Source organism: Lacibacter cauensis (assembly GCF_007830055.1).
Lineage (GTDB): Bacteria > Bacteroidota > Bacteroidia > Chitinophagales > Chitinophagaceae > Lacibacter > Lacibacter cauensis.
In genome coordinates, this window is the sequence record NZ_VLLE01000004.1 from 346028 (window position 1) to 403698 (window position 57671).

The window sequence follows — 57671 nt, forward strand, 5'->3', positions numbered from 1 at the left end:
TTAATCATCAGGGTAAAACTGCTGGAAAATGAATCGGCACTTGTTCGTGCATAAAACAAAAAAGGATGCTGTTGACCAGCATCCTTTTTTTGGTAGTCCCGACAGGAATCGAACCTGTATCTAAAGTTTAGGAAACTCCTATTCTATCCATTGAACTACGGGACCGGAAGTAGTACAGCAGGGCTGCTTGCTTCGGGCGGCAAAAATAACAGAATTACACATTCTGAAACGGTAAATCTGCCACAGAACCCTACCTTTGCTGCCCAATTTGTCGACGTATGAAATTTTTAAATGTTTATATCCGCTACAGGCTTATTATCGGAATCGTTTTGCTGATTGTTGCCGGCGTGGTACATTATTACACCAGTTTCTGGCCTTCTTTTATTATTTACCTGGTGGCACTTGTTAGTATTGTAGGCCATTTCTTTTTCGGACCACTACGACTGATCCAGGAATACATGGAAGCCGGAGATATGGACGGAGCGGAAAAAATTCTCAACTCTGTTACTTTCCCCAATCTTCTTTTTAAACCTATCCGTTCTGTATTCTACACACTCAAGGGAAATATTGCTATGATGAAGCAGGACTTTGATGGTGCGGAAAAAATGATGAAGAAAGGGATGGATCTCGGTTCGGGCTCTTCGTTGATGCAGGGTACTGAAGGTGCCAGCCTGTTGCAAATGGGAATGCTGGCTATGCAGAAAAACAATTTCAAGCAGGCCGAAAGTTATATTCGCCAGGCTTTACGTAAGGGATTGCCTGATAAAGAAAACCAAGCTGCGGCCAATTTGCAGATGTGCAGTATCATGATGAATAAGCGTGAATTCAGAGCGGCGAAAGATTATTTCCGCAAGGCAAAAGCGTTGAAACCTACGACGCAACAAATTGCTGATCAGATTAAACAAATGGAAAAATATATTTCCCGTCTCCCGGGATAAACGTAAAAGTTAAGAGGCAGAAACGAAAGGTATTTATAAAATCAGATAGCTGGAATTCCTGCCTCTTTAAACTCTTTACAGGTAAGCTGAACAAATCAGCGGGTGTGGTAAGGAAAAACAACGGCTTAAAAACCTACGATGCTGTAAAAGTAGCCCCACCACTTGTTCCAAAAAATACCACTTTTAGGGTATAAATCTTCCCCCAACTAAAAAACCGCCTCATTCCGGAGAAAAAGACGGCTTACTGACGTTAACGTCTGGATTTTAAAAACGGGCTTATATTAACTGTTTCAAGGTAGGCAAACTGTATGTTTTAGCTACCCCGTTGTTGAATAAATTATCAAACTATTATCCACAAAAGCGAATATTCGGGTAAATTTAGACTGCTAAATAACTCAGTCTCAAACCGAAAGGGAAACTAACTTTATTCCATGTCTATTGCAAATGAAAAGCTCCGGCAAAAATTCCAGGAAGAATATGAGCGTTTAAACGAACAGCAAAAGCTGGCTGTAGACCGTATTGAAGGGCCTGTTATGGTAATTGCCGGCCCGGGTACCGGTAAAACACAGATCCTTGCCAGCCGAATTGGAAAAATTTTGCTCGAAACCGACGCCTTGCCGCAGAATATTCTGTGCCTTACCTATACCGACGCCGGTGTGGTGGCCATGCGCAAACGGTTGTTACGGTTTATTGGTACCGATGCGTACAAAGTAAACATCTACACTTATCATGCTTTTTGCAATGATGTAATTCAGGAAAATCTTTCGCAGTTTGAAAAAACAGCACTTGATCCACTTTCCGATTTAGAAAAGATTGAGTTGTTCAAAGAGTTAATCGACTCCTTTCCAAAAAATCATCCGCTCAAACGCTATCGTGGCGATGTGTATTACGAAATCACCAATCTCGATAAACTGTTCAGCACCATGAAAAAAGAAGGCTGGACAACGGAGTTTATTACTGGTAAAATTGATGAGTATATTAAAGATTTACCTACACGAGATGATTACGTATACAAACGCAAGTACAAACAATTCAATGCAGGTGATGTAAGAAAAGAAAAACTGGAAGAAGAAACCGAACGCATGGAGAAACTCCGTGCTGCTGTAAATGAGTTTGATCGTTTTCAACAACTGATGCGTAACCGCAACCGTTACGATTTTGATGACATGATCACCTGGGTCATCAAAGCATTTGAAGAAAATAAAAACATGCTCGCCAATTACCAGGAACAGTTTCAATATATTTTGGTGGATGAGTTCCAGGATTCAAGCGGCACACAAAACCGTATTGTGGAATTACTCATCAGCTATTGGGAGCAGCCGAATGTATTTGTGGTGGGCGATGATGATCAGAGCATTTTCCGTTTCCAGGGTGCCAACGTGAGCAATATGCTCGACTTTGCCAATAACTACAGCAACGACCTGTTAACGGTTGTACTTACCAGCAACTACCGCAGCACACAAAGCATTCTCAACAGTTCGAAAGCAATTATTAACCGCAACAACGAACGTTTAACCAAACAATTGCCGGGGCTTAGTAAAGAGCTGCAATCCTCCAACAGTAAACTGGCAAACATTGCACATCTCCCATCCATCAAACAATATCAAACACAACGGGAAGAAATGATCGACCTTACCCTGCAGGTGCAACAATTACTTGCTGCAGGTATACAACCCGGTCGTATTGCTATTATTTACAGGGAGAATAAATATGGTGAAGAACTCACGCATTACTTCAACCATTTAGCGGTACCGTTTTACAGCAAGCGGCACTTGAATATTCTGGAGCTGCCATTAGCGCAAAAAATTATTCTGATACTGAAATACCTTGCTGCCGAACACGATATACCTTATGGTGGCGATGAAATGTTATTCGAGCTGTTACACTTCAATTGGTTCCATATTCCACCGGTTGAAATTGCAAAGTTGACAGTAGAAGTAGCGGGTTTGCAGTTTGGTGAAAACAGAACATCATTGCGTCGTTTGTTGTACGAGAAAGCACATGCACCTGCAAAAGATCTGTTTTCGCAAGGCATACACCATGGCTTAAAAGATGCCAGCCGCATTTTTGAAAAACTCATTGGCGATGTACCGAATGTTACCTTACAACATCTCTTCGAAAACTGCATCCGGGAAACAGGTATTCTCAAATACATCATGCAAAGCCCCGATAAACATTGGTTGCTGCGGGTGCTGACCGGTTTATTCGATTTTGTAAAAGAAGAAACACGTCGCAACCCGATGCTGAACCTCGAAGGACTCATTTCCATTATTGAACTGATGGAAAAAGAAGATCTGAAATTGCCATTAGTACAGGTTAGTGGCAGCGAAAACGGCATCAACCTGCTTACTGCACATGGCTCCAAAGGTTTGGAGTTTGAATATGTATTTGTTGCCGGCTGCAACTCAGCTTTCTGGGAAAAGAAAAAGAACAACAACAAAGGTTACAAGCTACCCGATAATCTCTTCTTCTCCACCAGCGACGATAAGGAAAGCTCGGTAGAAGAACTGCGCCGTTTGTTTTATGTAGCAATGACGAGAGCAGAAACACATCTCACACTTTCGTACAGCCGTTTTAAAAACGATGGAAAAGAAATGGAACCATCGATGTTCCTGGAAGAAATAAAAGAAGAACAACCGCTGCAGGATATGCCGGTGGTATTAACGCCGGAAGCCTTGAGCGAATTTACGGCACTGATGCTGGGCGAAGCACAAGCACCGGAGATTGATAAAATTGAAGAACAGTTTATTGCACCGATACTGGAAAAGTTTGTAATGAATGTTACAGCGCTCAACAATTACCTTAAGTGCCCGTTGGATTTTTATTTCAAAAATCTCATCCGCATTCCATCGCCTAAAAACGAAGCAACAGAATTTGGCTCATCGGTGCATCATGCATTGGAACAATTGTTCCGTAAAATGCAGGACAACCCGTCCAATACCTTTCACAGCAAGGAACAATTTATTGCGGACTTTGAATGGTACATGCGTCGCCACCGGGAGAGTTTTACCAAAGAACAGTTTAACCGCCGCATGGAATACGGGCAGGAAGTGTTGAGCAATTACTACGATAAATACATCAGCAACTTTAGTAAGATTGTGGCCATTGAACGCAACATCCGCAACGTAACCATTAAAGGCGTTCCGTTAAAAGGAAAGCTCGATAAACTGGAATTCGATGGCAAATCGGTAAACGTGGTTGACTATAAAACCGGCGATATTGAAAAGGCAAAAGACAAATTAAAAGGCCCGAATGATAAACAACCCGAAGGCGGCGATTACTGGCGGCAGGCCGTGTTCTATAAAATTTTAGTTGACAACTACGAAGCAAAAGACTGGAAAGTGGTGAGTACCGAATTTGATTTTGTTGAACCGGATAAGAAGAAAGAATACCGCAAAGAAAAGATCGTTATTACGCCGGCTGATATTGAAACCGTTACACAACAGATTGTTGCTGTTTGGGAGAAAATCCAGAACAGGGAGTTTTACATCGGCTGTGGCAAGGAAGATTGCCACTGGTGCAACTTTGTAAAAACAAATGAAATGGCAGTGGCTTTGCATGAGATTGAAGAGGAGGAAGAGTCTGAACCATGATTTATCTGATTATTAGGATTTGTAGGAAAGTAATTCATTTGAAAGAAGGTATGTTTGCATTTTGTAATTGAAGCGGTGTTACTACATGAAAAGATTTCTTCCGTTCATCATTATAATCTTTTGGATCCCTGTAATCATGGTTCAGACGACAGGTTGTGCCAACATTGTGCCTCCGAGCGGCGGCCCCAGAGACAGTTTGCCTCCTGTTGCGGTGGCCTCATCACCCAAAGACTCGGGCACGTTTGTAAAAGAACAAAAGATCACCATCGTATTTGATGAATTTGTGGAGATGAAGAATGCCAACGAAAAAATCATCATCTCACCTTACCCTGTAAAAGAACCGGTGTACGAATACAAACTCCGTACGGTAACCGTTCGTTTAAAAGATTCGCTGTTGCCCAATACCACTTACAACATCAACTTCGGCGATGCCATTGTGGATTTGAACGAAGGCAATGTGCTGAAGAATTTTGAGTTCAGCTTTTCTACAGGGGCCAGCATCGATTCCAATTCGTTAAGCGGTAAAGTTATTTTAGCCGAAACTGGTGAAACCGACAGCACCATGTTTGCTTTGCTGTACAAAAAACAGGAAGACTCAACCGTAGCAAAAGAAAAGCCCATGTACGTGGCAAGAGTAGATGCAAACGGCAACTTCCGTTTCAACAACTTACCTGCCGGACAGTTTTACGTGTATGCGTTAAAGGAAGAAGATGGCAACAAACGTTACAACTCTCCACTTGAGCAATTTGCCTTTCTCGATTCAGCAGTAACAATTGGAACCACAACAGCAACGGTGCAGCTGTATGCCTTTGCCGCCGAAAAGCAAAAACCAAAAACACAGTCGGTACAGGTAGACAAAACAAAAGGTTTGATTGGTGCCACAAACGTTGCAGCAGGCGCTTTCGATTTTCTCGATACGTTTACCATCAGCTTCCCCAAACCTGTTCGCACATTGGATGTTTCAAAAATAAAACTGGTACAGGATTCTGTACAACCCATCAACGATTTCACTGTTAAAAATGATTCTGTCAATAAAAGATTACAAATCATCAACAGCTGGAAGCCGGGTTCGAAATACCAACTCTTCCTCGATAAAGGTTACGCAACAGACAGCAGTGGTTTAAGTGTTTTGAAAGTTGACACCGTTTCGTTTCGTGTAAAAAATGAAAAAGAATACGGATCACTCCGCATACGTTTTACGGGTATTGATACTGCAAGCAGTCCCGTTTTGCTATTCTATAGTAACAAAGAAGTGGTTGGCCGTTATCCCTTTAATGGCAAAGAGTTTTACAGTAAACTTTTTAAACCGGGCAACTATAAAATCGGCATCCTGTACGACGTCAACAAGAATGGCATCTGGGATGCAGGTGATTATTTTACCAAACCTAAACGCCAGCCCGAACTGGTGCAACCCATCAGCAAAGAAGTACTGGTAAAAGACAACTGGGATAACGAGCTGGTAATCGATGCAGCTGCACCTGCTGCTTCAACAAAGAAGCAATAGTGCTGCTGTTATTTTAATTCTGCATCCTTCGTACTTTCGCAGCATGTCGTTTTCTTCTACGTTACTGGAACAGGCCGTGAATGAATTTGCCAAATTACCGGGCATTGGTAAAAAAACTGCTTTGCGCCTGGTATTACATCTCATTAAACAGCCGGCAGAAGAAACACAGTTTTTTGCAGATACACTTGCACGTATGCGCAAGGAGATTAAGTTCTGTACCAAGTGCTGCAATGTGTCCGATACCGAAGTATGCAATATCTGCAGCAACATTGCCCGCAAAAAACAAATTGTGTGCGTAGTTGAAAATATCCGGGATGTAATAGCCATTGAAAGTACGCAGCAGTTCAACGGATTGTATCATGTGCTGGGTGGTGTTATATCGCCGCTCGATGGTATTGGTCCCGACCAGTTAACCATTGAAGCCCTCCTCCACCGCATTAAAGAAGACGAAGTGGAAGAACTCATTTTTGCCTTGAACCCGAATATCCAGGGCGATACCACCTTGTTCTACATCAGCAAAAAATTAAAAGATCAACCCATTAAAATTACCACGATTGCCCGTGGTATTGCTTTTGGTGGCGAACTGGAGTATGCTGATGAATTAACGCTTGCCCGCAGTTTGCAAAACAGGCAACCGGTAGCAAGTTATGTTAGCATGAAATAAGCACGAAAGTACTCCCTCTAAAAGCATTCGCTTCGGTTTTCAATACGGCGTTTTACTTACCGGTTCAAACATCGCTTTTCCTCGTTCAGTACGTTTCTGCAATTGAGAAACAGCACTTCGTTTTACCTTGAACACCTGTAGTACCTGTTGTAGTACTGGCGAAATATGAAACAACTAAAAGCCATCCTTATTGCACTGTTATTTATTGCGCTTCTTGGTGGTGCCTATGCGTGGTTCTTTGTATGGAATAAACCGCAACAGAATATTAAACAGGCTTCGGCCATCAGCATTAACGCCACCGATTTGTTTAATGCCTATTCCTTAAACGAAGCAGAAGCCAATAAAACGTATATTGATAAAGTAGTGGCAGTAACCGGAGAAGTGAGTAATGTAGGCACAAACAGCGAAGGTAAAACTGTGGTACTGTTGAAAAGTGATGACTTGATGTTCGGCGTAAATTGTACATTAGAAGAAGCTGCCCCTATCAAGAACGGCGAAACAATTACACTGAAAGGATTGTGTACCGGTTTTTTAACCGATGTAGTACTGATTCGTTGTTATAAAATAGACGATGCTAAAGTGCAACTATAACCGTTCGGCATAAACGATTTTATTAAAAAAGAAGCCCATTATACAAATACTTAACAGAAGAGTACTGCCATGAAGACGAAGCTTATCTCCCTTATATCGCTGAGTGTTTTGCTGCTTACTTCCTGTTATTACGATAATGCCGAAGACTTATACGGGCAACTTGCACCGTGCGATACTGCCAATGTAAGATACAGTGTACAGGTGGTGAACATTCTGTCGCAAAACTGTTATCGTTGTCATGGTGGTAATGCAATAGATGGTGCCGGTGTAAAACTGCAGGATGTTAAAGTTGTACAAAGCAACGCTCTAAGCGGAACATTGCTGAGTGTGCTTAAACATGCGCCAGGTTATGTACAGATGCCAAAAAATGCAACAAAACTGAGCAATTGTGATATAGCCATTATTGAAGCGTGGATAAAGCGGGGAGCACCTGAAAATTAATTTGACCTAAATACAAGACAGTATGAAGAAGACCGTTTTTTTTATTGCACTCCTTTTGCTTACTGCATACAGCCTTCATGCGCAGGATCTGCAATTAACCCGTAACGGCCAGATCAGTTTTTTTTCATCTACTCCGGTTGAAGATATTAAAGCCAGCAACAACGAAGTATCGAGTGTGCTGAATACAAAAACAGGATCGCTGCAGTTTGTTGTGCTTATAAAAGGTTTTCAGTTTCGTAAAGCTGCCATGCAGGATCACTTCAACCGGAAAGAATATCTCGACTCTGATAAATTTCCTAAATCAGAATTTAAAGGAACAGTTAGCGATATTTCGAAAGTAAATTTTAAAAAAGATGGTACGTATCCGGTAACAGTTGAAGGCAACCTTACACTGCATGGTGTAAGCAATAAAATAAAAGTACCCGGAACCATTACGGTTAAAGCAGGGAAAATAAGTGCTGCATCAAAGTTTACCATTAAGCTGGCCGATTATAACATAACGGTACCGGCCATTGTATCTTCTAAAATTGCCGAGAGTGTTGAAATAACAGTGAACTGTAACTACGAGCCCTATCAACCCAAATCCTGATTTCATAAAATCAACCACATGCTGCACAAAACCTGCTTTACTGCTTTACTTATGCTTGCTGCCACATTGTTGCATGCACAGGAAATTGATTTAAACAAAATGCTGGAAGAAGAGCAGAAAAAAGAAGATCAGAAAAAAACCAATTACACCGAAGCAACATTTAAAACAACCCGCATCATCAATGGACACTCCATTGAGAACATTGCACCCGGTATCATGGATTTCAAAATATCGCACAGGTTTGGAACGGTTAACGGTGGTGTGTATGATTTGTTTGGTTTAGATAATGCCAGTATGCGCATGGGGTTCGACTTTGGTATTACCCCCCGCTTTATGGTGGGTGTTGGCCGCAGTACATTTCAAAAACAATTCGATGGTTTTTTAAAATACAAAATCCTGCGTCAGAGCAGCGGTTATAAAACAATGCCCATCAGTATGGCATTTATTACCAGCGCTATGGTAACAACTTTGAAAATAACTGACCCATCGCCTTATTATTTTTCGAACCGATTGCAGTTTGCACACCAGCTGCTTATTGCACGCAAATTCAGCGAAGGAACGTCGATACAAATTACACCTACACTCATCCATTACAATTATGTTCCGCTGGCAACCGACCCGAACGATCTGCTTGCAATCGGCATCGGCGGCCGTCAGAAAATATGGCCCCGTGTTTCGGTGAACGCAGAATATTATTACCTGGTGCCGGGTTACAGTTTTGCTGGTACAACCAATTCGTTTTCGATGGGTGTAGACTTAGAAACCGGCGGCCACGTATTTCAACTGCATTTTACCAACTCAAGAGGTATGACAGAGCGTACCTTTATAACCGAAACCACAGGCAAATGGAGCAAAGGCGATATTTTCTTTGGCTTCAATATTTCCCGTGTTTTCTCGTTAAAAAAGAAACCGAAAAAATAACCGGCGCTAAAAAACCGGTTACTTTACTTACCACAACCGATGCACATGAAAGTTTTACTGCTCATCTTTATGAGCTGTTGTTTATCCGCAGCTGTAGTACAGCACGGCATTTATACCTCTAACAACGGTACCGTTAATTTCCGTTCGGAAGCGCCGTTTGAATTGATTAATGCAACAAGCAAAGAAATGAAAGGCGCTGTAGATATATCAAAAAATAATTTTGCTTTTCGCATCCGTATCCGTTCGTTTGAAGGCTTCAACAGTCCGCTGCAGCGGGAGCATTTCAATGAAAACTACATGGAGAGTGAAAAATATCCGGAAGCAACCTTCAGCGGCAAGATCATCGAAACCATCAATTACGAGCAGAAAGGAAAATACACGATTCGTGCAAAAGGCATACTAACCATTCATGGTGTAGAGCAGGAACGCATTATTAAAAGCGAAATGGAATTAACGGGCAAAAGCATTCTCATCAGCAGCAGCTTTACCGTTTTATTGTCCGATCACCAGATTCCAATTCCACGGGTGGTAAAAGAAAAGCTGGCCAATGAAATTAAAGTAGATATAAAAACAGAACTGTTACCCAAATAAAGCAACACATGAGGTTGTTCCTCTTTATCAGTTTATTATTTGCCATTTGTAAACTTCCTGCACAAAATGCAGGCGGACAAAATTATTTATTCTGGCAACAGCAACTGAACGAAACAGTACTTGCTGCCAAGCCCAGTTGCTTTACTTTTTCAAAAACACACTTGCTGTTTATTGGTGCAGGCAGTTCGGTTTATTGTTACAACGGACTGTCGGCTTCTGTTCTACCATTACCTGCCATGAAACCATCGCCCGTTACAGCAGTATGTGCCGATAAAAACAATACAGTGTGGATGGGCTTTCAAAACGGAAGAATTGTAACTACAGCGCAGCAAACAGCTGCATTATTCAACCCCGAAGAAGGGCTACCCAAAAGCAGCATCAGTAAAATCTTGTTCGATGCAGAGAACCGTCTTTGGTTTGCTACACAAGGCGAAGGCATTTACGTACAACACAAAGGCAAGTTGTACAACATTAATACCGATGATGGCCTGGCAGACAATTATATTTACGATTTGCAGTTGTTGCCCAACAATGCCATTGCTGCTGCAACAGATAAAGGCCTCAGCATTTGCAGTTTTAACGGCAGTAAAAAAACAATTGAAAATTATAACAGCAGCAATCATGGTCTTACCGATAATATCATTCGCTCCATTACTGCAGACCCTGCTGATAAATACACGATCTGGCTGGGTTACCAACAGGGAGGCATTGGTACCTTTTCGCTGTTGAATAAAAAAGCCCGTGCATTTCCTGTACCGCAAATTGGCGAAGCACAGGTAAATGATGTGCTGGTATTGGACGAGCAAGTATGGATTACCACCGACATGAATTTCTTACAAGTAGACAAAAACGGCACATTCATCTATCAACAACCATTAACCTCGCCCACACAATTAGCAGTTGATGAAGAAGCCAATGGCTGGTTACTGAGTTACAACGGCGTGTTTAAAAGCAATGGCGAAAAATTAAACCAGCTCGTTCATTTCTCAGCCGACGAAGCCAACAATACGCATGATGTTTGGCAGGATGAAGCTGGCAATGTTTGGTACAACAATAAAAACATCATTGTAAAATATAGCCGGAAAGAAAACCGCAAACAACTGATTCCGTTGCCGGGTCTTGACAGCAAAACAGATATTACATCCTTGTATTACGATGGTGCCGGTTATTTATGGATCGGCACATTGGGGAAAGGCATTTACCGCATCAATATCAGCAACAATAAAGTGCAGCGTTTGAATGAGCTTGCAGGCAATGAAAGTATGAGTATACTTTCCATCAGTGGCCGTGGCGCAACAGTATGGATCTCTTCCTTGCAAGGCATCTTTCGTACCCAAACAAACAGCAGCACATTTACTTTCGAAAACCTGACCAGCCTTTCAGGTATCGGCATTAACTACATTTATCATATTTACGAAGACAGTAAAGGCCGTGTTTGGTTTGCGACCGACGGTAAAGGATTGGTGATGATGGAACAGAACCGCTTCACACATTTTGGCGAACAGCAGGGACTGGCTGCTAAAGTAATTTATGCTGTTGCAGAAGACCGCACCGGCACCATCTGGTGTTCTACTTTACAGAAAGGTCTTTTCAGTTATAATGGAAAAAACTTTACACGCTTCGGTAAAGAAAAAGAATTGCCCGATACCGATATCTCTTCGCTGGATATTGACAACCGTGGTAATTTATTCTGCATCAGCCGTACCGGTTATTTTTTAATTGATGCAGCAACACGCACCGTTATACTGCCAGGTACCGATCGCTTTACCGGAGTATTTTCAACTGATCTTAACTGTACCCATCATTCTGCAAAAGGCACCTTGTTCTTTACTTCTACCGGTGTGTTTCAATACAGGCGCCCTTCTTATCAAATCTATAATCAACCGCAAACAAGTATTCAATCGGTATCGTTGTTCTTAAATAAACTCAACGAAACAACCGATCGAAAATTTGCATACGATGAAAATAACTTGTCGTTTTCGTTTACCGGTTTATACTATACCGATCCGGCACGAGTGCAATACCAATACAAGCTGGAAGGATATAACAACGAATGGCAACGCAGCAAAAACACAGAAATTAATTTCCCGAAACTGCAGCATGGTACTTACCGCTTTCGTGTACGTTCATCTGTTACCGGTAATTTCGATCATGCAACAGAAGCCAGTTACAGTTTTGTTATCAGCAAACCCTTCTGGCTGCAATGGTGGTTTATTACGCTAAGCATTTTACTTGCTGCCGCTATTTTATGGTATGTGATTAAAGAGCGTGAAAAATCTGCAAAGCGCTGGCAGCAATTACAAACAGAAAAACTGCAATCGCAATACGAAACATTAAAGAACCAGGTAAATCCACATTTCCTGTTTAACAGCTTTAATACATTGCTGGGCATTATTGAAGAAAACCCGAAACGTGCAGCAGAATATGTAGAACACCTCAGCGATTTTTACCGCAGCATTGTAAACATGCGGGAGAAAGACCTGATTTCACTGGGCGATGAAATTGCTGTAATTGACGATTACTTTTTTATACAGCAAAAACGGTTTGGCTGTGCATTGATTGTAGACAACCGCTTAACAGCCGAAGAAAAAAACCGTTACAGTATACCACCACTTACACTACAGCTGCTGGTAGAAAATGCCATCAAGCACAATGTGGTATCAAAAGAATATCCGCTTACGGTTGAACTGTTTATTGAAGACGGGCAGCTGGTTGTACGCAACAACCGTAAAGAAAAAACGACGAAAGAAAAAAGCGAAGGCATGGGTTTGCAAAACATCCGTAACCGCTTTTCGCTTATTGCAGATAAAGACATTACCATTGAAAGCACCGAACTATTTTTTACTGTTAAACTGCCTTTAATTAAACACGCATGATACAGGTATTAATTCTTGAAGATGAAGAACCAGCAGCAAAACGTTTAAAAAAATTACTGCTGGAAGCAACAGAAGAAACCGAAGTGCTGGCTGTACTGGAAAGTATAAAAGCTGCAAAGGAATGGTTTGCCAACAACAAACAACCGCAGCTGCTGCTGGCCGATATTCATTTGGCCGATGGTATGTGTTTTGAACTGTTTAAGCAAGTTGAAATAACCTGCCCGGTTATTTTTACAACAGCGTACGACGAATATGCATTACAGGCATTTAAGTTAAACAGTATCGATTACCTGTTAAAGCCCATTAAAAAAGACGAGCTGCAGCAGGCACTTAAAAAATACAAGAAGATCAACAGCTCTTCATTAAACATCAATCAACTGTTGCAGGCGGTACAAACACCGGTTGATAAATACCGCCAGCGTTTTATTATCCGCTATGGCGAGCATATTAAAACCATCGAAACAAAAGACATTGCTTATTTCTACACCGAAACAAGAAGCAACTTTATTGTTACAGCCGATGGCAAACGTTATGTGGTTGATTTCAATCTCGATCAAATCCAGGAAATGATTGATCCTGCCAAATACTACCGCATCAACCGCCAGTTCATCATCGGCATTCATGCCATCAGCCAAATGACCACCTGGACAAAAGGACGGGTACATATCCAACTTAACCCACCCGCCAAACAGGAAACCATTGTAAGTACAGAACGTTCGGCCGACTTTAAGAAATGGCTGGGTGGTGAACTCCCCATTCAAGCATAAAAATTACCAATTCAACCAAGTGCGTTTGTAACAATAAACAGAAAGCAACAATTTTACAGCACAAACAACAAGCATGTTTTTACGTATTTCACTTTATGCCGTCTTGCTTTTCACTGCAGTATCCTGCAAACGGGAAAGCGTTAGTAATAATAACACAGAGGCCTTGAGCGGTACCTGGCGCATAAATTATTATTGGGATCAGAAAGATGAAACGTCCAACTTCGCAGCGTATAATTTCATGTTCAACAGTGGCGGCGTGCTGATGGCACATGGCAGCTCAGGGTCAACCATTACCGGCACCTGGAGCGAAACCACAACAAAATTCACCATCAACTTCGGTAGCGACCCGATACTTTCCGATCTGAACGGCGAATGGATGAAAACCGAGCGCACCGGAACAGTGCTGAAACTGAAGGACGACAACCCCTCCCAGGACGATCAACTGCACTTTATTAAAAATTGAGAATTTGCCCTGACTTATAGTTGAAACAGACCGCATCATTGCTGATGCGGTTTTTTCATTTACATTTGCAGTGCTTTACGGCGGATTTGTTTATTGTTCGGCCAAAAAATCCTGAGCGAAGTCGAAGGATTTTACAATTGTTTCGAGCGAAGTCGAGAAACAGTAACAGAACTAATAAACGTCATAAAAACCTCTCCCGGTTTTCTCCAGCGTTTATCGTTCATCTACCTGAACACAACAAATTACCGTAACAACACTTTTTTCATTCTGTGGTTTGCAGCTTTGTCTGCAGCAAACAGTAAACAGCCGTGTTATGGATATCAGAAAAGAACTCGAAAAAAGAATTTTAGTGATTGATGGTGCAATGGGCACCATGATTCAGCGACACAAACTCACCGAAGCCGATTACCGGGGCGAACGCTTTAAAGACTGGCATTGCGACGTAAAAGGCAATAACGATCTGCTGAGTATTACGCAACCGCAAATCATTACCGGTATCCACAAACAATACTTAGATGCAGGTGCCGACATTATTGAAACCAACACCTTCAGCAGTACCAGTATTGCACAAGCCGATTACGATATGCAGGCGCTGGCTTATGAGTTGAATGTTGCTTCGGCGCAATGTGCAAGAAAAGCCATTGAGGAATACTACAACCAAAATCCAAATTCCAAATCCCAAACTCCCAAATTTATTGCAGGCGCTATTGGTCCGTTAAATAAAACATTATCCCTTTCGCCCGATGTAAATAATCCCGGCTACCGTGCGGTTACCTTCGATGAAGTAGTGGCTGCGTATTACGAACAGATCAAAGGATTGGTGGATGGCGGTGTAGATGTATTACTCATCGAAACTATTTTCGATACCCTCAATGCCAAAGGTGCCATTTTCGCTATCAAGAAATATTTCCAGGATGTCAACAAACCGGAACTGCCGATCATGATCAGCGGAACCATTACTGATGCCAGTGGCCGCACACTCAGCGGACAAACACTCGAAGCGTTTTATATTTCGGTGATGCATGCAAAACCGTTGAGTGTTGGGTTGAATTGTGCATTGGGTGCACATGAAATGCGTCCGCATATTGAAGAGTTATCGCAGATCGCTTCTTGCTACGTATCGGCTTATCCCAATGCAGGTTTACCAAATGCGATGGGTGAATACGACGAGAACCCTTCCGATACCGGTCATTACTTAGAAGAGTGGGCACAGGAAGGTTGGGTAAATATTGTGGGCGGCTGTTGCGGTACTACACCCGATCATATCAAACATATTGCTGAGCATGTGAAGAAAATAAAGCCAAGAGAATTACCAGTTGTTGAAGCAAGTTTTTGATTAGCCACTAAGGCACAAAGGCGCAAAGAAACACAAAGAAGAAATGACCAGTATTAAACCATACAGCCGCTTTTCAGGATTAGAACCATTAGTGGTTCGTCCCGAAACAAATTTTATTAACGTAGGCGAACGTACCAACGTTACCGGCTCCAAGAAATTTGCACGCCTCATTAAAGAAAATAAATACGAAGAGGCGCTCAGTATTGCACGACAGCAGGTTGAAAACGGTGCACAGATCATTGATGTAAACATGGATGATGCGTTGCTCGATGGTGTACAGGCGATGACCACCTTCATCAACCTGTTGCAGAGCGAACCGGATATTGCAAAAATTCCGGTCATGATCGACTCCTCGAAATTTGAAATCATTGAAGCCGGTTTAAAATGTGTGCAGGGCAAGAGCATTGTCAACTCCATCTCCATGAAAGAAGGAGAAGCAAAGTTTATTGAGCAGGCACGTATCTGCCGTATGTATGGCGCATCGGTTATTGTAATGGCCTTTGATGAAATCGGACAGGCCGACACCAAACAACGCAAGGTAGAAATCTGTCATCGTGCTTATAAAATTTTAACCGAACAGGTAGGCTTCGATCCGCAGGATATCATCTTCGATCCTAACATTTTTGCCATAGCAACCGGTTTGGAAGAACATAATAACTACGGTGTTGATTTTATTGAAGCTACCAAAGAAATAAAACAACTGATGCCGCTTACAAAAGTAAGTGGCGGTGTTAGTAACCTCTCCTTCTCGTTTCGTGGTAATGAGCATGTGCGTGAAGCCATGCACAGTGTATTCCTGTACTATGCTATTAAAGCAGGTATGGATATGGGTATTGTAAATGCAGGGCAGTTAGTAGTGTACGATGAAATTGAACCGCAGTTGAGAGATTTGTGTGAAGATGTAATTCTCAACCGCAACAACGACAACAACGAAGCCACTGAAAAACTCATTGCGTTTGCAGAAACGGTAAAGTCGAAAGGAAAAGAAACCGTAAAAGATGAAGCATGGCGCAACACATCGGTAGAAGAGCGCTTGAAACATTCGCTGGTAAATGGCATTACCGATTATATTGAAGCAGATACCGAAGAAGCCCGTTTAAAATACAGCGCTCCGTTAGAAGTAATTGAAGGTCCGTTAATGGCGGGTATGGATGTGGTGGGCGATTTATTCGGTGCCGGTAAAATGTTTTTACCACAGGTAGTAAAGAGCGCAAGGGTCATGAAGAAGAGTGTGGCCGTACTTACGCCCTACATTGAACAGGAAAAAGAAGACCGTAAACAGGCACACCTGGCAGCAGGAACGGTGAATGAAGAAAGTGCAGGTGCTGCAAAAATTTTACTGGCAACAGTAAAAGGCGATGTACACGATATTGGGAAAAATATTGTGGGTGTTGTGTTAGGTTGTAATGGATATGAGGTAATTGATATGGGCGTAATGGTGCCTACTGATAAAATTCTGGATACAGCACAAAAAGAAAATGTAGATATCATTGGATTGAGTGGATTGATTACACCATCGCTTGATGAAATGGTGCATGTGGCTCACGAAATGAAACGCCGTGGTATGAAGCAACCGTTGCTCATTGGTGGTGCTACAACATCACGCATGCACACGGCTGTAAAAATTGCACCGCAATACGAAGAAGGTGTAATACATGTACTCGATGCAAGCCGTAGTGTAACAGTAGCAGGTAACTTATTAAACCAGGAGCAGAAACCGGAATTCCTCGGCAACCTGAAAGCTGAATACGATAAGCTGCGGGATGATTTTAATAATAAAAAAGTAGTAAAGCAGTTTTTAAGTTTAGAAGAAGCACAGGCGAATAAAACAAAAATCGACTGGAGCAATTACCAACCTGTAACGCCAACCTTTACGGGCACAAAAGTATTTGCCGATTACGATTTGGCCGAGCTCCGCAAGTATATCGACTGGAAGCCGTTCTTTATTGCATGGGAACTGCATGGTAACTTCCCCGATATATTGACTGATAAAGTAGTTGGTGCAGAAGCAACCAAACTGTACAACGATGCCAATGCATTGCTGGATAAAATTATTGCGGAGAAATGGTTGAGTGCAAAAGGCACCGTTGGTTTCTGGCCGGCAAACAGTGATGGGAAAGACACTGTGGAAGTACGAAGTACGAACGACGAAGTACGATTGGAGTTCTTACGTCAACAAATTAAAAAGGCGGAAGGACAACCAAACATATCATTAGCCGATTTCATTAAGCCTGCTAATGACTCGCAACTACCGGCTACCGACTACATCGGAGCTTTCTCTGTAACCATTCAAGGCATCGAAGAACACATCAAACGTTTTGAAGCAGCACATGACGATTACAATAAGATCACACTGCAGGCGCTGGCCGATCGTTTGGCAGAAGCATTTGCCGAATGTTTACACGAACGTACACGCAAAGAGTTCTGGGGCTATGCAAAAGATGAAACGTTGAGTAACGAAGACCTTATCAAGGAACAATACATGGGTATTCGTCCGGCACCGGGCTATCCTGCTTGTCCCGATCATACAGAGAAATATAAATTGTTTAGCTTACTTGGCGGAGAAGAAGCAACCGGTATTCATTTAACCGAATCATTGGCCATGTATCCTGCATCGTCTGTTTGTGGCTGGTACTTTGCACATCCGGAAAGTAAATATTTTGGTGTAGGTAAAATCAGTAACGATCAGTTAGAAGATTATACCAAACGCAAAGGCATGAGTTTAGATGAAGCAACCAGATGGTTACGACCGATTTTAGAATGATCTACCTGAATACGAAAAACGCCCCGCAAATGCGGGGCGTTTTATTTTTAAAAAATTTTACTGCGTTAAATCCAACCCCAACTCCTCTTCCGTATCTCTTATACTTCACTCAAACAACGAAGTGCAAACAGTTACACTGTTGAAGTAAACTATTCATATCAATTTTAAAAACACAACAAAATGAAAAGCGTAAAGTTTTTTACCGCTGCAGCTATTGCTATGCTTATTTCTGCAGGAGCATCTGCGCAAACATCATCAACAAAAATGAAAGAAAAAACAGTAGAAGTTGGTGGAGCGCCCATGTATCCATCAAAGAACATTGTTGAAAATGCGGTTAACTCAAAAGATCACACCACACTGGTTGCAGCAGTAAAAGCAGCCGGCCTTGTTGAAACTTTAATGAGCGCCGGACCGTTTACTGTATTTGCACCTACCAATGCAGCGTTTGACAAATTACCTGCCGGTACTGTTGAAACATTGCTGAAACCTGAAAACAAAGCCACACTTACCGCCGTACTAACCTATCATGTTGTTGCCGGTAAATTAGATGCAAAGTCAATTGCCAAACTCATTAAAGATGGTAACGGCAAAGCAGAATTAACAACGGTACAAGGTGGCAAATTGTGGTTATGGATGCAGGATAATAAACTCTGGATTAAAGATGAAAAAGGAGGCATGGCTTCCGTTACTATAAAAGATGTATATCAGAGCAATGGTGTAATTCATGTAATTGACGCTGTTGTTCTGCCGAAAGGCTAATGATGTAGTCCTGGTTTTGGTTAAACAAGGCTGGTTTCAACCAGCCTTTCTTTTTATCCCGCATACATCCAGACATTTTCAGCAACGCATAAAAAAATACGTTGTTAAAAAATCCAACAACATCTGTTTCACGTATCTCTTATATCCGCACAACAATAACCCATGTTGCCCACGATGAAACAGGTTATTTAAAAAATCACAAATCAAAAAAAACAAAAAATGAAAAAGAGAAAAGTTTTACTGACTGTTCTTGCTGCAGTAGTAGCTGTAAGTGGCGGTATTATTTATGCAGCCGACCATCTTGATGCACCTGCCGTATCGAACCAACCAACCGACATTACAGATGTGTATGTTTTCCGTGGAGAAAACACAAACAATCTTGTATTTGTTGCTAACACGCAAGGTTTACTTTCACCATCTGCAACAGGTGCTGCTAAATTCGACGAGAAAACACTGGTTGAATTTAACATCGACAACAATGGCGATAATGTAGAAGATCTCGTTATCCAGGCGATTGTAAAAAATGGTAAGATGAAAATCTACGGACCTTACAAGCCTGCAGCTACCGGTACAAGAAGTGTAATTGCTGAAACTGCATTTACAGTACAAACTGATGTTACGCCTTACGGACAAGCCGCTATCATGGCCGAACAAAAAGGAGTGAAAGTATTTGCCGGCCCACGTGACGATCCGTTCTTTTTTGACCTGACTCAGTACCAAAAAATTCTTGGTGGTGAAGCATCTGGTTTTAACAAACCTGGTAACGACACTTTTAAAGGCACAAACGTATTAAGTATTGTTGTTGAAGTTCCAAAATCGCAATTAGGTAATGCCAGCACATTAAACGTATGGGCTGAATCGAAAAAAGCAATCAACTAATCCGCAACAAAAATCTTCATTCTAAAAAATATTACAATGAAACTCAGCATAAGATTATTTACTTTATTAGCAGCGGGCACTGTATTATTTACAGCCTGCAAAAAAGAAAACACCCCTCCAACTCAAGTTGTGTACGAAATGGGCGATCAAATGGCTCGTCCTGCAATTAACACTGTTTTTGTCAGCACTGCAGATAAAGACATGTTCAACACAACGGTTCCATCTGCAATGGGTGCAGCATTTGCCGCTAAGTTTAAAGCAAGATTACTCGCTTTAAACGCCGGCTACACAACAAACGCATTGGGTCAGAATGCAGATCAGTTTACAGGATTACTGGCAACAGATGTACTGAATGTATCAACCACTGCACCAACAACCTTCTTCGACGGTACCAATATTTTAACAGGCCGGGCATTAGCTGATGATGTGATTGATGTTGAACTATTGCTGTTATTCGGCGGACCAACGGGCGGATCAAACCCGGGCCTTACCAGCGATAATGTAAGTGCAAATGACAAAGCATTTCTTACTTCATTTCCCTATTTAGCTACACCTCACTAGAAGAGAGACAAAGCGAAGGTTTTTACACCTTCGCTTTTTAACCATTTCCGTTTACTACAATCATCTGTTATGTTTAAGCAATTTGTTGTTATTCTTTCTGCTGCTGTTTTTTTTGCTGGTTGTACAAATGAAAAAGCGCCTGTTGCAGAAGAGCAAAGAATTACTGCTGCGTTACAAAAATCGGCAGAGCACAAAAGCGATCTTACGATTATTGACGAGGATATTCTATTCTGGAGCAACCGCCTTGCTGTGAAAACTGATGATCATAATGCAAAAACGAAACTTGCATCACTTTACAGCAAACGCTTCCAATACAGCGGCAATATTCATGATGTACACAAAAGCGACAGCTTGTACACTGTAGCCAACCAACTGCAAAAACATTTTTCATCCGGCATATACCGGTCGCTTGCAGCTAACTGTGTTACACAACACCGCTTTCAACAGGCAGATAAATACCTGGATACAGCATTACAAATGGGCGACGATAAATACCTCACTGCACTCCAGCGCTTCGATGTAAAATTAGAACTGGGTCAGTACAAACAGGCCGAACAGTTACTCACCAGCCTTCCACAGAAAAATAATTTCGATTATTATACAAGAGCAGCAAAATTCGAAGATCACAGAGGCAATGCAGATGCAAGTATTGCCTATATGGAACAGGCTTATGCTGATGTAATAGAAAGTAAAAACGAACATCTTTTACTGTGGGTTAAAACAAATCTTGCAGATATGTACGGTCACAACAACCGTGTTGCCGAAGCATACAAACTGTATAACGAAGTATTGGCAACAGATCCTGCTTACTATCATGCATGGAAAGGCATTGCATGGATCGCCTTTTCACAAGACAAAAATACCCGGCTTGCAAAAAACATTTTGTACTGGTTGCAGGCACATCACCCCATACCGGATTACGATTTGATGCTGAGTGAAATTGCAGCGTATGAAAATGATCACCAGGAAAAAAATATCCGCCTTGCCTTGTTCATTGATCAGGTAACACAACCAATTTATGGCGATATGTACAATAAATATCTGTTTGCTATTATGAGCGATGAACGGAACGATGCTACGACGGCCTTACAGATTGCACACAAAGAAATTCTCAACCGCCCTACGCCCCAATCGTACGATTTACTGGCATGGTCGTTATACAAAAACGGACAGGTAAACGAAGCAACACGTATTGCCAACGACCGTATTGTCAACAAAACATTTGAACCCGATGCCCTTTATCATATAGGCGTTATTTACAAGCAGGCCGGAAATAAAAAAATGGCAAAGCGCTATTTAAACGAAGCATTGGAAAGCAGTTTCGAATTAGGACCTCTTGTAACCAACGAAATAAAAGAAGAATTAAAAACACTTTGATTTCAATGCTGACTGTTTATGAAAACAATTCTATTCTCCTTATCTTTTCTTGCATGCAGTTTGTTGGCGAATGCTCAAACAATTTTTAATGCACGTATTATTGATACCGTTAATAACGAAGCCATTGAAGGAGCTGTTATCCGCAGCAACACAAAAATTGTTACCTCAGCAAAAGATGGCAGCTTCTCTATTTCGCTTTCGGCAACAGAACAAACTGTAGCTGTATCTGCCATTGGTTATGCAACAACAGCAGTAACCCCATCAAACAACAATCTCGTTATTTACCTGCAGCGTGCAGCGTTTAATTTAAAAGAACTGGTTATTGCTGCAGGCAATGCCAACAAAGTATATTCCACCATCAGTAAAATTGATTTAAACCAACGCCCCGTTAATTCGGCACAGGAATTTTTGCGTTATGTACCCGGTTTGTTTATTGCACAACACCAGGGCGGTGGTAAAGCAGAGCAGATTTTTTTGCGTGGCTTTGATGTGGACCATGGAACTGATGTGAAGATTACGGTAGATGGTATGCCGGTAAACATGCCCTCGCATGCACACGGGCAAGGTTATGCCGATATGCACTTTGTGATTCCTGAATTGGTGAAAACAATTGATTATGGCAAGGGAAGCTATTACACCGAGCAAGGCAATTTCAATACAGCGGGTTATGTAGAATTGCAAACAGCCAATAAGCTTACACAAAATACAGTGCAGCTTGAAGCAGGTCTATTTAACAGCTATCGTGCTTTGGCAATGGTAAATCTGTTACCAGCATCTAACAAGAAACAAAATGTATTTATTGCATCAGAATTTATTTACTCCGATGGTCCGTTTGAAAGTGCGCAGCATTTTAACCGTTTCAACATCTGGGGAAAGTATAATACCGAGCTCAACGAACGTAACAAACTGTTTGTGCAAGCCAATGTATTCAACAGCAAATGGGATGCATCGGGACAAATTCCTGAGCGTGCAGTAAACAATGGAAGTATTACCCGCTTCGGTGCCATTGATAATACAGAAGGTGGTTATACCGGCCGTATCAACTTCAGTACAAAACTGCAGCAGCGTTTAAGCAATAACGATCAACTGGAACATCAGATCTATTACACACGCTATCATTTCAATCTTATTTCAAACTTCACCTTCTTCCTCAACGATCCGGTCAATGGCGATCAGATTCGTCAGCAGGAAGCAAGAGATATTTTCGGTTGGCAATCCAACTGGCAATCGAAACGTACAAAGGGCAACATAAACTTCACCAGCAGTGTTGGCAGCGGCATCCGTTTCGATGCAACACATCATTCAGAACTGTCACACACAAAAAATAAAACTGAAGTACTCGATGCAATTGCTTTGGGCGATGTGCGTGAAGCCAATGGCTGGCTGTATGCCGATGAAAAAATAGAATTTGGCAACTGGATGTTAACGGTGGGTGCAAGAGCCGATTATTTTCACTTTGCTTATAACGATCAGCTCAATCCTTCGTTAGCAGCACAACAGCAATTCATCATCAGCCCGAAAGCTAATTTGTTTTATACGTTTAATAAAAATCTGCAACTATATCTTAAGAACGGAAAAGGATTTCACAGCAACGATACTCGGGTGGTGTTACCACAAACCGGTCGTGAAGTATTACCTGCTTCCTACGGTTCCGATCTTGGTTTTATCTGGAAGCCCTTTAAAAGTTTACTGGTAAACGCAGCCGTGTGGCATTTGTTTTTACAACAGGAGTTTGTGTATGTGGGTGATGAGGGCATTGTAGAACCCGGTGGTAAAACACGCCGCTATGGTGCTGATGTGTCTGTACGCTGGCAACCGTTGAAACAACTGTCGGCCGATGCCAATATCAACTTTGCACATGCAAGAAGCATCGAAGATGCAAAAGGCGAAAACTATATTCCACTGGCGCCAACTGTTACAAGTACAGGCGGCATCAACTATCAGCAAAATAAATGGAGTGCCGCTGTACGTTACCGTTATATTGCCAACCGTGCAGCCAATGAAGATTACAGTATAACAGCCAAGGGTTATTTTATTACCGATGCTTCGCTTAGTTATGCTGTACGCAAATGGGAAATCGGAGCCGTAATTGAAAATCTCTTTAACAGCAAATGGAACGAAGCACAATTTGCAACCGAGTCGAGATTACGGAATGAAACAACACCTGTTACTGAATTACATTATACACCCGGTAACCCGTTTTTTGTGAAACTTAAATTAGCCGTACACTTCTAATAGAGCCAACAGTAAACGAAGCCACAACAAAACCTGTTGTGGCTTTTTTGTTTTCACAAAACAGCGGCAGGTATTGCATCTTGTCAAAATTGTTTCTACCTTATTCTCTGTCACCCCCAAAACCAACCATCATGCTTAAGAAAACATTGAAGTGGACAGGTATCATCCTGCTCTTTCTTATCGTTGGCATTACTGCCATTGTACTGCTTCGACAGAATACGAAATACGATGCACCTTATCCCGCCATTAAAGCTTCAACCGACAGTACAGTACTTGCAAGAGGTAAATATCTTGTGTATGGCCCTGCACATTGTGCCGATTGCCATGCAAAACAAGGAACAGAAGAAGTGGTGAACAGCGGCGCTGAAGTAGACTTGCCGGGCGGCCGGGATTTTGCATTGCCGATCGGCCATATCTATGCCCGCAACATTACACCCGATAAAGAAACGGGCATTGGTAACCTGAGCGATGAAACCATTGCACGTTCGTTACGCTATGGTGTTGGCCACGATGGAAGAGCCTTGTTTGATTTTATGCCGTTTCATGATATGAGTGATGAAGACCTTACTGCTGTTATTTCGTTTATACGCACATTGAAGCCTGTAAACAATCAGGTACCCGACAATAAGATGAATGTAATGGGCAAAATTGTAAAAGCATTTATTATAAAACCTGTGGGACCAACCGGTACTCCACCCAAACAGGTGAAACCGGATTCTACTGCTGAATATGGCCGTTATCTTGCCATGAGTGTTGCCAATTGCCGTGGCTGCCATACCGATCGTGATTTAAAAACAGGCGCTTTTGTTGGAGAACCCTTTGCAGGTGGTTTTAAAATGGAATCGATTATTGACCCGGAACATTACATCTGCGAAACACCCAATCTTACACCCGATAAAGAAACAGGCCGCATTTACGGCTGGAGCGAAGAAACATTCCGCAACCGCATCCGTAAAGGAAAACTAATTAAGCACAGTCCGATGGCTTGGGGGCCATTCAGTCGTATGAGCGATATGGAGATCAAAGCCATTTATAAATTTCTGCAAACTGTGAAACCGGTAAACAAAAAAATAGAAAAAACATTTTACGAGAAGAAAGCTTAGTTGTTCGTTTTCGATTGATTCCTGATAGAGGCATTACGTAAGTGATGTCTCTTTTTTTATGTGTGTGTTGAATGCCTTTCTTACTTTCGTTCACGAATAAATCAGTTACAAGAACATGCGTATTATTTCCTATAACGTTAATGGCATTCGGGCTGCCATCAAAAAAGGTTTTCTTGATTGGTTAAAAACAGATCCTGCCGATATTATTTGTGTGCAGGAAACAAAAGCTACCAAAGAAGATGTGGATCATAAACTGTTTAATGATCTTGGTTACCACGATTATTGGTTCAGCGCACAAAAGAAAGGATACAGCGGCGTAGCAGTGTTTACCAAAATAAAACCGGATCATGTTGAAGTTGGCAACGGTCATGGACCAAGTGATGATGAAGGACGTGTTATACAACTCGACTTTGGTGATATCCGTTTGATCAATACCTATTTCCCCAGCGGCACCAGTGGCGACGAACGGCAGGAGTTCAAATATGTTTGGCTTGATGAATATTTCAACTGGCTGAATACATTAAAGAAAACACATCCGAAACTGATTCTTTGCGGCGATTACAATATTGCACACAAGGAAATTGATATTCATGATCCGAAAGGCAATAAAAAGTCGAGTGGCTTTTTACCGGAAGAGCGTGAATGGATGACGAAGTTTTATGCAAGCGGTTGGGTAGATACTTTTCGTGAGTTTCACCCCGAACCACACCGTTACAGCTGGTGGAGCCAGCGTTTCCCCAGTGTGCGTTTAAATAACAAAGGCTGGCGTATCGATTACATTAGTGTTACAGAACCTTTGCGGGAGCAATTAAAAGATGCAGAAATTTATCCGGATGTAAAACACAGCGACCATTGTCCTGTTTATTTGGAACTGAAATTAAAATAACATGATTGTATACAACGTAACCTCCAAAGTAACCTGGGCTATTCACGATGCGTGGGTACAATGGATGAAGGAAGAACATATACCCGAAGTATTGGCAACAGGTTGTTTTACCGATGCACAGTTTTTTCGTTTGCTGGAAACAGAAGAAGAGGAAGGCCCTACTTACACTGTACAATACTTTGCCAACAGTAAGGAATTGCAGGAAGCCTATGTTGCAGTACATGCAGCTTCGTTACGGCAAAAGGCATTTGATAAATGGGGAAATCAGTTTATCGCCTTTCGATCCATTATGGAGCTTGTGCAGTAATTGTGGAAAACAGAACAGCAACCTGCTGCTGTAATTTTTGTTTTACCCTTTCTGAAACCCTTGCCGGTAAAGGATTACAGCCGCTGTTGTGCTGAAATGCTTGCTGTACAGGCATTTCAGCATTCTTATTTTACATTAAACAGAAAAATAGTTTTTGGTCAATGTAGTTACAACCCTTGCCCGGCCTGCATTCCAGCAGATTTTTTAAGTGTTTTCTGTGAGTGAAAAAAATTTTGTTGCAGTGCAAAACCGTCTATATTTGCTCCACTTAAAAAAACTCTCACTATGAACAAAGCAGAATTAGTTGCAAAGCTTGCTGAAGATGCAGAAATTTCAAAAACACAGGCAAATGCTGCATTGGATTCTTTCATCGAAGCCGTTACAAAAACATTAAAAGGTGGTGGCAAAGTAACATTGGTTGGTTTCGGTACATTTTCTGTAACCAAGCGTGCTGCACGTACTGGCCGCAACCCGCAAACTGGTGCAACTATTAAAATTAAAGCGAAGAAAGTAGCTAAATTTAAAGCAGGTAAAGAATTAGCAGCGAAGCTCTAATTATTTGCAGGCATAAAAAAAGCAGGAAACGTTTTGTTTCTTGCTTTTTTTATGATCACCTTTGTATTTACGCAGCACTGCTGCAATTCAATCATTCAAATAAACTAATTACCATGGGCAGAGGAGATAAAAAAACTGCAAAAGGCAAACGTTTCAAAGGTTCTTTCGGCAAAAGCCGTCCAGCGAAAGTTGCTGTAAAAAAAGCGGCGAAAAAAGCAGAAACAAAATAAGTTTCGGCAGTATCAAAAATTCCTGAAGCAGGTTGTTACGCAAGTGACCGCCTGCTTTTTTATGCATTCTCCCGTACTTCCAACTTCGTACCTCGTACTTTATTACGGTGCTAACCGTTCAATCTTCCAGCTGCCATTATCCTGCAAACTGTATTGAATGCGATCGTGCAAACGACTGCTTCTTCCCTGCCAGAATTCGATGATCACCGGCTTAACCCTGTAACCTCCCCAATGTGGCGGACGGGTCAACTGTTCTGTCTTAAATTTTTCAGCGAGTTCCTTTACCCTGTTCTCCAACCAACTGCGGTTTTCAATTACATGGCTTTGCGGCGATGCCCATGCGCCTACCTGTGAGCCTGTGGGGCGTGATAAAAAATACTCATTGCTTTCCTCCTCGCTCACTTTCTCAACCAAACCGATTATACGTACCTGCCGTTCCAGCTCTTTCCAGAAAAACAATAAACATGCTCTCGGGTTTTCTGCCAGCTCCTGTCCCTTTATACTTTCGTAGTTGGTGTAAAACACAAAGCCTTTTTCGTCATAACCTTTCAATAAAACGATACGTGCACTGGGAACAGCTTCGAGCGAGGCCGTTGCCAACGTCATTGCATTTACTTCATCGATTTCCGATTCAATGGCCTGCTGCCACCAATCGCCAAACTGTAAAAAAGGATTGTCAGCTACTTCTGTTTCGAGTAATGTTTTCAACGAATAATCTCTGCGGATATCTGCAATGGACGACATACTGCCAACTGTTTTAGTGGAGCGCCAAATCTAATGAAGGAAAAAATAACAACCGCTGATTTACTGATTTTGTCCGGAAGAAATTCGTGCAAGCATCGCTTCAATTTCTGATAACCGTGAAAGCTGCGATTCAAGTTTTTTATTATGATCTGATACCTGCTGCAGATCTTTGTTCAGCTCTTCGAGAAAATCGTTGCGCTTGCTCAGTTGCTGGCGTTGCAGGTTGGCTTCATTCAACTTGCTTTCCATTTCAATGACGTGTTGCGACAGTCTTGAATTTTCTTCAACCAACTCCCGCTGTTTATTGCGCATATCGTTGAGCTCAACCGACAGGAGATGATTGGCTTCTTCCAGCTCATCGTAACGCAGCGCATTGGTTTGTGGTACGCTTAACTGCTGCTCTACCTTCATCAACTTCGACTGAATTTCGTTGAACTCGTCGTACGCTGTTTCCAAACGGTTTTTCATTTCATGCGTAAGCACCGTTTGCTGACGAATGGTATTGAGCTCGCCTTCTTTTTCTGTTAACGAACGACGCAGCAATGCAAGCTGTTCGGTGAGGTATTGATTTTGTTGTAAGGTATCCTGGTGTTTCTGTTCAACTTTCTCTAACAGTTCTACCTGGTTGAGCAATTGCGAAATACTCTGGTTGTGTTGCAACAGATCGTCCTGTGCTTTTTTGAGTTGGGCAAGGTATGCAGCCGGACTAACATCTGCACCTGCAGATGGTGCTGTAGTTTCAACAACGACCTGCTGCGGACGTTGCTTGAGTTCTTTTATGAGGTCGTTCAACTCTTCAATTTCTTCCATCAATGCACGCTCACTCTGCTGTACAATAGCCAGTTCTTTCTGCAAATTCTCGCCACTGTCTTTCTGTTGCTCGAGGATGTTGTAATACTTCATGCGCCAGTCATAGGCTTCCTGCTCGTACTTCTTTACATCCAGTTCCTGGTCGAACTGGTTGCCGTGACGCATACTCCAGAAATAGTGAATGACAAAACCCAACACCAATGCCCCGATCTGGAACATGGCGATTTCGAAAACAGATATTTCTATGGCTAACAGGGTGACTGGCATGAAACAATAATTTGTTATGGAGAAGAATACTTCAGAATAACAATGGAAAGTTACTGGCAATAACAGGATTGCGAAAGGGGTTGCAGCTGAAACTTATCCCCAATGAAAACAAAGTGTGAACAGCTTAGCCGTTAACGATGGTACCTACATGATCGCCGGTAACAACACGTTTGAGGTTGCCGGGGCGGTTCATATCAAATACAATAATGGGGAGATTATTTTCCATGCAAAGTGTAAAGGCTGTCATGTCCATCACCCGCAAGTTTTTGCTGAGGCATTCCTGGAAAGTAATAGTATCGTATTTAGTTGCTGTAGGATCTTTTTCCGGATCGGCTGTATAAATGCCATCAACACGTGTGCCTTTTAAAATAACATCGGCATTAATTTCAATAGCACGGAGTGAACCTGCTGTATCAGTCGTAAAATAAGGATTACCGGTACCTGCACCAAAGATCACCACACGGCCTTTTTCTAAATGGCGGATGGCTCTGCGACGGATATAAGGTTCAGCAATCTGCTCCATCTTAATGGCGCTTTGCAAACGGGTGTACACACCCGCTTTTTCAAGTCCGGCTTGTAAAGCCATGCCGTTGATGACCGTTGCCAGCATGCCCATGTAATCGCCATGTGCACGTTCAATACCCGTTTCTGCTTCGTTCATACCACGGTAAATATTACCGCCGCCGATAACAATGGCAACCTGTACACCCAGCTCAACAATGGATTTAATACTTTGAGCGTATTGCGTAATTACGGCAGAGTCCATACCGAAATTCTTATCGCCCATTAATGATTCACCTGAAAGTTTGAGGAGGATGCGTTTGTATTTTGGAAGCATGCTGCGAAGATAAACGATTTGGTTTTACAGGAAAAAAGGAATGCTGTTTTGATTACTGGCGGCTGGAACCTAATGAAACTTTGGTTGCGTCGCACACATATACGACAATGCAACTTGCGGCACTTACCATTCTTTGTAATAACGATCGGTCCATTTTAAAGAATCCGGATATGGGTAGCCTAGCTTCTTGAAATCATTTTCGCTAATCATCAATCTGTTCTCCTCAGGCCTATCCTCACTGTAAATAATTGAAACTTCCCGGTAAAGAAGCTCTCTGCAAACTTGACTCTTCAATTCGTAATAGCTCTGCTTTCCTGTAATTTTTTTCCCTTCAACTGTAAATGTATAATCCAAAATAACACCGGAACCTTTCGATCTAGTGTTGCAATCTGTAATTTTTGCTTTGCCGATAACGCCTTCTCTTTTCAATTTTTTAATTTGTATTTCATCACATGAAGTAAAACAAACTATACAAAGAAAGAGTCCAATAAAAATCTTATCGTATGCAGGTTCACTGTATATCATTAGTCATTTCAGATCCTGAGCTTACAAATAAATCCTCTCAATTGCATCCCGATACTTCTCCATAATCACTTTTCGCTTCAGCTTTAAGGTTGGCGTCAGTTCACCACCATCCACTGTCCATTCGTTGGCGCAGAGTTCAAACTTTTTAATTTGCTCTACATGATTGAACTGCTGGTTGTATTCTTCCACAATATGCTTGTACATTTCCAGCACTTTCGGGTTGCGTACCAGGTCGTGCACCGTGCCAAAGCTGATATTGTTTTGTGCTGCCCACACTTTTAAATTATCGAACGAAGGAACAATGAGTGCACCTGCAAACTTGCGTTCAGGACCCACTACAATCATCTGCTCAATAAACTTGCTCTCCTTCATTTTGTTTTCAATGGGCTGTGGTGCTACATATTTGCCACCGCTTGTTTTGAAAATTTCTTTCTTCCGGTCGGTGATCTTTAAAAAACGACCTTGCTCCAGCACGCCAATATCACCCGTATGGAAATAGCCGTCTTTGTCAATTACCTCGGCTGTAAGATCAGGACGTTTGTAGTAACCCATCATCACATTATCACCTTTGCAGCAGATCTCTCCATCTTCAGCAATCAGCACATCTACGCCTTCAATGGTTGGACCAACTGTTCCAAACTTGCGGTTCTTTTCGGTAAAACGGTTCACTGCAATTACCGGCGATGTTTCGGTTAAACCATAGCCTTCCATAATCACAACTTTGCCAGCAGTAAACACACGCAGCAAACGCACCTGGCAGGCAGCAGCGCCGGTAACAATGGCCTTCACTTTACCACCCAACCCTTCACGCCATTTTTTAAAGATGAGTTTGTTGGCAATAGCAAGTTGCAGGTTATAGAGAAATCCTTGGTTTTTGTTGATTTCAAAACGGCTGCCCACATCCACCGCCCAGAAGAAGAGTTTTTTCTTCAGTCCTGTTAACTCCTGCCCTTTGCCCATAATGCGTTCGTACACTTTTTCGAGTAAGCGTGGTACTGTAGTGAAAACAGATGGCTGTACTTCTTTCAGATTATCGCCAATGGTATCTAAATTTTGTGCATACCAGATAGATACCCCGTTGAACAGGTACACATAGGTTACCATGCGTTCGAAAATATGATTGAGCGGAAGAAAGCTCAATGCTTTATCGCCGGGTACACAAAACTCTGCAAACACCGGCGTGCTCGACAATACATTGCTGAGAATGTTTTTATGACTGAGCATAACCCCTTTCGGTGTACCGGTGGTACCCGAAGTGTAAATAATCGTTACCATGTCTTCGTAACGGATACTTTGTGCCGACACAGCAAGTGTTTTAAAATCGTTCTCGGTTGCCTTGCTTAAAATATCTTTCCAGTGCAACGATGGTTGCAGGTAATCGAATGTAAACACCGCATGTACACTTTGCACTTTACTGCGTACCGATTGCACTTTATCGTAAAGCTCCTGGTCGCTTACAAACACCAGCTTTACTGCTGCATCGTTTAACACAAACTCCAGTTCATTTACAGCTAATGTTGGATAAATGGGCACCAGCACAGCGCCTGTTTTTTGCACTGCAAGATCAAGCATCATCCACTCGGGTCTGTTGTTACTAATGATGGCAATTTTATCACGCTTCTCTACGCTCATATCGTTACCACCTATACCCAAATGAATTAAACCGGCAGCAAGCCGGTCTACGGTTTCTTTTACTTCTGCAGTGGAATATTTTTTCCAGATGCCGCCCTCTTCTTTGGCGGCAAACATGGCTTCCTGTTGAAATTTTGCCAGCTGTATATCAATACAGTCGAATAGTCTTGTAGGATTCATATAGCATGCAATTACGTGTACGAAAAAGAGAAACAGACAGCTGCCTGTTTGGTTCAGGTAAGTTAAGCAGAAATGTGCAATGAGCGCATAAAAGCAAGCCTATGATTGCCTTCGTTTCCTGCTTTTAACGTTCGCTTTAAAAGCAGGTTAACAATCCTTACAACATCTGCTAAAAAAACCTCCGTTCTGCGGAGGCTTTTCATGGCTTAATTCGCTTGTTTATAATACTGCCCTGCGGGCACTTTAAACAGTTTCGATTTTTGAAACTTTGTAAACTCGTTGTACTGTTCGGTATTCAGTTTTGTCCAGCTTTCATATTTGGCTAAATCGCCTGCTGCTTCAAATATCCACTGGTTGTACGCTTCAAACATACCTTCCTGCAACAGTTGTTTCTGATGATCGAACAAGCGATGCGGAAATTTTGCAGCATATTGTTTATTCCAATCGAGCAGGAAACGTGTACGCAACATGGTTAATGCTTCGGTAGTAATACCGCTGTTGGTTACGGCACTGTTCTGTTTCATAACTGCAATGAAAGCTTCCGAAAACTCATTCTTTGTTTTAGAAGGCTGTGTTTTCTCATCGATCGTGAAGAATTTTTTATAGCCGTCGAGCAACAGCTTTTTCATTTCGGCTGTGCGGCTGGTATAACTTTCCATGTTAATGAACACCTCGCCGTAAACCAACGCCCACACTTTATCAGTAGTAAAAAAATAATAACGTGCAGCAAAATAATAGTTACCGGCATAGGCAGGATCGTTTTTAATACCCAGCTCCCATTGTTCAATACTGCCGTAGTTATCGTTGAGCATCCACAACAACTCACCATACTCTGCATACAACGGACCGCTTGTTGGATATTTCTTCAATGCTTTTTTATACATCTTCTCTGCATCCTTGCGCTCGGCCAATGCTTTGTAAATATTACCGGCAATCTGGTACACCTGCACATCTGCATCTTCACGTTCAATCAAAGGCTTCACGGTTTCACGGGCCTTTGCAAAATCACGTTGGTAGTAATAAGTAAGTGCCAGATCTTTTTGAATAGAAATGCTGTTGGGTTCTTTCTGCAACGCTTTGGTTAATACCAATACCGCATTGGCCCAATCGCCGCCACGCATAAACTGTTTGCCGGTTTCGTGCAGTTGTGCAGCATCAGGCTCCTGCGCAAATACAGCCAAACTCATCAAGGTTAAAAGAATTACACTAAGTATTTTTTTCATAACTGCGCCAAAATTAAACGAAAAGAGGCGATTGTAAAACCGCCTCTGCAATATTGCAATTTTATTAAGAAAGCTAAAAACCTTGCCAGACTTTATAATCAGGCTTCGTTGTAGATGAGATGTGTAAGCAATCCATCACGCAGCTTCGGTTCAAACCAGGTGCTTTTGGGTGGCATTACATTACCGCTATCGGCAATATCGAACAGCTGATCCATTGTAACAGGGTATAAACTGAAAGCAATTTGCATTTCACCACTGTCAACACGTTTTTGCAATTCGCCCAATCCACGGATACCGCCCACAAAATCGATACGTTTATCGGTACGCTGATCTTTAATGCCAAGATGTTTGTCGAGCAGGTTATCGGAAAGAATGGTTACATCCAAAATACCGATGGGATCTGTTTTGTAGGTTCCTGCTTTTGCAGTCAGCTCGTACCAGTTGCCTTCGGCATACAAACCAAACACATGCAGTTGTGCAGGCTTCACGGCTTCTTTGCCCACCAGCTTAACCTCGAAATCTTCTTTGATTTTTTCCAGCAGTTCAGCAACGGTTAATCCGTTGAGGTCTTTTACCACACGGTTATAATCGAGGATCTGCAGTTCACTTGCAGGAAACAAGGTCGTTAAGAAATAATCGCTTTCTGCTGTTGCTGCTTTGCCCAAGGCTGCACGCACTTTTGCTGCGGATGCTGCACGATGATGACCGTCGGCAATATAAGTTTGTGGCACCTGCGCAGCAAAGATGTTACTGATGGTTGCAATAACGGCATCGTCATTCACCACCCAGATGGTATGTTGAATGGCATCATCGGCAGTAAAATCGTAAATAGGACTTTTATCTGCCTTCCATTTTTCAATCAGTTCGTTCATAGCAGCCACATCACGGTAAGCCAAAAACACATTACCGGTTTGTGCACCGCTGATCTTGATATGATTGATCCGGTCGTTTTCCTTTTCGGGACGGGTAAACTCATGTTTCTTGATCACATCCTTTTCATAATCTTCTACCGAACTGCCACACACCAAACCTGTCTGGCTGCGACCATTCATAATAAGGCGGTAGATATAATAGCAAGGCTTGCTTTCACGAAACAAGACATCACGCTGGATAAATGCAGCGAGATTATCTTTTGCTTTGAGGTATACTTCCGGCGCATAATGATCTGTTTCTTCGGGAAGATCGATCTCCGGTTTGGTAATATGCAGGAATGAATAAGGATTGCCTTGTGCTTCTTCCTTCGCCTCTTTGCTGTTTAACACGTCGTACGGACGTGCCGCCACTTGTTTGGCAAACTGTGCCTGCGGACGCAGGGCTTTAAACGGAACGATAATAGCCATATATGTGTTTGTACTTACTAACCGGCTGCAAAGAAAAGGAATTTTCCCCTGCTTGTCCGATAAATCAAATTGACGTTATAGTGAACGGTTGCCAACCTTTAAAAGGTTGGCAACCCTCAAATCTTATCCATTCTTCTCCGCAAACTCTTGCAGCAACTGCAGCATTGCTTCCACACTCTCCATCTTCAGTGCATTGTATAAACTCAAGCGGAAACCACCCACGCTGCGGTGACCCTTCACGCCATACATACCCTGCTCTTTACACAGTTGCAGAAATGCTGCTTCTTTTGCCGGATCGTCCATGGTAAACACTACGTTCATTTTGCTGCGGTCTTCTTTGGCAACCGGCAGATTGATGAATGGAATAGCTTCTAATGCTGAATAAATCAATTCGGCTTTTTGGTTATTGATCGCCTCAATAGCAACCACACCACCCTGTTCTTTTAACCAACGCAGTGTAAGCATGGCCACATATACTGCAAACACAGGAGGTGTGTTGAGCATGCTGCCTTCTTTAATGTGATTGCGGTAATCGAGAATACCGGGTATGGTACGGTTTACTTTGCCGAGAATATTTTTGTTTACCACTACCAGGTTTACACCGGCAGCACCCATGTTCTTTTGTGCACCTGCATAAATAAGATCGAACTTGTTGAAGTCGAGCACACGGCTGAGAATATCACTACTCATATCAGCTACAATGGGCACGCCACAATCGTAAGGCAGTTGGTGCCACTGTGTACCGGCGATTGTTTCGTTGGTAGTAATATGCAGATAAGCCGCTGTTGCCGGAACCGACAGTTCATGCGGCATGCTTGTGTAATTGGTATGCTTTGATGAACCAACAATTTCAACATGGCCGAACAGTTTGGCTTCTTTAATGGCCTTACCGGCCCAGGTACCTGTTTCGGTATACGCTGCCACTTCATTTTCGTTGAGCAGGTTCATGGGCACCTGCATAAACTGTGTAGTGGCACCACCATGCAGGAACAACACTTCATGATCATCATCCAGCATCATCAATTCTTTTACCAACGAACGGGCTTCGTTCATCACGTCTTCAAACAACGGCGTGCGGTGACCGATTTCTAAAATAGATAAGCCGCTGTTGTTAAAATTGAGTACTGCCTGGCTGGCCTGTTCAAATACTTCTTTTGGTAAAACCGAAGGTCCTGCGTTGAAATTATGGATCATGCGGCGAAATTAATTCATTTGAAAGGAACAGCTGTTAGGCGCTTCCCCTTCTGACCGCAGGTCGGCCGGGGAAGCAGTCATTTTTTCAACAACCGCACTATCTTTAACAAACAAACCTTACCATGCCCGCAACAAAAACAACAGCACGCACCTGCAAAAAAGGCCACCGCTATTACAAAAGCAGCACCTGCCCCGTTTGTCCTGTTTGTGCAGCAGAAGAACAACCGGAAGAAGAAATACTGGCTGTACTTTCGGCACCTGCAAGAAGAGCATTGCAAAATGCGGGTATTACAACAGTACAACAACTCGCTAGCTGGAGTAAAAAAGATTTACTGCAGTTGCATGGTTTGGGTCCGTCGAGTATTCCGAAACTGGAAGCTGTTTTAAAAAAGCAGAACTTAAAACTCAAATAAGCCTCAGCCACATATACTTTCTGCAAAGATTTCCCGTTTTACTCAGCGGATGATCTTTGTACAAAATCCAATTACTGTAGTATGAAAAAACTGCTCCTGCTCCTTTGCCTCGCACCTGTCTTTGCATCAGCTCAAAATTTTCATTTATCGTTTCGTGGTGGACTGGCCAATTACCAAGGCGATCTGCAACGGAAAAGTTTCACCTTTAAGCAATCGAAATTTGCAGGCAGCATTGGTGCACGCTACGATTTAACCGAGCACCTGCTGGCCCGTACACATATCAGTTTGGGTATGCTGCGTGCTGATGATGCAAAAAGTAAAAATGCTGGGCAACAAAGCCGCAATCTGAATTTTCAAACCAATTTGTTTGAATGGGAACTGGGTGCACAATACAATATTTTCAATTTGAATTATAAATGGTGGACGCCGTATGTATTTGCAGGTGGCGCACTGTACCGCATCAAACCATTTACAGCAGATGATAATGGTGCCAAAGTTTTTCTGCAACCGTTGAGTACCGAAGGACAAGGATTTCTTCCCGGTAAAAAAGCATACAAGTCAACACAGTTTGCGATACCGTTTGGTATTGGTGCCGAATATTTACTCACCGAAGATTTGCGTATTGGTTTGGAGTTGGGCTATCGCAAAACATTTACCGATTATATTGATGATGTAAGTACCCGTTATGTTGATCAGGCAACATTACTTGCAGCACGTGGACAAACTGCTGTTGATCTGGCATACCGTGGTAACGGCACCTATCCTGTTGGCAGCACATTACGTGGCAGTGAAAAAAATAAAGATGCCTACTACTTTGTACAACTCACCTTGGTATGGCGACCGTTTGTTGATTGGTACCAACGCACATCGGGTATCGCATCGTTCAAGAAAAATAAAAAAGTAGGTTGCCCGGGAACAAGAGAGAAAGGCTATTAAGCATCGCTATGTTCCGATAAGTTGATTGCAAATAACAAGGTTGATCTGCTTCGTGATGCTTAGTGACTTTGTGGTTCAACATCTTTACTCCGCAGCCGTTCAAAAAACGCCACGTTCATCAAAATCAACAGCATGCCATAGAAGATATCTTCTACCGGAATATTATTCATGGGCCAGGGAAGAAAAGAAAAAATGCGGATACCAAGATTTTCCGCATCGTTGTACAACACCACGGGAATGCCCGTCAGCAATCCATTCACAAGCAGAAAAGGAATCACCACAATCAAATAACTCAGCAGAAAAGCAGAGGCATTGAAGCCTTTAAACCATTTTGGAAAAACAAACAATGCCCCAATAAACAACGCATTGAACAACGACGTATAATACGTGTACGCTTTACCGTAAGTGAAGACAGCAGCAACCAGAAACAAAACACCCATCAGCAGCAATACAGGCTTGCCCCAGCTTTTTTGTTTTATCGAAGGGAAATAACAAACAATACATTCGTAAATAAATACACAGCAATACGGCACAATAAAAAAGAACAGCAACTCTTCCAACGGAAGTGTAGAAAGCTTCATACCGGTAATATGTGCATCGCTGAAACTCCATACACCTGCTTTTGTTTTCAATTCATCCCACACAATAAAAAACAAAGCCGGCAGCAGCAATGCCGGAAAAAGGTATTTCCATTTTTTATAGTACGCTACTTTTTTATCAAAGCTCAACAGCAAAGGCCCCGCAATGGAGCCAAGCAAAATGAGTAAATAAGTATAGTGTGAATGCAATGAAATGTGTTTGATGTTGTCAATAGAGTATCAGACCTGACAGGTTAAGCACAATGAAACATTCGTTCCTGTATTCCGCAGTTAACATGAGCTCATTAACCTGTCAGGTCTATTACAACAAGCTGTGATGAGCAGTCGCCCTTCGGGTGAACAGTCATCCATTATTTAATATTCGGATTCAGCTGCTTTTCCTTGCGCACCTTTTCCCAATATTTTTTATGCACGAACAGCATACCAAAACTTTCACCATCCTCTTTATCCATGTGTTTGTGGTGCATTTTATGTGCCCAGCGGATTGCCCGTACATATGTACTGTTCCAGCGGCTGAAAATTTTAAAGCGTTGATGAATGATAATGTCGTGCACAATAAAATACGCAGCCCCATACATGGCAATACCGGCACCGATACTCACTACCCAATACACGCCGTTCATTAAACCCAGCATAATACACAACCAGCTGGGAATAGCAAAAATGAGAAAAAACGCATCGTTCTTTTCAAAGAAACGGCCACGAGGCTGGTGGTGATCTTCGTGCAGGTACCATAAAAACCCGTGCATCACAAATTTGTGGGTAAGCCAGGTAATACCTTCCATGGTAAAGAACACCACAAATGCCAGTAAGATGTATAAAAACAAACTCATAATAATGTGCGTAAGATTAAAAAGAACATAAACTGGATCAATAACAAATTTACTGCGAATTGGTTTTGTTTATTAAAGTTTAACAGACGAAACAACAACATCAACAAGGCACTGATACCAAACCAGCAGATATAGTTGAACACCGGAATTGATCCATCGCCCAACCATTGCCAGTAGCCCAGCTTTACCGCTACTGGTTCCATAATCCAGTCGAAGAACGTAGCCAGTAATGCACCATCAATGATCACTGCAAAAAACCCAACGTTGGTACGTCTTGGCTGGTCCTCCTCTTTTAGTTTATTCCAGAAAAAATTGAGCATCTGCTGGATGGTAATGCCGCAGCAATACATCATAATAAACCAGTTCACCCCAATCACCAGCGGAATGTTTTTCCATTGCCAGCCCATTGCTGAGCCGTATTGGTAATCGCCAAATAACAACCGGTGATTCACGCCGAGATATTCCACCACATAACCCGTTACATAACAAACGGCCACAAACACAAAAAAATGCAGGTTCTTTTCCTGTTGTGTATAGATGAGTAAGCCGGCACTCAGCAACAGATTCATGGGCGTGAGCGAAGCAAACAATGTTACATCATAGAACAACATACCCCCTAAGCCAATGCAGTGAAACAGCACGGCAACCGCAGTAGCAATTTGTTGTTTACTGTAGTGTTGCAGCATTAGTGAGAAACTTGTTTTAATTGATCTTGCTGTATAAGTTCGGCGGCAATTTTTGCGCTCTTAAAACAAAGCGGAATACCACCGCCGGGATGTACACTGCCGCTGCAGAAATACAACCCTTCAATTTTTTTGGTAAAGTTGGGATGACGCAGAAAAGCTGCCATCTTGCTGTTGCTGCTGGTACCATACAGCGAACCCATGTACGAACCGGTACGCTCTTCGATGCGGATAGGATCGAGATATTCTTCTGTTGCAATCGCTGCAGCAATATCGGTTTGCAAAATGCGACTGAGTTTATCAATCACCTGTTGACGTAAGTTAATGCGCATTTGCTCCCAGTTCTGTCCAATGTTTGATGGAGCATTAATGAGCAGGAACCAATTCTCTTTTCCTTTCGGTGCAAGTCCTTCTTCCATTTTGGAAGTGATGTTCACATACACCGTAGGATCGTTATACAAACGCTTTTGCTTAAACAGGGTTTGAAATTCGGCAGCGTAATTGTTGCTGAAGAAAATATTATGCAGGTGCAGTTCCGGAAACTCTCTGTTCATGCCCCAGTAAAAAATCATACCGCTGCAGCTGCGTTCCTGTTTCAACACTTTCTTTGTTTCAATCGGATCGTTGAGTAATTGCTGGTATGTAAAATAAACATCGGCATTGCTCAACACCACATCAGCAAAAACATTCTCATTATCCACCACCACGCCTTTCACTTTTCCTTCGTGATGAATGATGCGTTCAACCGGCGTGCTGTAATGAATACGTACACCTTTCTTGTCGGCGAGTTGTACCAATGCATTGGTAATGCTGATCATGCCGCCTTTTGGATAAAAAGTTCCTTCATTTAATTCCAAATGCGGAATCAAACTCATCATCCCCGGTGTTTGATACGGATTGCTGCCGTTGTAGGTAGCAAAGCGATCAAACAACTGCACTGCTTCTGCTGTACGAAACGATGATTGATTAAACCCATGCAAGGTGCCGAGCAAATGCGGCATACGCACAGTCTGCAAGGCTTTCAGCACCGGCTTTTGCAACCAGGTGCTGCGTTTATGTAGGGAATGATTTAAAAAAATACTGCCGATATTGTTGTACAGGGTTTCACTCTTGCGCAGGTAGTTAAGCACATTGCTGCTGTCTTCGCCTAATTGGGTTTGCAATTCATCGGCTAAACGTTCAGCATCTGTCCACGCCTGTACACGTTTGCCATTCTCAAAAAAATAGTTGCAGGAAAGAGGAACACGTTCGTACTGAAAATAGTCTGCAATCGGTTCGCCGGCAAAAGCAAATAACTCTTCTACATTTTGTGGTTGGGTAAATAACGAAGGACCGGCATCAAAAGCAAAACCATCTTTTTCAAAATAAGAAAGTTTGCCACCGGCATACGCATTGCGTTCAAACACATCAACCGAGTAACCCATTACAGCAAGTCGTATGGCACCGGCCAAACCGGCAACACCGCTGCCGATTACCACTGCTTTAGGCTGCTGCATAAGTGGGATGATTTTGTTGCAGCCATTCTTCTAACAAAGGCAATGCAATTTTAAACCACTCGGTATAACTGCCGGCATCGTGGGCTATTTCATCTTTAATAACAGCAATAGATTTGTAACACACTTCACTCACCTCTTCTGCATTCAATTGCATGGCACCTTCGTACTCGCCAATAAATACATGATCAAACTCGTACTCGGTTAAGCCGTTATCAAATGCGGCTTTATAGGTAAAATGAAATGCTTTGTGTACAGGAGTGGTAAATCCTAGTTCTTCTTCCAGCCGGCGTAATGCAGCCTGCTCGGTTGATTCGCCCGGCATAGGATGACTGCAACAGGCATTGGTCCATAAAGAAGGACTGTGGTATTTTGTTGCGGCTCTTTTCTGCAACAACATCTCACCATGTTTATTAAACAGAAAAACACTGAATGCACGGTGCAGCAATGCTTTTTCATGTGCTTCCATTTTTTCCATGGAACCAATAGCTTCATCCAACTCGTTAACGAGAATTACTTCGTGCATCAATCAAAAATAAGTGATTATCGGTTACATGATATTTAACTGGCTGCGTACACCGGCCCTTAACAAAATCATCACCTTGTGATAGTCCGGAATACGCACCCGCTCCTGCATAATGACAGCGGGCTGCAGTTTTTTGATCTTACGGAAAAGAGAGAGATAATATTTATACGCTACATACACACCAAAGCGTGCTTTGGCCGGCAGCTGCATAATACCTGCATAGGCATCATCAAAATCCTTTTGAATATCTTCTTCAATTTCACGTTTCTGCCGATCGGTAAAATTGCCAAAATCCAGGCCGGGAAAATAAGTGCGGTCCAGTTGATTGTAATCGGCTTTTACATCTCGCAGAAAATTCACTTTCTGAAAAGCAGCCCCCAGCGATTGTGCAGATGCTTTCAGCTTTCGGTATTCTGCTTCATCGCCTTCAACAAAAACATACAAACACATTAACCCTACTACTTCTGCACTGCCGTAAATATATTCGTTGTACCCTTCGTTATTGTATTGCTTTTTATCGAGATCCATTTCCATGCTGTTGAAAAAAGCATGAATGAGTGCATGATCAATTTTGTATTGATTAACGGTTAATTGGAAGCTGTGCAGAATAGGATTTAAGCTGATACCCTGTTCGATGGCTTCAAATGTCTGTTTGCGGAAATCGCTGATAAGGGTGGCTTTATCGTGTTCATGAAACGTATCAACAATTTCATCAGCGAAGCGTACAAGACCGTAAATATTATAGATCGGCTGTCGCAGATCGTTATGCAGCAAACGGATGGCTGATGAAAAAGAAGTACTGTACCGCTCGGTAGTGAGGCGGCTGCTCAGCTGGCATACTTCGTGAAAAATATTCATCATAAGCGCTCGGTTGTTTGAACTGTTTTTGAATAGTGTTGATGTACCAACGATGCCACCACTTCGCCACTGATAAGGCTTGGCGGTACACCCGGCCCCGGCACCGTCAACTGACCTGTATAATACAGGTTCTCTACTTTTTTACTGCGGCAACCCGGCTTCAAGATAGCGGTTTGCAGCAAGGTATTCGCTAAACCGTACGCATTCCCACGAAATGCGTTGTAATCATCTTTGAAATCGGTTACCGAGTAAGATTTTTTATAAACAATAGAATCTAAAATTGGTTCACCAATACGTTGTTCAAACCGTTGAACAATCTGCTGGAAATAACGGTCACGCACTTCTTCGGTATCGCCTTCTAATCCTGCGGCTACCGGAATCAGGAAAAACAGGTTTTCACAACCGGCAGGCGCTCCCGAAGCATCGGTTCGGGTGGTGGCACTTACATAGAACAACGGATTGCTCGGCCACTGCGGATTATCATAAATTTCTTGACCATGCTGGTTAAAATCGGTATCAAAGAATAAACTGTGATGCGGTATTTGCGGCAGCTGTTTGTTTAACCCTACATAGTATAATAAACAACTTGGTGCCATCACCCGGTTGTTCCAGTAGGCTTCCGAATAAGATTGATCGTGATGATGCAGGAGTTTTGTTTCCGTAAAATGATAATCAGCACCACTGATCACCACATCTGCTTCCAGGTATTCACCATCGGCCACAACACCTGTTGCACGGCCGTTCACTGTTTTGATTTCTTCAACATTTCTGTTAAACTGAAATTGCACGCCCAACTCTTCTGCTAAACTGTGCATGCCTTTCACAATTTCGTACATACCGCCAACAGGGTACCAGGTGCCGAGTTTTACATCAGCATAATTCATTAAACTGTACAGCGCCGGAATTTTTTCGGGCAATGCACCCAAAAACAAAACCGGGAACTCCATCAGCTCACGCAAACGTGAATCGGCAAAGTGCTTCTGTACATGTTTTTTCATGGATGTAAATACATCCAGTTTAAAAATGCCTTTCACCAGGTCCATATCGGCAAACTCGCTAAGCGAAAGACCCGGTTTGTGCACTAATTTATTAATGCCTACTTCGTATTTATAAGCCGCTTCATCCATAAAAGCATCCAGCTGCTTGCTGCTGCCCGGCTCCAGTTCATCAAACAATTTTTTTAAAGCATCGTAATCAGCAGGAATATCGGTTACATCATGCTTGAAATAAATACGGTACGATGGATCAAGACGTTTCAGTTCGTAATAATCATTAACCTTCTTCCCAAACAGGTTAAAATAACGTTCAAACACATCAGGCATCCAGTACCAGCTTGGCCCCATATCAAATGTAAACCCATCAACCTGCAGCTGTCTTGCCCTGCCACCCGGTTGATCGTGCTTTTCTAAAACGGTCACATGCCAGCCTGCCTTTGCAAGAAAGGAAGCTGCAGACATGCCGGCAAAGCCGCTGCCAATAACAATTGCTTTTTGTACCAAGGGAAGAGGTTTAGTTTCTGCTGATCTGTTCTTTCAACAATTTACGGGCAAAATGGATACGACTCTTGATTGTACCCAAAGGCTCGTTGAGAATATGGGCTATTTCGTGGTATTTAAACCCTTCGAAATAGAGTGTAAAAGGCTGTTTAAAAATATCGGGCAACTCATGCACGGCCTGCTGAATCTCTTTCAGCTTCAGGTTACCTTCTGCCTGATTAGATACGGTAGCCTGCTGGTAGTCCAAAAGAAAATCGTTGGGCGTTGAATCAAAAATGGTTTGCTGCTTGGCTTTGCGGCGGTAGCTGTTAATAAAAATGTTGCGCATGATGGTGTACAGCCATGCTTTGATATTGGTACCCACATGATACTTCTCACGATTGGCCAACGCCCTGAACATCGTTTCCTGCAACAGATCTTTTGCCGTTTCGTTATCTCTCGTCAACGTAAAGGCAAAGGGCTTCAGAAAATCTGTGTTGTTCAAAAGCATTTGGTTGAATTCTACGGTTGACATACCTTTTTGTTTAAATGATTAGATCGTAAAGTTAAACAGAATAACAGTTGTGAGGCAACTTTTTGTTTAATATTTTTTTAAAAATATTAAACAGTTTACGCTCAATCACTTGCAAAAAAAATCCCCCGTTATTCGGGGGATCAATAGTAGTTATGCCTGATTTTTTTAAGCTAATTGATGGATAAAGTCATTGACTTCCTGGAAAGATTTCAGGAATTTGATATTAGCAGGAACCTGCTTTTTCTCGAATGTTTGTGCCAGTAAACCCGAGATGAGAATGCGCTGCTGCGGGAATCGGATCTTAAGATTGTTGAGGAATTTATCGAAGTTAAACTCCTTCATTACGGTTGTAAGATGCGTATAAATATAATCGGGCTTCTGACTTTCTACAATAAACGCCAGATCCTTTAAAGGAACATTTGCACCCAGGTAAATAACATGGATACCTCTTGACTTAAGCAGGTAATGCAGGAACAACAAGCCCACTTCGTGATGCTCGTTCTCGGGCAGGAACAACAGCATTTTTGTTTTCAGCGTTAATACCGGGCGTGTTCCGTCAATACCCACAATCAGCTTCTGACGGATAATATTGGTAGTAAGATGCTCCTGCGCCGGATTAATGTGGTCTGTCAACCACAAAATACCGATGCGTTCCAGGAACGGGAATAAAATAAACGTAATGGTTTTCTCAATCCCCCTCTGCCGGATCTGCTGCTCAAGAATATCTTCAAAAGCCTCCATTTCCAGGTCAACCATGTGCTGGATAAGTTCGTTGACAATACGCTCCTGCTGGGCTGCATTGTTCGAAAGCGTAAGCATCTTGCTACGCAGCTCCTCCTCGCTCATCCGGTCGATGTGCGAGATTTTATAGCCATACTTGTTGAGTAAAGAGATGTTGAGCAACATCTTCAGCTCGTGGTTGCTGTAATAGCGGATATTGGTGGCGGTACGCTGGGGTTTTAAAAACGAATACCGCTGCTCCCATATCCGGATGGTATGGGCCTTGATTCCACTAAGATTTTCCAAATCTTTAATCGTAAACTTATTCATGATTAAATGCTCCGGATATACTTACAAAAAAGGATGCAAAAAGTTTACAAAGCAACAACTTCCATTATCGTGTTGAAGCATCACTGGCTTTTTAAGGCCAAAAGCTCATCATAAAATGCTGTTAATGAAGCCAATTCGCTTGTTTCAGAAAACCGCTCTTTCGCAATTTGCCGGGCGGTAACACCCATTTCTGCAGCCAAAGAAGGTTGTTCCAGCAGTTGCGCAACCCGGGCACACAGCTCATTGGCGCTTGCTGCAAGAAAACCGGTTTGCCCATGCTGCACCAGTTCGGCAACACCACCCACGTTGGTAGCTACGACCGGCTTACCGGCAGCCATGGCTTCCATCACCGATACCGGCGTGCCTTCATTCAGCGAAGTGAGCAGCACCAGATCTAACCCGGCAAATACCACATCCATATCTGTTCGCCACGATGTAAACACAAAAGGCTTTTCGGCAGAAGCTTCAGCCGCAGCGTTTGTAAACCCAAAACCCCTTTGAACAATATATTGCTGCAACGCCTGCTTTTCAGCCCCATCGCCCACAATAAAAAAACGGAATGCCGGCAAGGCAGTTCTTGTTTGCAGTAAACGGATAGCTGTATCGATAAACAGCCGGTGCTGTTTAATGGGCACTAACCGCCCAACAATTCCAATAGCCTTTGTGGCATCATCCAGCTGAAATTGCTTCCTGAACTGCAAACGCTTCTCGCCCGTCTCATCTGCAAACGATGCAGTGGCAATACCCAATCGCACCAGCTTTATTTTTTCAGCACGGGCAATTCGATAGGTTGTTGTCAGTTCATGCTGGAGGATATCGCTGATGGCAATGATAGCAGTTGAATAGCCTGCCAGCCATCGTTCAATCTGCACAATACACCTGGAGACAAATGGCGGGAAGTAGGAATGAAACACATGCCCGTGAAATGTATGTACTACCACCGGCACCTTGCAGCGATGTGCAGCTAATCGACCCAACACACCGGGCTTCGTGCCATGCGTATGCACAATGGCCGGTTTAAATTCTTTGATGATTTTTTTAAGCTGATGGTATGCACGCCAATCAACCGCTGGCAAAACAGAACGGCGGAGTGCTGTTAATTTCTGAAAGCGAAATCCTTTGTATTGATCGAGCAGGTAATCGGCTGCCTGCTCATCGGCATTGGGCTCACCGGCTACAACAAGTACGTCAAACACATTGCTCAAACCTTCGGCCATGCAAAGCGTGTTCAATGCCGGACCACCCGTTGCAAGCCTGTTGAGAATGATAAGTAACCGGGGTTTGCTCAAATGTGTTAAGAAAGCGTGGAGTTGAGAATCGTATTCAGCTGCAATGCAGTTTGCAGTTCGTGCATGAGTTGCGGATGCTGCATCGCTTCGAGATGACGTTGATGATGCAGATCGGTGCCGATCAGATCAACCAGTTTTTCCTGTACTAAAAAATGCGCTGCATCCTGTACACTTTTGCCATAATAACCAATCAGCGATAACAGGTTTACCTGCAACAGGCAACCCTGGTCTTTAAACCGGTGATAAATCTCTTTTTTGGAATGATAGAAATTGTAGCGTTCAGGATGTGCAAGCACGGGCTGGTATCCTTTTACAATCAGTTCAAACAGCACTTCGTTTAAATCGGGAGGTGGCTGCATGAACGATATTTCGACGAGTACAAAATTGTTGTGCAGCGTAAGAAACTGTTCATTGCTTTTTAAACGGTCAGCAAACGAATCGTCGATAAAATATTCAGCTGCTGCTCGCACTTCTACATCAATGCCTTCCTGCTGCAGCTGCTGCATTAGTACAGCATGTGCTGCTTTGATTGTTTCAGGTGTGTTGGGATACAGATCGGGATAAGCATGCGGTGTCGTAATAAATTTACGATACCCCAGCTCCATCATTTTTTGAATATAGCTTACAGAAGTAGCTGCATCGGGCGAACCATCATCAATACCCGGCAACAGATGCGAATGCATATCCACAGCCAATGCACTGTAATCAATGGTTACAATTGCCGGCTCTTCTTTTTTCTTTTTAAATAATCCAAACATACTTCACGTACCTCGTACTTCTTTCTTGTTTCTTGTGCCCTACGCCTTTCGCCCTAAGCCTTTTGCCCTAAACCTTACGCCTTAAAAAGGCAACGACTTTACTTCTTCATACACCCGTTCAATCCCTTCCCGCAACCCAATCTTTGCTTTCCAGCCACGGCTGTGCAGCTTCGATACATCCAGCAACTTGCGGGGTGTACCATCGGGCTTAGAAGTATTGAACTGCAGTTCACCTGCGTACCCAACAATAGCTTTAATCAGTTCGGCCAGTTCTCTGATCGACACATCTTCACCCACACCAATATTCAGCCAATCTGTTCCATCGTATTCCTGCATCAGAAAGAAACAGGCATCAGCCAGGTCATCTACATGCAGAAACTCACGGCGTGGCGTACCCGAACCCCAGATTTCTACGGCAGGTTGTTGCGTGCGTTTGGCAACGATCATTTTCCGCAGCAAAGCCGGTAACACATGCGAATTTTGCAAATCGTAATTATCGTTCGGACCATACAGGTTGGTGGGCATGGCCGAAATAAAATTACAACCATACTGACTGCGGTAGGCATCACACATTTTCAACCCGGCAATTTTTGCAATCGCATATGGTTCGTTGGTTGGCTCCAGTATACCTGTAAGTAAATAGTCTTCTTTGATGGGCTGCTCGGCAAATTTTGGATAAATACACGACGAACCCAAAAACAACAACTTGGTTACACTATGCTTATAAGCAGAATGAATCACATTGTTTTGAATCATCAGGTTCTCATACAAAAAATCTGCCCGGTACGTATTGTTGGCAACAATACCGCCCACTTTGGCCGCTGCTAAAAAAACATAATCGGGCTTATGCTCTTTGAAGAACGTATCAACCGCTTCCTGGCTGCGTAAATCCAATTCTGCAGAAGTGCGTACCAACAGGTTTTCAAAACCTTCGGCCTGCAGCTTGCGCACAATAGCAGAGCCCACCATTCCTCTGTGCCCTGCTACATAAATTTTATCTTTCTTGTCCATTACTCAAATTGATTTTTGATCTTATAACCACTTTCGTGCAACAGTTTTTCCTTTTTGAAAATTTCAACATCTGCTGCTACCATTTCTTTCACCAAACCGTTCAGATCGTACTTCGGTTTCCAGCCAAGCTTTGTATTGGCTTTTGTTGGATCGCCGATCAACAGATCCACTTCTGTCGGACGGAAATAACGTGGATCAACAGCCACCACTTCGGTACCAACAGCAAGTGCATAATCCGGGTTCGATGTTGCTGTTACATAACCTTTCTCTTCAACACCTTCACCCTTAAATTCAACTGACACACCCACTTCAGCAAAAGCCATACGTACAAAATCACGCACGGGCGTAGTAACACCGGTTGCAATCACAAAATCTTCTGCTTTGTCTTGTTGCAACATTAACCACATGGCTTCCACATAATCTTTTGCATGACCCCAGTCACGATTGGCATCCAGATTACCCAACCACAATTTATCCTGCATACCCAAAGCAATCTTCGCAACAGCACGGGTGATCTTTCTTGTTACAAATGTTTCACCACGTAAAGGCGACTCGTGGTTGAAAAGAATACCGTTACAGGCATACATGTTATAGGCTTCACGATAGTTAACCGTGATCCAAAAGCCATACATTTTTGCAACAGCATAGGGCGAACGGGGATAAAAAGGTGTGCGTTCACTTTGCGGAACCTCCTGTACCAAACCATATAATTCAGAAGTAGAAGCCTGGTAGATTCTTGTCTTTTCGGTTAAGCCGAGTAAACGAACCGCTTCCAGGATACGCAATGTTCCGATGGCATCGGTGTTAGCTGTATACTCCGGTGTATCAAAACTCACTTTAACATGACTCATCGCACCGAGGTTATAAATTTCATCGGGCTGTACTTCCTGGATAATACGAATGAGGTTAGTGCTGTCGGTAAGATCGCCGTAATGCAATACAAAATGACGGTTGTTGATATGCGGATCTTCGTACAGGTGATCGATACGATCGGTATTAAACAACGAAGTACGGCGTTTGATGCCATGTACTTCGTATCCCTTCTTCAATAACAGATCGGATAAATAGGCGCCGTCCTGTCCGGTAACACCTGTAATTAATGCTCTCTTCATTGTCGTGTTCGGTTTATGCAATACAGTTACAACTGCGTTTTATATGTTTAAATATGTTTTGTTCGATGTGCTTTTTTAAGGTGCCACCAAGTATGCAAAGGTTTTCACGGAGTATACAAAGAAGACATCCCTTTGTGAGCGTTGTGCTTTCCCTGCGTTCTTTGTGCTCCTGCCTTACCCGTATTCAAAAATTGTAAGCGAAGCGCACAATCAAATCTGTGTTCATCTTTCCAATCTGCGTCATCAGCGACTCTATCCATTGCAAGCGAAGCGCCGCAATCCCTCTTCATACATCTTCATGTCTTTCTGTCTTCGTGGTTCAACCATTGTAAGCACAGTGCCGCAATTCTCTTTTCCTTCTTCCCCTCTTTTACCTCTTAGCCTCCCGTTCTCTGCGTTGAACTATTGTAAGCGCAGCGAACAATTTTCTTTTTCTTCTTCCGCTCTTCTACCTCTTAGCTCACTTCTTCCTCCTCCCAAACTCCCACACTTTCACAAAATACCTTGCATACAACCTTACATAACTCGATGGCAGCTGGTGATCTTTTAAAATCTGCTTGATCTCCTTATTAATCCGGAGTGTACTGCTAAGACCATTGGTGCTTTTCCCTCCCATATTCATCTTCACCAGCATCTCAGGAATATATACAGCATACAGTTGATGCTTTCGTAAAAAGCGAAGCAACAAATCGAAATCGGCTGCAATTTGCAGATCCGTACGGTAGTAACCAAATGTTTCAAAAAAACGGCGGTAACAAAAGAACGTTGGATGCGCCGGCATAAATCCCCAGGTAAAAAGTTTGGTTTTAAATATGGCCGAAGAATAATAACGAACAATTTTGTCATCCTGGTCCTTGCGCACAAACCCAACATCGCCGTAAACAGCTTCCACCTCTACATTCGCTGTAAAACGACTGGCAATTGTTGCAAGCACCTGGTCGTTGGCAAACTCATCATCGGCATGCAGAATACCCACCACATCACCGGTGGCCAAACGAATACCTTTGTTCAAAGCATCGTACATGCCATTGTCTTTTTCACACACAATAGTATGCACACGATCTTTATACTGTTGAATAATTGCTGTAGTACCATCTTTAGATGCACCATCTACAATAATATATTCAATGTTTGTGTACGACTGACCTAATACCGAACGGATAGCCCGTTCAATCGTAGCAGCTCTGTTATACACAACTGTAATAATGGAAATCTTCATGAAACTTGAAACACACGTTCTTTAACAAATACAGCCGGGTTACCGCTGTTAATCGAATACGCCTTTAGTTCACTGCGGGCAACAGATCCTGCAGTGACCACCGCATGCGTACGGCAAATAACACCCGGACAAACAATGGCCTTTGCACCAATCCACACCCCATCTTCCAATACAATAGGCTGCACCATTAAATCGAACGTACTTTTTTTATAATCGTGATTGCCTGTTAAGAGATAAGCGCCTTGCGACAGGCAAACATCAGTACCAATGGTTACCTGTGTAAGATTATCAATCCATACATGTTCACCGATCCAGCAATAATCTCCAACCGATAAATACCAGGGATACTTTACTTGCACACCCGGTTTCACTACAACGCCCATTCCGATTTTTGCTCCGAACAAACGCAGCAACACAACACGCACCGATGAAAGCGGATTCCAGCTGCATTGCACAAACAAAGCACTTGTAAGCAACCAAAGTAAACGGACAATAGCAGACCGCCCGGGTTGATACCAATTGTTGTTATACGCTGAAAGATTTGTTTTCATGCTGCAAACTTAATGGAACAGCGAATCATAAGCAGCACGTAAACTTGCTGCATCGGTTTTGGAAGAAAGATAAACTTGTGTTGCATTGGATGATGTTGCAAATGCTTCAGCGCCCATTTCTGCAAATGCCTGAATCGCTTTTTGCAAACCTTCAACCAGATGCGCAGGCTCAATAGCAACCCCACAATTCGATTCTTCTAAATCACCGAACGGTGTAGTGGTTGTCGTAATCACAGGCTTGCCTGCACTCAATGCCTCCATAATCGCATGTCCAAAATTCTCACTCTTGCTCGGCATAATAAACACCTGGAACTGTTGCAGCGCATCCCGCAGCTGTGGTGGAGGCAATTCGCCTGTATAAACAACAGTGATATTCGAGGGAAGCTGATCGATCAAACCTTTACATTCGTTCCAATACGCTTCATCTTTTACCGGACCGTAAATAAACCAGCTGATGTTGGCAGCAATGTGCTGCAATGCCTGCAACACCGCCAGATGATTTTTCATCGGACTGATCAAGGCAACTGTACCCAACACTAATTCGTTTACCTTTTTTGGAGGACCGGCAACAACAGGTAATAAGTTGGGGAAATTAGCAGCAACCTTCACTTCCACCTTTGTACCCATGGCCGATCGAATAAAATTCGCTTCCCGTTCATCTGTTGCATGCCAGCACACCTGTTTGTGCAGACCAAGCAATTGAAATAAAAACAGGAAAGGCTTTTTCTTAATGCTTTTTTGCGAAAGCGCTCCGCCATGTAACATGCCTCTTGCAGCCAGTACAATCTTCAAACTTTTCTTTTTCGCTTTATACTGCACCGCATACCAAATCGGAAAAAAATTAAAATACAACGAATAAATACCGTTGATATAAACTACATCCGGCGATACCGCATCCATAAGCTGCAGCAGTTGCTCCTTTGCACCCCAGCCATACTGCCAGTAATACACCTTCGCCTTAACCACATACTCAACCTCAACCTTATCCTCAACCTCTTCCTGCTCCCACTCCATCCATGTATTCACCTGAACGCCTTGCAGCAATGTTGTTTCCCCCCGTTCATGCGGCTTGCACACAACATACAATTCATACACATCGTGCAGCTCACGCACCAGGTTCACCAACGATTGTGTGGGCCCCCCTGCTTTATAAGAAGGATAAAAATGATCGTAAAAAATAAGGATACGTTGTTTCAAAAGTAGAAGTGCTGCTTTCTAAGATGTTTATTTAAATCAGATGAGTATTTTTTACTTCATGTACTTCCGTTTATTCATTGCAAGCGCAGCGCCGCAATCAAATCTGTGTTCATCTATCCAATCAGCGTCATCAGTGATTCTATCCATTGTAAGCGAAGCACACAATCCTCTTTTCCTCCTTCCACTCCTTTACCTCTTAGCGCTTACAGCTTCAACCGCAAAAACCGGTCCCCCGCCCAATAACAAAACCAAACAAACAACAACGATTTAATCATGGAGTTAACACACATCAGGATATCTGTTTCAATTTGCACAGAATTCAAAAACAACACAGGAATCCAAAGCAGAATAGTCGGCCGCTTTTTCCCGATTTGCAATAGCATCGTGATAACCAAGGCAAAAAACAACCCGTAAAAAAACATAAACACAATCCCGCCCTCTACATCAAAATTACCATAGGCTTCACCCAGCGGACTGATGTTCATGCTATATCCATCAATAACAAACCCGGTAAAGCGCTCCATATTCACCTTGCCGCCGGCAATTGGTTTATTGGGCCAAAGTAAGCGGGGTACAAAAGAAGCAGCCAGACTGGTAAAAATCGTTTCTCCGTTTGCAAAAGGCGCACGGGCAGGAACATGATCCATCACCTTACCAATAATCATTCCTTGGTTCGCACGATTAACAAAAGGAAACAATGTAGTCCAGTCGAAAAATTTACCCGGATCACTCAACCGGTCTTGAACAAGCTCTAAGTATAAAGAAGCGCCACCTCCGGTGCCGCTCCACGCAGCCGCTCTGTATTCCGATTTAACACTCTGAATAAGGAAAATAAAAACCATCCCTGCAAGTGCAATCCCAAACTTTAAGTAGTTTTTGATCTTTTGACCTAACAATACCAATAATGAACCAAGCATCACAATGTAAACCAATTCGCCAAACATCCCGGCAACGAGCGACTTGGAAAATATAAAAAAGAACGCCAGGCCGAGGTATAGTTTTTTACTCTTGAAATCGGAGAAATAAATGTAAAGAACACCAACATACAAGAGCTTCTCAAACAGGTAAACAACATAGTTCAGATCACCGGGTACAAAAAAGGTCATGATACCCGAAACAAAACCAATAATAATAAAAAGAAAGCCAACATTCCCTTTTCCTTGAAGGTGCTGTTTGGCCCGCTGAATAGTTTGATAAATGCGTTGCTGATACGATCGTTGTGCAACACCCGGAAGTTTAATACCAATGATAAGGGCTATAACGGCAGGAAAGATAAAACCATAATAGCGGTCCGCACTCACTGTCATATCATATTTCAACGCTTTGATACCAATATCATCGTTATAAACATGATACACAACTGTCGGCATTACCATACATTGAAACAGAGCAATGAGGATCAAAACATCCAGTGGGTTGTACGACTTACCGATTGAATCAATAAAATTCAAAAGAAAATAAACAAATAAGCCGATAGCGGTCAACTCTTCAATACGGAACGAATCGTTCGCACTGACCAGCAATACAATGAACAACGCAAAAAGCGCAAAAATGATGCGTGAAATATTCATAGAGTCGTTTCTATCGCTTCTGCGATTGATTGAATCCGAAACCTGTCAACCACTGTTCGGATATGAGCTGTTACAAATGCTGTTTCTAATACTTTTTTCATTTGCTGAAGTAACGATGCTGCATCACCTGCCTCAAAAATAAATCCGTTAACGCCCTGTTCAACAAGATCAGTTGCGCAACCGCATTTGGTACTCACAAGCACCGGTCTGTCACTGGCCAGCGCTTCATTTACGCTCAGACCCCAGGTTTCACCCGGACCCTTGGAGGGCAACACAAACACAGTAGCTAATCGATATACCACCGGCATTTGTTGTTGATTTTGAAACCCGAGAAAAAGAATGCGTGGATCATCCCCTGCTTTCTTTTGCAGCGCTTCTTCCAGTACTCCCTTGCCAACAAAAATCAAGCGGATATTTTCCTGGTCAAGCTGTTGAAATGCTTCTAACAACAGCAACGGATCTTTCTTAGGCTCCAGCTTACCGGCAAACAGGAATACCTTTTCATCGGTACCAATCCCCAAATCTTTGCGCCATTGAGCAGCAGCCTGCTCATAGCGACCATCTTCATCATAAAACCGTTCGTTTTCTACAGCATGTGCTGCGTACAGGAGTTGATGTTCCTTAAGACCGTACTTAAGATAGTACGCTTTATTGGCTGCACCGGTGTACAAGGCAAGATCTATATGCCTGTAAACCCAGCTGAGAAAAACCGAACGAAGGAGTTTTTTCACCGAAAATCCTTCTGCTTCATCCAGCAAATTCGAATCGCCACGGAAAAGTATTGTTTTCTTTCGGCCATAATGCCGCAACACCCGTAAATGACTTTTGAAACTCCAGCCAAACACAAGCAAGGCATCCGGCGCATAGCGGTCGATCCGTTCGATCAGATCTTTATTATCAATTCCGCTGAAACGTCCGGCTGTAGGATGTTGTGAAATATTTTCAACAAACTCCTTTTCATACCCTTCAAGTAAAGGAATATCCCACTTAAACGCTTGTTTAAAATCAGGATCATATACAAAGCCCTGCTCCGTTTGTCCCCAGGTATAAAATATTTTAAGATCAATATTTCCCCGCTGTGTTAACAAACGAAACAAAGGTGCATTGTACTGTATCGGGTGCGATGTAATAACCGCAAGCTTTTTTTTCATCTCAATTTCCATCAACAATAAACCATGAACGATAAACAATAAACTATCAACCCCCACCCTGATTATTGCAAACGAAGCGAGCAATCAACTCTGCGTTCTCTCCTTTTCTGCGTGAACCATTGCCAGCGCAGCGCCGCAATTATCTGCGTTCATCTGTGTGTATCTGTGAGCAACCAACTTGCCAGCAAAGCGCAGCAACCATTCGTGCCTATCCTGAGCTCTGAGCGAAGTCGAAGAGCGTGCCTTTGTGGTTCAACCATTGCCGGCGAAGCGCCGCAACCATGTGCGTTCATCTGTGTGTATCTGTGAGCAACCAACTTGCCGGCAAAGCGCCGCAATCATTCGTGCCTATCCTGAGCTCTGAGCGAAGTCGAAGAGTCGAATAGCGTGACTTTGTGGTTCAACCATTGCCAGCAAAGCGCCGCAACAATCTGCGTTCATCTGTGTGTATCTGTGAGCAACCAACTTGCCGGCAAAGCGCAGCAACCGTTCGTGCCCATCCTGAGCTCTGAGCGAAGTCGAAGAGTCGAAGAGCGTGCCTTTGTGGTTCAACCATTGCCAGCGCAGCGTCGCAATCAAATCTGTGCTCATCCTCCCAATCTGCGTTATCCGTGAATCTATCCATTGCAAGCGCAGCGCACAAGCAAATCATAAATCCTACATCCTGTAGCAGACATCTCTCAACCCTCTTTTCCTTCTTCCACTCCTTTATCTCCTAACCTCTCCTCTATCGCTTCCGCCACCGCTTCCAGTGAAAATTCGGTGATGATCGCCAGTGCTTTCCTTCCCATTTCAACAGTAGTTTGTTTATCGGCAAATGCTTGAAGTGAATGAAGCAACGACAGCTCATCTCCAGATCTGAACACATAACCATTTGCTCCTGCCCGAATAAGATCAGGCGCACAACCGCAGCGGTCACTCACGATGGCAGCACGACCACATGCCATCGCTTCGTTTACCCCCAATCCCCATGTTTCACTGTTGCTTGGCAGGACAAACACATCACCCATCCGGTACACCCACGGCATTTCGCTCTGGTTACGGAACGGTTGAAACAGGATACGGTTGTCGCCCCTAGCTGCTTGCTTTAAATCATTTTCCTGTTCGCCGTTGCCGGTTAAAAGTAACCGGTAGTGCGCACCTGGTAATTGCTGAAATGCACGAATCAGCAAGTCAAGTTGCTTAAGTGCATAAAATTTACCTGCATATAAAAACACCACAGCGTCTTCGGGTATTGCAAGCCTTCTTCTTTCTTCCTTCGCTTGTTGTTCCATGCGCTCCGCATCAACCATAAACCGGTTGTTATCAACTGCATGATACGCAGGAATAAGTTGCTCCTCTTTTAATCCATAATGCTGCATGTACGCTTTATTATGGGTACCCACTACAAACGCAGCATCTACTTTCCGGTAAACAAATCGCAACAGCATATCTTTCAACATCCCTTTTACGCCCTTCCCTTGCTGCAGCAAATGCGAATCGCCCCGGAAAAAAAGGGCAGGCCGCTTCCCCAGCCGCTGCAACAATAAAAAATGACTCCACACACTCCAGCGATAAACCAACACAGCATCAAATTGCTCTTCTTTCAAGCGCTGGTACAAGCCTGGATTAACAATCCCCCAAAAACGATTCGAATCGGGCTTACGGGATGTGTTGTTCACAAACACACTTTCATAGCCTTCCAGCAACGGAATATCCCAGCTTCGTTCAATTCCGAACCGGGCATCATACACCGCCTCTTTCGACTGCTCCCAGGTATAAAACACCTTTACCGCAATCCGCTTCCGTTCGCTCAGCAAACGAAACAACGGCGCATTGTACTGGATGGGATGGGTGGTTATGATAGCGAGCTTGTGCATAGAACCGTTATCCGGCAGCTTTCACAGTGGAAGGCTGTTTGCCGGAAGAATAAGTGAAAAATTGTTTAAAATATAAAAACCGGTTTTCAAACCAATAGAAACTCATGCTGGCAATGATCACCGTCACAACAAACGAGCCCGATGCAACAAAAAAAACGTTTTGAACAGGAACATAATGTTTAAAAAGAAGGAAAACCATTGGGTGATAAACATACAGACCATAACTGATTCTTCCGAGGTAGGTCAATAAAGAAGTACGAAGAAAAATACTTAGGTACGAACCGGTTGCTGTCGTTAAAACAACACAAAGCAGAAAGAAATACAACAACGAAATAAAATTATACTTGGCTACCTGTAACCACGCATTACCGGATTTATTCGTGAGTACCCATAAAACAAGCAATAGCAAAGCAGACAGAACAAACAACAGGACATAACGTTTAAAATAGGCTGCCTTTAGTTTATTTCGGATTTCCAGTACAGCCACAAGAGCACCCATTGCCAGTTCATCCATTCGGGTAAATGTGAAATAAAATGTTTCAAATGACTGCTGTACAAAAATGATCCGCAAACAAAATGCAAGGGCAATAAGTAGCATAATAACCGACAGAAGATAACGGGGTTGTATAAAATAGATCAACAGTGGCCAGAACAAATAAAAATGCTCTTCCACTCCCAGCGACCAAAAATGATCAGGCCCCGCATGCGCCCAATGAAACGTCATCGGGAAACCCTGTAAATAAAACCAGTACCAAAACTGTTCACCCCAATTGATAAAATCCGTTTGTGTTAAAAACGGCACAACGAAATAAAAGAGTACCAGGTAGAAATAGTACAACGGAAAGATCCGTACCAGCCGGCGTAGATAA

General features: G+C 42.8%; 54 protein-coding genes, 1 tRNA gene and 1 pseudogene (2 of these 56 running past the window's edge). 27 read left to right on the forward strand and 29 right to left on the reverse strand.

Going from position 1 to position 57671, the window contains the following annotated elements:
• Positions 1-54, forward strand: partial view of a DUF4345 domain-containing protein gene (locus IQ13_RS11595; protein ID WP_144886541.1) — the 3' end only. Its footprint begins 375 nt before the window's first position; 54 of the gene's 429 nt are visible here — the last part of the coding sequence; the start codon falls outside the window, past its left edge; its stop codon occupies positions 52-54.
• Between the two features lie 36 nt (positions 55-90).
• On the opposite strand, the gene IQ13_RS11600 is transcribed toward IQ13_RS11595, so the two are convergent.
• A tRNA-Arg gene (locus tag IQ13_RS11600) sits at positions 91-165 on the reverse strand.
• A gap of 113 nt (positions 166-278) precedes the next feature.
• Between IQ13_RS11600 and IQ13_RS11605 the strand changes: the two genes are divergently transcribed.
• From IQ13_RS11605 to IQ13_RS11715, 24 genes and pseudogenes are all read left to right on the forward strand, one after another.
• Positions 279-938: a tetratricopeptide repeat protein gene (locus tag IQ13_RS11605; RefSeq protein WP_144886542.1), complete on the forward strand. Its 660-nt coding sequence runs from the start codon at positions 279-281 to the stop codon at positions 936-938.
• A gap of 431 nt (positions 939-1369) precedes the next feature.
• Positions 1370-4531: an ATP-dependent helicase gene (locus IQ13_RS11610; RefSeq protein WP_144886543.1), complete on the forward strand. Its 3162-nt coding sequence runs from the start codon at positions 1370-1372 to the stop codon at positions 4529-4531.
• Between the two features lie 136 nt (positions 4532-4667).
• On the forward strand, positions 4668-6035 hold the full coding sequence (locus IQ13_RS11615; protein WP_158637378.1) for an Ig-like domain-containing domain: 1368 nt from the start codon (positions 4668-4670) through the stop codon (positions 6033-6035).
• A gap of 43 nt (positions 6036-6078) precedes the next feature.
• On the forward strand, positions 6079-6699 hold the full coding sequence (gene recR, locus IQ13_RS11620) for a recombination mediator RecR (protein ID WP_144886545.1): 621 nt from the start codon (positions 6079-6081) through the stop codon (positions 6697-6699).
• Positions 6700-6864: 165 nt separating this feature from the next.
• Entirely contained in the window at positions 6865-7290 is a 426-nt protein-coding gene (locus IQ13_RS11625) for an OB-fold protein (protein WP_144886546.1), read from the forward strand.
• A 69-nt stretch (positions 7291-7359) separates the two neighbouring features.
• The gene (locus tag IQ13_RS11630) at positions 7360-7731 is read left to right on the forward strand and encodes a hypothetical protein (RefSeq protein WP_144886547.1); all 372 of its coding nucleotides are present in this window, start codon (positions 7360-7362) and stop codon (positions 7729-7731) included.
• Positions 7732-7753: 22 nt separating this feature from the next.
• Positions 7754-8320, forward strand: a complete 567-nt coding sequence (locus IQ13_RS11635; protein ID WP_144886548.1) for a YceI family protein — start codon at positions 7754-7756, stop codon at positions 8318-8320.
• Positions 8321-8338: 18 nt separating this feature from the next.
• Positions 8339-9241, forward strand: a complete 903-nt coding sequence (locus IQ13_RS11640) for a DUF5777 family beta-barrel protein (RefSeq protein WP_144886549.1) — start codon at positions 8339-8341, stop codon at positions 9239-9241.
• A gap of 45 nt (positions 9242-9286) precedes the next feature.
• Positions 9287-9832 carry a YceI family protein gene (locus IQ13_RS11645; RefSeq protein WP_158637379.1) on the forward strand — a complete coding sequence of 182 codons (546 nt, stop codon included), beginning with the start codon at positions 9287-9289 and terminating at the stop codon, positions 9830-9832.
• Between the two features lie 8 nt (positions 9833-9840).
• The gene (locus IQ13_RS11650) at positions 9841-12708 is read left to right on the forward strand and encodes a sensor histidine kinase (RefSeq protein ID WP_144886551.1); all 2868 of its coding nucleotides are present in this window, start codon (positions 9841-9843) and stop codon (positions 12706-12708) included.
• The gene (locus IQ13_RS11655) at positions 12705-13475 is read left to right on the forward strand and encodes a LytR/AlgR family response regulator transcription factor (RefSeq protein ID WP_144886552.1); all 771 of its coding nucleotides are present in this window, start codon (positions 12705-12707) and stop codon (positions 13473-13475) included. The genes IQ13_RS11650 and IQ13_RS11655 overlap by 4 nt, the downstream gene beginning before the upstream one ends.
• A gap of 73 nt (positions 13476-13548) precedes the next feature.
• Positions 13549-13938: a hypothetical protein gene (locus IQ13_RS11660; protein ID WP_144886553.1), complete on the forward strand. Its 390-nt coding sequence runs from the start codon at positions 13549-13551 to the stop codon at positions 13936-13938.
• A 313-nt stretch (positions 13939-14251) separates the two neighbouring features.
• Positions 14252-15274: a homocysteine S-methyltransferase family protein gene (locus tag IQ13_RS21500; RefSeq protein ID WP_199758244.1), complete on the forward strand. Its 1023-nt coding sequence runs from the start codon at positions 14252-14254 to the stop codon at positions 15272-15274.
• A 40-nt stretch (positions 15275-15314) separates the two neighbouring features.
• Positions 15315-18038 (forward strand): annotated as a pseudogene (metH, locus tag IQ13_RS11665) (methionine synthase); the annotation flags it as partial.
• 180 nt (positions 18039-18218) lie between these two features.
• Positions 18219-18797 (forward strand): fasciclin domain-containing protein, encoded by a 579-nt coding sequence (locus IQ13_RS11670; RefSeq protein WP_144886554.1) that lies wholly within the window; start codon positions 18219-18221, stop codon positions 18795-18797.
• A 219-nt stretch (positions 18798-19016) separates the two neighbouring features.
• A complete protein-coding gene (locus tag IQ13_RS11675) occupies positions 19017-19676 on the forward strand; it encodes a DUF4331 family protein (RefSeq protein WP_144886555.1) in 660 nt (219 codons plus the stop codon).
• 36 nt (positions 19677-19712) lie between these two features.
• Entirely contained in the window at positions 19713-20237 is a 525-nt protein-coding gene (locus IQ13_RS11680) for a DUF4331 family protein (RefSeq protein WP_144886556.1), read from the forward strand.
• 69 nt (positions 20238-20306) lie between these two features.
• Entirely contained in the window at positions 20307-21614 is a 1308-nt protein-coding gene (locus IQ13_RS11685) for a tetratricopeptide repeat protein (RefSeq protein ID WP_144886557.1), read from the forward strand.
• Between the two features lie 18 nt (positions 21615-21632).
• Positions 21633-23849, forward strand: a complete 2217-nt coding sequence (locus IQ13_RS11690) for a TonB-dependent receptor (protein ID WP_144886558.1) — start codon at positions 21633-21635, stop codon at positions 23847-23849.
• A gap of 131 nt (positions 23850-23980) precedes the next feature.
• A complete protein-coding gene (locus IQ13_RS11695; RefSeq protein WP_144886559.1) occupies positions 23981-24952 on the forward strand; it encodes a c-type cytochrome in 972 nt (323 codons plus the stop codon).
• 115 nt (positions 24953-25067) lie between these two features.
• Positions 25068-25838 (forward strand): exodeoxyribonuclease III, encoded by a 771-nt coding sequence (locus IQ13_RS11700; RefSeq protein ID WP_144886560.1) that lies wholly within the window; start codon positions 25068-25070, stop codon positions 25836-25838.
• 1 nt (position 25839) lies between these two features.
• The gene (locus IQ13_RS11705) at positions 25840-26145 is read left to right on the forward strand and encodes a DUF4286 family protein (RefSeq protein WP_144886561.1); all 306 of its coding nucleotides are present in this window, start codon (positions 25840-25842) and stop codon (positions 26143-26145) included.
• A 255-nt stretch (positions 26146-26400) separates the two neighbouring features.
• Positions 26401-26700 carry an HU family DNA-binding protein gene (locus IQ13_RS11710; protein ID WP_262711290.1) on the forward strand — a complete coding sequence of 100 codons (300 nt, stop codon included), beginning with the start codon at positions 26401-26403 and terminating at the stop codon, positions 26698-26700.
• 80 nt (positions 26701-26780) lie between these two features.
• Positions 26781-26930 carry a 30S ribosomal protein THX gene (locus tag IQ13_RS11715; protein WP_262711291.1) on the forward strand — a complete coding sequence of 50 codons (150 nt, stop codon included), beginning with the start codon at positions 26781-26783 and terminating at the stop codon, positions 26928-26930.
• 102 nt (positions 26931-27032) lie between these two features.
• On the opposite strand, the gene pdxH is transcribed toward IQ13_RS11715, so the two are convergent.
• The 8 genes from pdxH to serC form a co-directional block, all read right to left on the reverse strand.
• Positions 27033-27674 carry a pyridoxamine 5'-phosphate oxidase gene (gene pdxH, locus IQ13_RS11720; protein WP_144886563.1) on the reverse strand — a complete coding sequence of 214 codons (642 nt, stop codon included), beginning with the start codon at positions 27672-27674 and terminating at the stop codon, positions 27033-27035.
• Positions 27675-27734: 60 nt separating this feature from the next.
• Positions 27735-28751: a coiled-coil domain-containing protein gene (locus IQ13_RS11725; protein WP_144886564.1), complete on the reverse strand. Its 1017-nt coding sequence runs from the start codon at positions 28749-28751 to the stop codon at positions 27735-27737.
• A 124-nt stretch (positions 28752-28875) separates the two neighbouring features.
• A complete protein-coding gene (gene pyrH, locus IQ13_RS11730) occupies positions 28876-29589 on the reverse strand; it encodes a UMP kinase (RefSeq protein WP_144886565.1) in 714 nt (237 codons plus the stop codon).
• A gap of 123 nt (positions 29590-29712) precedes the next feature.
• The gene (locus IQ13_RS11735; protein ID WP_144886566.1) at positions 29713-30018 is read right to left on the reverse strand and encodes a hypothetical protein; all 306 of its coding nucleotides are present in this window, start codon (positions 30016-30018) and stop codon (positions 29713-29715) included.
• Positions 30019-30135: 117 nt separating this feature from the next.
• Complete coding sequence (locus tag IQ13_RS11740) at positions 30136-31926, reverse strand: AMP-dependent synthetase/ligase (protein ID WP_144886567.1); 1791 nt, start codon at positions 31924-31926, stop codon at positions 30136-30138.
• A 206-nt stretch (positions 31927-32132) separates the two neighbouring features.
• Positions 32133-33149 (reverse strand): tetratricopeptide repeat protein, encoded by a 1017-nt coding sequence (locus IQ13_RS11745; RefSeq protein ID WP_144886568.1) that lies wholly within the window; start codon positions 33147-33149, stop codon positions 32133-32135.
• Between the two features lie 98 nt (positions 33150-33247).
• Positions 33248-34489 carry a DUF1015 domain-containing protein gene (locus tag IQ13_RS11750; protein ID WP_144886569.1) on the reverse strand — a complete coding sequence of 414 codons (1242 nt, stop codon included), beginning with the start codon at positions 34487-34489 and terminating at the stop codon, positions 33248-33250.
• Between the two features lie 123 nt (positions 34490-34612).
• On the reverse strand, positions 34613-35683 hold the full coding sequence (gene serC, locus IQ13_RS11755) for a 3-phosphoserine/phosphohydroxythreonine transaminase (RefSeq protein ID WP_144886570.1): 1071 nt from the start codon (positions 35681-35683) through the stop codon (positions 34613-34615).
• 122 nt (positions 35684-35805) lie between these two features.
• Here serC and IQ13_RS11760 point away from each other — a divergent pair, with 122 nt between their 5' ends.
• Both IQ13_RS11760 and IQ13_RS11765 read left to right on the forward strand, forming a co-directional pair.
• Entirely contained in the window at positions 35806-36096 is a 291-nt protein-coding gene (locus IQ13_RS11760) for a DNA-directed RNA polymerase subunit alpha C-terminal domain-containing protein (RefSeq protein WP_144886571.1), read from the forward strand.
• 81 nt (positions 36097-36177) lie between these two features.
• Positions 36178-37032 carry a DUF6089 family protein gene (locus IQ13_RS11765; RefSeq protein WP_144886572.1) on the forward strand — a complete coding sequence of 285 codons (855 nt, stop codon included), beginning with the start codon at positions 36178-36180 and terminating at the stop codon, positions 37030-37032.
• A 59-nt stretch (positions 37033-37091) separates the two neighbouring features.
• On the opposite strand, the gene IQ13_RS11770 is transcribed toward IQ13_RS11765, so the two are convergent.
• The 20 genes from IQ13_RS11770 to IQ13_RS11865 all read right to left on the reverse strand — a co-directional run.
• Positions 37092-37820, reverse strand: a complete 729-nt coding sequence (locus tag IQ13_RS11770) for a lycopene cyclase domain-containing protein (RefSeq protein ID WP_158637380.1) — start codon at positions 37818-37820, stop codon at positions 37092-37094.
• Between the two features lie 161 nt (positions 37821-37981).
• The gene (locus IQ13_RS11775; protein ID WP_144886574.1) at positions 37982-38464 is read right to left on the reverse strand and encodes a sterol desaturase family protein; all 483 of its coding nucleotides are present in this window, start codon (positions 38462-38464) and stop codon (positions 37982-37984) included.
• The gene (locus IQ13_RS11780) at positions 38461-39150 is read right to left on the reverse strand and encodes a carotenoid biosynthesis protein (protein WP_144886575.1); all 690 of its coding nucleotides are present in this window, start codon (positions 39148-39150) and stop codon (positions 38461-38463) included. Before IQ13_RS11780 ends, IQ13_RS11775 begins: the two co-directional genes overlap by 4 nt.
• On the reverse strand, positions 39150-40643 hold the full coding sequence (gene crtD / locus IQ13_RS11785) for a 1-hydroxycarotenoid 3,4-desaturase CrtD (protein ID WP_144886576.1): 1494 nt from the start codon (positions 40641-40643) through the stop codon (positions 39150-39152). The genes IQ13_RS11780 and crtD overlap by 1 nt, the downstream gene beginning before the upstream one ends.
• A complete protein-coding gene (gene idi, locus IQ13_RS11790) occupies positions 40630-41166 on the reverse strand; it encodes an isopentenyl-diphosphate Delta-isomerase (RefSeq protein WP_144886577.1) in 537 nt (178 codons plus the stop codon). The genes crtD and idi overlap by 14 nt, the downstream gene beginning before the upstream one ends.
• A gap of 24 nt (positions 41167-41190) precedes the next feature.
• Complete coding sequence (locus tag IQ13_RS11795; RefSeq protein WP_144886578.1) at positions 41191-42027, reverse strand: phytoene/squalene synthase family protein; 837 nt, start codon at positions 42025-42027, stop codon at positions 41191-41193.
• Positions 42024-43523 carry a bifunctional phytoene desaturase/3,4-desaturase gene (gene crtID, locus IQ13_RS11800; RefSeq protein ID WP_144886579.1) on the reverse strand — a complete coding sequence of 500 codons (1500 nt, stop codon included), beginning with the start codon at positions 43521-43523 and terminating at the stop codon, positions 42024-42026. The genes IQ13_RS11795 and crtID overlap by 4 nt, the downstream gene beginning before the upstream one ends.
• Before the next feature lie 10 nt (positions 43524-43533).
• Complete coding sequence (locus IQ13_RS11805) at positions 43534-44034, reverse strand: RNA polymerase sigma factor (protein WP_144886580.1); 501 nt, start codon at positions 44032-44034, stop codon at positions 43534-43536.
• A 165-nt stretch (positions 44035-44199) separates the two neighbouring features.
• Positions 44200-45084, reverse strand: a complete 885-nt coding sequence (locus IQ13_RS11810) for a MerR family transcriptional regulator (protein WP_144886581.1) — start codon at positions 45082-45084, stop codon at positions 44200-44202.
• A gap of 80 nt (positions 45085-45164) precedes the next feature.
• On the reverse strand, positions 45165-46373 hold the full coding sequence (locus tag IQ13_RS11815; protein WP_144886582.1) for a glycosyltransferase: 1209 nt from the start codon (positions 46371-46373) through the stop codon (positions 45165-45167).
• A 5-nt stretch (positions 46374-46378) separates the two neighbouring features.
• On the reverse strand, positions 46379-47131 hold the full coding sequence (locus tag IQ13_RS11820) for a tyrosine-protein phosphatase (protein WP_144886583.1): 753 nt from the start codon (positions 47129-47131) through the stop codon (positions 46379-46381).
• 81 nt (positions 47132-47212) lie between these two features.
• Positions 47213-48142 (reverse strand): GDP-L-fucose synthase, encoded by a 930-nt coding sequence (fcl, locus tag IQ13_RS11825; RefSeq protein WP_144886584.1) that lies wholly within the window; start codon positions 48140-48142, stop codon positions 47213-47215.
• Positions 48142-49254 (reverse strand): GDP-mannose 4,6-dehydratase, encoded by a 1113-nt coding sequence (gene gmd, locus IQ13_RS11830; RefSeq protein WP_144886585.1) that lies wholly within the window; start codon positions 49252-49254, stop codon positions 48142-48144. Before gmd ends, fcl begins: the two co-directional genes overlap by 1 nt.
• A gap of 460 nt (positions 49255-49714) precedes the next feature.
• Positions 49715-50473 (reverse strand): glycosyltransferase family 2 protein, encoded by a 759-nt coding sequence (locus IQ13_RS11835; protein WP_144886586.1) that lies wholly within the window; start codon positions 50471-50473, stop codon positions 49715-49717.
• Positions 50470-51024, reverse strand: coding sequence for a WcaF family extracellular polysaccharide biosynthesis acetyltransferase (locus IQ13_RS11840; RefSeq protein ID WP_144886587.1), 555 nt, complete (start codon positions 51022-51024; stop codon positions 50470-50472). The genes IQ13_RS11835 and IQ13_RS11840 overlap by 4 nt, the downstream gene beginning before the upstream one ends.
• Before the next feature lie 9 nt (positions 51025-51033).
• Positions 51034-52221, reverse strand: a complete 1188-nt coding sequence (locus IQ13_RS11845) for a glycosyltransferase family 4 protein (RefSeq protein ID WP_144886588.1) — start codon at positions 52219-52221, stop codon at positions 51034-51036.
• A gap of 203 nt (positions 52222-52424) precedes the next feature.
• Positions 52425-53792 (reverse strand): hypothetical protein, encoded by a 1368-nt coding sequence (locus IQ13_RS11850; protein WP_144886589.1) that lies wholly within the window; start codon positions 53790-53792, stop codon positions 52425-52427.
• Complete coding sequence (locus tag IQ13_RS11855) at positions 53789-54943, reverse strand: glycosyltransferase family 4 protein (RefSeq protein WP_158637381.1); 1155 nt, start codon at positions 54941-54943, stop codon at positions 53789-53791. The genes IQ13_RS11850 and IQ13_RS11855 overlap by 4 nt, the downstream gene beginning before the upstream one ends.
• Before the next feature lie 680 nt (positions 54944-55623).
• Positions 55624-56802: a glycosyltransferase family 4 protein gene (locus tag IQ13_RS11860; RefSeq protein ID WP_144886591.1), complete on the reverse strand. Its 1179-nt coding sequence runs from the start codon at positions 56800-56802 to the stop codon at positions 55624-55626.
• 7 nt (positions 56803-56809) lie between these two features.
• A protein-coding gene (locus IQ13_RS11865) for an acyltransferase family protein (protein WP_144886592.1) crosses the window boundary here: on the reverse strand, positions 56810-57671 show its 3' portion. Its footprint extends 233 nt past the window's final position; only the last 862 of its 1095 coding nucleotides appear in the window; its start codon lies off the right edge, out of view; the stop codon is at positions 56810-56812.

Bases quoted from the DNA above. Each gene is read 5' to 3' on its own strand.
- IQ13_RS11855 (WP_158637381.1), bottom strand. From the start codon at position 54,943: ATGAAAAAAAAGCTTGCGGTTATTACATCGCACCCGATACAGTACAAT.
- IQ13_RS11660 (WP_144886553.1), top strand. From the start codon at position 13,549: ATGTTTTTACGTATTTCACTTTATGCCGTCTTGCTTTTCACTGCAGTA.
- IQ13_RS11705 (WP_144886561.1), top strand. From the start codon at position 25,840: ATGATTGTATACAACGTAACCTCCAAAGTAACCTGGGCTATTCACGAT.
- IQ13_RS11745 (WP_144886568.1), bottom strand. From the start codon at position 33,149: ATGAAAAAAATACTTAGTGTAATTCTTTTAACCTTGATGAGTTTGGCT.
- IQ13_RS11675 (WP_144886555.1), top strand. From the start codon at position 19,017: ATGAAAAAGAGAAAAGTTTTACTGACTGTTCTTGCTGCAGTAGTAGCT.
- serC (WP_144886570.1), bottom strand. From the start codon at position 35,683: ATGATCCATAATTTCAACGCAGGACCTTCGGTTTTACCAAAAGAAGTA.
- IQ13_RS11740 (WP_144886567.1), bottom strand. From the start codon at position 31,926: ATGAATCCTACAAGACTATTCGACTGTATTGATATACAGCTGGCAAAA.
- IQ13_RS11605 (WP_144886542.1), top strand. From the start codon at position 279: ATGAAATTTTTAAATGTTTATATCCGCTACAGGCTTATTATCGGAATC.
- fcl (WP_144886584.1), bottom strand. From the start codon at position 48,142: ATGGACAAGAAAGATAAAATTTATGTAGCAGGGCACAGAGGAATGGTG.
- IQ13_RS11725 (WP_144886564.1), bottom strand. From the start codon at position 28,751: ATGCCAGTCACCCTGTTAGCCATAGAAATATCTGTTTTCGAAATCGCC.
- IQ13_RS11640 (WP_144886549.1), top strand. From the start codon at position 8,339: ATGCTGCACAAAACCTGCTTTACTGCTTTACTTATGCTTGCTGCCACA.
- IQ13_RS11810 (WP_144886581.1), bottom strand. From the start codon at position 45,084: ATGAATAAGTTTACGATTAAAGATTTGGAAAATCTTAGTGGAATCAAG.
- pyrH (WP_144886565.1), bottom strand. From the start codon at position 29,589: ATGCTTCCAAAATACAAACGCATCCTCCTCAAACTTTCAGGTGAATCA.
- IQ13_RS11840 (WP_144886587.1), bottom strand. From the start codon at position 51,024: ATGAAAACAAATCTTTCAGCGTATAACAACAATTGGTATCAACCCGGG.
- IQ13_RS11625 (WP_144886546.1), top strand. From the start codon at position 6,865: ATGAAACAACTAAAAGCCATCCTTATTGCACTGTTATTTATTGCGCTT.
- IQ13_RS11685 (WP_144886557.1), top strand. From the start codon at position 20,307: ATGTTTAAGCAATTTGTTGTTATTCTTTCTGCTGCTGTTTTTTTTGCT.
- IQ13_RS11635 (WP_144886548.1), top strand. From the start codon at position 7,754: ATGAAGAAGACCGTTTTTTTTATTGCACTCCTTTTGCTTACTGCATAC.
- IQ13_RS11645 (WP_158637379.1), top strand. From the start codon at position 9,287: ATGAAAGTTTTACTGCTCATCTTTATGAGCTGTTGTTTATCCGCAGCT.
- IQ13_RS11860 (WP_144886591.1), bottom strand. From the start codon at position 56,802: ATGCACAAGCTCGCTATCATAACCACCCATCCCATCCAGTACAATGCG.
- IQ13_RS11655 (WP_144886552.1), top strand. From the start codon at position 12,705: ATGATACAGGTATTAATTCTTGAAGATGAAGAACCAGCAGCAAAACGT.
- IQ13_RS11805 (WP_144886580.1), bottom strand. From the start codon at position 44,034: ATGTCAACCGTAGAATTCAACCAAATGCTTTTGAACAACACAGATTTT.
- IQ13_RS11630 (WP_144886547.1), top strand. From the start codon at position 7,360: ATGAAGACGAAGCTTATCTCCCTTATATCGCTGAGTGTTTTGCTGCTT.
- IQ13_RS11760 (WP_144886571.1), top strand. From the start codon at position 35,806: ATGCCCGCAACAAAAACAACAGCACGCACCTGCAAAAAAGGCCACCGC.
- IQ13_RS11680 (WP_144886556.1), top strand. From the start codon at position 19,713: ATGAAACTCAGCATAAGATTATTTACTTTATTAGCAGCGGGCACTGTA.
- IQ13_RS11850 (WP_144886589.1), bottom strand. From the start codon at position 53,792: ATGAATATTTCACGCATCATTTTTGCGCTTTTTGCGTTGTTCATTGTA.
- IQ13_RS11700 (WP_144886560.1), top strand. From the start codon at position 25,068: ATGCGTATTATTTCCTATAACGTTAATGGCATTCGGGCTGCCATCAAA.
- IQ13_RS11835 (WP_144886586.1), bottom strand. From the start codon at position 50,473: ATGAAGATTTCCATTATTACAGTTGTGTATAACAGAGCTGCTACGATT.
- IQ13_RS11775 (WP_144886574.1), bottom strand. From the start codon at position 38,464: ATGAGTTTGTTTTTATACATCTTACTGGCATTTGTGGTGTTCTTTACC.
- IQ13_RS11615 (WP_158637378.1), top strand. From the start codon at position 4,668: ATGGTTCAGACGACAGGTTGTGCCAACATTGTGCCTCCGAGCGGCGGC.
- IQ13_RS11820 (WP_144886583.1), bottom strand. From the start codon at position 47,131: ATGTTTGGATTATTTAAAAAGAAAAAAGAAGAGCCGGCAATTGTAACC.
- IQ13_RS11795 (WP_144886578.1), bottom strand. From the start codon at position 42,027: ATGATGAATATTTTTCACGAAGTATGCCAGCTGAGCAGCCGCCTCACT.
- IQ13_RS11780 (WP_144886575.1), bottom strand. From the start codon at position 39,150: ATGCTGCAACACTACAGTAAACAACAAATTGCTACTGCGGTTGCCGTG.
- IQ13_RS11695 (WP_144886559.1), top strand. From the start codon at position 23,981: ATGCTTAAGAAAACATTGAAGTGGACAGGTATCATCCTGCTCTTTCTT.
- IQ13_RS11670 (WP_144886554.1), top strand. From the start codon at position 18,219: ATGAAAAGCGTAAAGTTTTTTACCGCTGCAGCTATTGCTATGCTTATT.
- IQ13_RS11650 (WP_144886551.1), top strand. From the start codon at position 9,841: ATGAGGTTGTTCCTCTTTATCAGTTTATTATTTGCCATTTGTAAACTT.
- gmd (WP_144886585.1), bottom strand. From the start codon at position 49,254: ATGAAGAGAGCATTAATTACAGGTGTTACCGGACAGGACGGCGCCTAT.
- IQ13_RS21500 (WP_199758244.1), top strand. From the start codon at position 14,252: ATGGATATCAGAAAAGAACTCGAAAAAAGAATTTTAGTGATTGATGGT.
- IQ13_RS11765 (WP_144886572.1), top strand. From the start codon at position 36,178: ATGAAAAAACTGCTCCTGCTCCTTTGCCTCGCACCTGTCTTTGCATCA.
- IQ13_RS11690 (WP_144886558.1), top strand. From the start codon at position 21,633: ATGAAAACAATTCTATTCTCCTTATCTTTTCTTGCATGCAGTTTGTTG.
- IQ13_RS11610 (WP_144886543.1), top strand. From the start codon at position 1,370: ATGTCTATTGCAAATGAAAAGCTCCGGCAAAAATTCCAGGAAGAATAT.
- IQ13_RS11750 (WP_144886569.1), bottom strand. From the start codon at position 34,489: ATGGCTATTATCGTTCCGTTTAAAGCCCTGCGTCCGCAGGCACAGTTT.
- pdxH (WP_144886563.1), bottom strand. From the start codon at position 27,674: ATGTCGTCCATTGCAGATATCCGCAGAGATTATTCGTTGAAAACATTA.
- idi (WP_144886577.1), bottom strand. From the start codon at position 41,166: ATGCACGAAGTAATTCTCGTTAACGAGTTGGATGAAGCTATTGGTTCC.
- crtD (WP_144886576.1), bottom strand. From the start codon at position 40,643: ATGCAGCAGCCTAAAGCAGTGGTAATCGGCAGCGGTGTTGCCGGTTTG.
- recR (WP_144886545.1), top strand. From the start codon at position 6,079: ATGTCGTTTTCTTCTACGTTACTGGAACAGGCCGTGAATGAATTTGCC.